At 45.6% G+C, this 49,092-nt stretch carries 47 protein-coding genes and 1 tRNA gene; 25 read left to right on the forward strand and 23 right to left on the reverse strand.

Features of this window, described 5'->3' with window-relative positions:
• Positions 1 to 481 precede the first annotated feature (481 nt).
• Both namA and E2R66_RS06850 read right to left on the reverse strand, forming a co-directional pair.
• Positions 482 to 1,549, reverse strand: a complete 1,068-nt coding sequence (gene namA / locus E2R66_RS06845; protein WP_133228474.1) for an NADPH dehydrogenase NamA — start codon at positions 1,547 to 1,549, stop codon at positions 482 to 484.
• Positions 1,550 to 1,696: 147 nt separating this feature from the next.
• Positions 1,697 to 2,095 carry a hypothetical protein gene (locus tag E2R66_RS06850; RefSeq protein WP_133228473.1) on the reverse strand — a complete coding sequence of 133 codons (399 nt, stop codon included), beginning with the start codon at positions 2,093 to 2,095 and terminating at the stop codon, positions 1,697 to 1,699.
• A gap of 150 nt (positions 2,096 to 2,245) precedes the next feature.
• Here E2R66_RS06850 and E2R66_RS06855 point away from each other — a divergent pair, with 150 nt between their 5' ends.
• A complete protein-coding gene (locus E2R66_RS06855; RefSeq protein ID WP_133228471.1) occupies positions 2,246 to 2,584 on the forward strand; it encodes a single-stranded DNA-binding protein in 339 nt (112 codons plus the stop codon).
• A gap of 878 nt (positions 2,585 to 3,462) precedes the next feature.
• Complete coding sequence (gene tnpA / locus E2R66_RS06860) at positions 3,463 to 3,897, forward strand: IS200/IS605 family transposase (protein WP_133228469.1); 435 nt, start codon at positions 3,463 to 3,465, stop codon at positions 3,895 to 3,897.
• 656 nt (positions 3,898 to 4,553) lie between these two features.
• Here tnpA (E2R66_RS06860) and E2R66_RS06865 read toward each other — a convergent pair.
• The 5 genes from E2R66_RS06865 to E2R66_RS06885 form a co-directional block, all read right to left on the reverse strand.
• Entirely contained in the window at positions 4,554 to 5,258 is a 705-nt protein-coding gene (locus E2R66_RS06865) for an SDR family NAD(P)-dependent oxidoreductase (protein WP_133228466.1), read from the reverse strand.
• Positions 5,255 to 5,623, reverse strand: coding sequence for a type II toxin-antitoxin system VapC family toxin (locus E2R66_RS29245; RefSeq protein WP_158288349.1), 369 nt, complete (start codon positions 5,621 to 5,623; stop codon positions 5,255 to 5,257). Before E2R66_RS29245 ends, E2R66_RS06865 begins: the two co-directional genes overlap by 4 nt.
• Positions 5,613 to 5,861: a hypothetical protein gene (locus E2R66_RS06875; protein WP_133228464.1), complete on the reverse strand. Its 249-nt coding sequence runs from the start codon at positions 5,859 to 5,861 to the stop codon at positions 5,613 to 5,615. The genes E2R66_RS29245 and E2R66_RS06875 overlap by 11 nt, the downstream gene beginning before the upstream one ends.
• 22 nt (positions 5,862 to 5,883) lie before the next feature.
• Entirely contained in the window at positions 5,884 to 7,662 is a 1,779-nt protein-coding gene (locus tag E2R66_RS06880; protein ID WP_133228462.1) for an aromatic amino acid hydroxylase, read from the reverse strand.
• A 149-nt stretch (positions 7,663 to 7,811) separates the two neighbouring features.
• The gene (locus tag E2R66_RS06885) at positions 7,812 to 8,771 is read right to left on the reverse strand and encodes a lysylphosphatidylglycerol synthase transmembrane domain-containing protein (RefSeq protein WP_133228460.1); all 960 of its coding nucleotides are present in this window, start codon (positions 8,769 to 8,771) and stop codon (positions 7,812 to 7,814) included.
• A 169-nt stretch (positions 8,772 to 8,940) separates the two neighbouring features.
• Between E2R66_RS06885 and E2R66_RS06890 the strand changes: the two genes are divergently transcribed.
• The 7 genes from E2R66_RS06890 (at position 8,941) to E2R66_RS06920 (ending at position 14,895) form a co-directional block, all read left to right on the forward strand.
• Positions 8,941 to 9,810, forward strand: a complete 870-nt coding sequence (locus E2R66_RS06890) for a carbon-nitrogen hydrolase (protein ID WP_133228457.1) — start codon at positions 8,941 to 8,943, stop codon at positions 9,808 to 9,810.
• 144 nt (positions 9,811 to 9,954) lie between these two features.
• A complete protein-coding gene (locus E2R66_RS06895) occupies positions 9,955 to 10,995 on the forward strand; it encodes an agmatine deiminase family protein (protein ID WP_133228454.1) in 1,041 nt (346 codons plus the stop codon).
• 172 nt (positions 10,996 to 11,167) lie between these two features.
• Positions 11,168 to 12,007 (forward strand): LiaF transmembrane domain-containing protein, encoded by an 840-nt coding sequence (locus E2R66_RS06900; RefSeq protein WP_133228451.1) that lies wholly within the window; start codon positions 11,168 to 11,170, stop codon positions 12,005 to 12,007.
• A 45-nt stretch (positions 12,008 to 12,052) separates the two neighbouring features.
• Positions 12,053 to 12,388, forward strand: a complete 336-nt coding sequence (locus E2R66_RS06905; RefSeq protein WP_133228448.1) for a DUF4288 domain-containing protein — start codon at positions 12,053 to 12,055, stop codon at positions 12,386 to 12,388.
• Positions 12,389 to 12,521: 133 nt separating this feature from the next.
• On the forward strand, positions 12,522 to 13,556 hold the full coding sequence (locus tag E2R66_RS06910; RefSeq protein WP_240049249.1) for a sensor histidine kinase: 1,035 nt from the start codon (positions 12,522 to 12,524) through the stop codon (positions 13,554 to 13,556).
• Positions 13,553 to 14,302, forward strand: coding sequence for a LytR/AlgR family response regulator transcription factor (locus E2R66_RS06915; protein ID WP_133228445.1), 750 nt, complete (start codon positions 13,553 to 13,555; stop codon positions 14,300 to 14,302). The genes E2R66_RS06910 and E2R66_RS06915 overlap by 4 nt, the downstream gene beginning before the upstream one ends.
• Positions 14,303 to 14,313: 11 nt before the next feature.
• A complete protein-coding gene (locus E2R66_RS06920; protein WP_133228443.1) occupies positions 14,314 to 14,895 on the forward strand; it encodes a Fic family protein in 582 nt (193 codons plus the stop codon).
• On the opposite strand, the gene E2R66_RS06925 is transcribed toward E2R66_RS06920, so the two are convergent.
• Entirely contained in the window at positions 14,866 to 15,051 is a 186-nt protein-coding gene (locus E2R66_RS06925; RefSeq protein ID WP_134737910.1) for a hypothetical protein, read from the reverse strand. The genes E2R66_RS06920 and E2R66_RS06925 overlap by 30 nt on opposite strands.
• A gap of 258 nt (positions 15,052 to 15,309) precedes the next feature.
• Between E2R66_RS06925 and E2R66_RS06930 the strand changes: the two genes are divergently transcribed.
• Positions 15,310 to 16,014: a L,D-transpeptidase family protein gene (locus tag E2R66_RS06930; protein WP_133228440.1), complete on the forward strand. Its 705-nt coding sequence runs from the start codon at positions 15,310 to 15,312 to the stop codon at positions 16,012 to 16,014.
• A gap of 42 nt (positions 16,015 to 16,056) precedes the next feature.
• On the opposite strand, the gene E2R66_RS06935 is transcribed toward E2R66_RS06930, so the two are convergent.
• The 5 genes from E2R66_RS06935 to E2R66_RS06955 form a co-directional block, all read right to left on the reverse strand.
• Complete coding sequence (locus tag E2R66_RS06935; protein WP_133228437.1) at positions 16,057 to 16,596, reverse strand: hypothetical protein; 540 nt, start codon at positions 16,594 to 16,596, stop codon at positions 16,057 to 16,059.
• 47 nt (positions 16,597 to 16,643) lie between these two features.
• The gene (locus E2R66_RS06940; protein WP_133228434.1) at positions 16,644 to 17,141 is read right to left on the reverse strand and encodes a TspO/MBR family protein; all 498 of its coding nucleotides are present in this window, start codon (positions 17,139 to 17,141) and stop codon (positions 16,644 to 16,646) included.
• A gap of 51 nt (positions 17,142 to 17,192) precedes the next feature.
• Positions 17,193 to 17,846 (reverse strand): DNA alkylation repair protein, encoded by a 654-nt coding sequence (locus E2R66_RS06945; protein ID WP_133228431.1) that lies wholly within the window; start codon positions 17,844 to 17,846, stop codon positions 17,193 to 17,195.
• Between the two features lie 84 nt (positions 17,847 to 17,930).
• Positions 17,931 to 19,097, reverse strand: coding sequence for a 4-hydroxyphenylpyruvate dioxygenase (gene hppD, locus E2R66_RS06950; protein WP_133228428.1), 1,167 nt, complete (start codon positions 19,095 to 19,097; stop codon positions 17,931 to 17,933).
• A 126-nt stretch (positions 19,098 to 19,223) separates the two neighbouring features.
• Positions 19,224 to 20,381, reverse strand: a complete 1,158-nt coding sequence (locus E2R66_RS06955; protein ID WP_133228426.1) for a homogentisate 1,2-dioxygenase — start codon at positions 20,379 to 20,381, stop codon at positions 19,224 to 19,226.
• A gap of 373 nt (positions 20,382 to 20,754) precedes the next feature.
• Here E2R66_RS06955 and E2R66_RS06960 point away from each other — a divergent pair, with 373 nt between their 5' ends.
• The 3 genes from E2R66_RS06960 to E2R66_RS06970 all read left to right on the forward strand — a co-directional run bounded on the left by E2R66_RS06960 (position 20,755) and on the right by E2R66_RS06970 (position 23,208).
• Positions 20,755 to 21,045 carry a hypothetical protein gene (locus tag E2R66_RS06960; protein ID WP_133228423.1) on the forward strand — a complete coding sequence of 97 codons (291 nt, stop codon included), beginning with the start codon at positions 20,755 to 20,757 and terminating at the stop codon, positions 21,043 to 21,045.
• The gene (locus tag E2R66_RS06965) at positions 21,042 to 22,040 is read left to right on the forward strand and encodes a fumarylacetoacetate hydrolase family protein (protein ID WP_133228421.1); all 999 of its coding nucleotides are present in this window, start codon (positions 21,042 to 21,044) and stop codon (positions 22,038 to 22,040) included. Before E2R66_RS06960 ends, E2R66_RS06965 begins: the two co-directional genes overlap by 4 nt.
• A 280-nt stretch (positions 22,041 to 22,320) precedes the next feature.
• Positions 22,321 to 23,208 carry a flavin reductase family protein gene (locus tag E2R66_RS06970; RefSeq protein WP_133228419.1) on the forward strand — a complete coding sequence of 296 codons (888 nt, stop codon included), beginning with the start codon at positions 22,321 to 22,323 and terminating at the stop codon, positions 23,206 to 23,208.
• A 36-nt stretch (positions 23,209 to 23,244) separates the two neighbouring features.
• On the opposite strand, the gene tamL is transcribed toward E2R66_RS06970, so the two are convergent.
• Positions 23,245 to 25,584, reverse strand: a complete 2,340-nt coding sequence (gene tamL / locus E2R66_RS06975) for a translocation and assembly module lipoprotein TamL (RefSeq protein WP_449406732.1) — start codon at positions 25,582 to 25,584, stop codon at positions 23,245 to 23,247.
• Between the two features lie 44 nt (positions 25,585 to 25,628).
• Here tamL and E2R66_RS06980 point away from each other — a divergent pair, with 44 nt between their 5' ends.
• The 3 genes from E2R66_RS06980 to E2R66_RS06990 all read left to right on the forward strand — a co-directional run bounded on the left by E2R66_RS06980 (position 25,629) and on the right by E2R66_RS06990 (position 26,702).
• The gene (locus E2R66_RS06980) at positions 25,629 to 26,378 is read left to right on the forward strand and encodes a TrmH family RNA methyltransferase (RefSeq protein ID WP_133228414.1); all 750 of its coding nucleotides are present in this window, start codon (positions 25,629 to 25,631) and stop codon (positions 26,376 to 26,378) included.
• Between the two features lie 47 nt (positions 26,379 to 26,425).
• Positions 26,426 to 26,496, forward strand: a tRNA-Cys gene (locus E2R66_RS06985).
• Between the two features lie 32 nt (positions 26,497 to 26,528).
• Positions 26,529 to 26,702, forward strand: coding sequence for a spore protein (locus tag E2R66_RS06990; protein ID WP_078347886.1), 174 nt, complete (start codon positions 26,529 to 26,531; stop codon positions 26,700 to 26,702).
• A gap of 338 nt (positions 26,703 to 27,040) precedes the next feature.
• Here the strand turns inward: E2R66_RS06990 and tnpA (E2R66_RS06995) are convergent, their stop codons facing one another.
• Together tnpA (E2R66_RS06995) and E2R66_RS07000 are read right to left on the reverse strand one after the other, a co-directional pair.
• The gene (gene tnpA / locus E2R66_RS06995; RefSeq protein WP_133228411.1) at positions 27,041 to 27,499 is read right to left on the reverse strand and encodes an IS200/IS605 family transposase; all 459 of its coding nucleotides are present in this window, start codon (positions 27,497 to 27,499) and stop codon (positions 27,041 to 27,043) included.
• Between the two features lie 4 nt (positions 27,500 to 27,503).
• A complete protein-coding gene (locus E2R66_RS07000) occupies positions 27,504 to 28,541 on the reverse strand; it encodes a quinone-dependent dihydroorotate dehydrogenase (protein WP_133228408.1) in 1,038 nt (345 codons plus the stop codon).
• 94 nt (positions 28,542 to 28,635) lie between these two features.
• On the opposite strand from E2R66_RS07000, the gene E2R66_RS07005 reads away from it, so the two are divergent.
• The 7 genes from E2R66_RS07005 to E2R66_RS07035 all read left to right on the forward strand — a co-directional run bounded on the left by E2R66_RS07005 (position 28,636) and on the right by E2R66_RS07035 (position 37,154).
• Positions 28,636 to 29,403, forward strand: coding sequence for an SGNH/GDSL hydrolase family protein (locus tag E2R66_RS07005; protein WP_192901951.1), 768 nt, complete (start codon positions 28,636 to 28,638; stop codon positions 29,401 to 29,403).
• 308 nt (positions 29,404 to 29,711) lie between these two features.
• Positions 29,712 to 31,640 carry an ABC-F family ATP-binding cassette domain-containing protein gene (locus tag E2R66_RS07010; protein ID WP_133228406.1) on the forward strand — a complete coding sequence of 643 codons (1,929 nt, stop codon included), beginning with the start codon at positions 29,712 to 29,714 and terminating at the stop codon, positions 31,638 to 31,640.
• A gap of 557 nt (positions 31,641 to 32,197) precedes the next feature.
• Positions 32,198 to 33,460 carry a type IX secretion system plug protein gene (locus E2R66_RS07015; protein WP_240049250.1) on the forward strand — a complete coding sequence of 421 codons (1,263 nt, stop codon included), beginning with the start codon at positions 32,198 to 32,200 and terminating at the stop codon, positions 33,458 to 33,460.
• Between the two features lie 171 nt (positions 33,461 to 33,631).
• Positions 33,632 to 34,156, forward strand: a complete 525-nt coding sequence (locus E2R66_RS07020; protein ID WP_133228403.1) for an acyl-CoA thioesterase — start codon at positions 33,632 to 33,634, stop codon at positions 34,154 to 34,156.
• A 141-nt stretch (positions 34,157 to 34,297) separates the two neighbouring features.
• Positions 34,298 to 35,614, forward strand: a complete 1,317-nt coding sequence (locus E2R66_RS07025; RefSeq protein ID WP_204985879.1) for an MBOAT family O-acyltransferase — start codon at positions 34,298 to 34,300, stop codon at positions 35,612 to 35,614.
• Between the two features lie 4 nt (positions 35,615 to 35,618).
• Positions 35,619 to 36,536, forward strand: a complete 918-nt coding sequence (locus E2R66_RS07030; protein WP_133228399.1) for a hypothetical protein — start codon at positions 35,619 to 35,621, stop codon at positions 36,534 to 36,536.
• Positions 36,537 to 36,626: 90 nt separating this feature from the next.
• Positions 36,627 to 37,154, forward strand: coding sequence for an O-acetyl-ADP-ribose deacetylase (locus E2R66_RS07035; RefSeq protein ID WP_133228396.1), 528 nt, complete (start codon positions 36,627 to 36,629; stop codon positions 37,152 to 37,154).
• Positions 37,155 to 37,269: 115 nt separating this feature from the next.
• On the opposite strand, the gene E2R66_RS07040 is transcribed toward E2R66_RS07035, so the two are convergent.
• The 4 genes from E2R66_RS07040 to E2R66_RS07055 form a co-directional block, all read right to left on the reverse strand.
• On the reverse strand, positions 37,270 to 38,343 hold the full coding sequence (locus E2R66_RS07040) for a family 10 glycosylhydrolase (protein WP_133228393.1): 1,074 nt from the start codon (positions 38,341 to 38,343) through the stop codon (positions 37,270 to 37,272).
• Position 38,344: 1 nt separating this feature from the next.
• On the reverse strand, positions 38,345 to 39,472 hold the full coding sequence (locus tag E2R66_RS07045; RefSeq protein ID WP_133228390.1) for a carbohydrate-binding family 9-like protein: 1,128 nt from the start codon (positions 39,470 to 39,472) through the stop codon (positions 38,345 to 38,347).
• Positions 39,469 to 39,876, reverse strand: a complete 408-nt coding sequence (locus E2R66_RS07050) for an EVE domain-containing protein (RefSeq protein WP_133228387.1) — start codon at positions 39,874 to 39,876, stop codon at positions 39,469 to 39,471. The genes E2R66_RS07045 and E2R66_RS07050 overlap by 4 nt, the downstream gene beginning before the upstream one ends.
• Before the next feature lie 73 nt (positions 39,877 to 39,949).
• On the reverse strand, positions 39,950 to 40,141 hold the full coding sequence (locus E2R66_RS07055; protein ID WP_133228384.1) for a hypothetical protein: 192 nt from the start codon (positions 40,139 to 40,141) through the stop codon (positions 39,950 to 39,952).
• Positions 40,142 to 40,608: 467 nt separating this feature from the next.
• Between E2R66_RS07055 and E2R66_RS07060 the strand changes: the two genes are divergently transcribed.
• Complete coding sequence (locus tag E2R66_RS07060) at positions 40,609 to 41,733, forward strand: acyltransferase family protein (protein WP_133228381.1); 1,125 nt, start codon at positions 40,609 to 40,611, stop codon at positions 41,731 to 41,733.
• 160 nt (positions 41,734 to 41,893) lie between these two features.
• Here E2R66_RS07060 and holA read toward each other — a convergent pair whose 3' ends face one another.
• Positions 41,894 to 42,916 carry a DNA polymerase III subunit delta gene (gene holA / locus E2R66_RS07065; RefSeq protein WP_133228380.1) on the reverse strand — a complete coding sequence of 341 codons (1,023 nt, stop codon included), beginning with the start codon at positions 42,914 to 42,916 and terminating at the stop codon, positions 41,894 to 41,896.
• A gap of 182 nt (positions 42,917 to 43,098) precedes the next feature.
• Here holA and E2R66_RS07070 point away from each other — a divergent pair, with 182 nt between their 5' ends.
• Positions 43,099 to 43,557, forward strand: coding sequence for a type I restriction enzyme HsdR N-terminal domain-containing protein (locus E2R66_RS07070; RefSeq protein WP_133228377.1), 459 nt, complete (start codon positions 43,099 to 43,101; stop codon positions 43,555 to 43,557).
• Between the two features lie 141 nt (positions 43,558 to 43,698).
• On the opposite strand, the gene E2R66_RS07075 is transcribed toward E2R66_RS07070, so the two are convergent.
• Together E2R66_RS07075 and E2R66_RS07080 are read right to left on the reverse strand one after the other, a co-directional pair.
• Positions 43,699 to 45,507: an ATP-binding protein gene (locus tag E2R66_RS07075; RefSeq protein ID WP_133228374.1), complete on the reverse strand. Its 1,809-nt coding sequence runs from the start codon at positions 45,505 to 45,507 to the stop codon at positions 43,699 to 43,701.
• 212 nt (positions 45,508 to 45,719) lie between these two features.
• A complete protein-coding gene (locus tag E2R66_RS07080) occupies positions 45,720 to 48,362 on the reverse strand; it encodes a valine--tRNA ligase (RefSeq protein WP_133228371.1) in 2,643 nt (880 codons plus the stop codon).
• Positions 48,363 to 49,092 lie beyond the last annotated feature (730 nt).

Genomic DNA, 49,092 nt, shown 5'->3' on the forward strand with positions numbered 1-49,092 from the left:
TCTTCTGCCGGAGGCTCAATTGGCGGGAAAGTTCGTAGCTGGAAATACCTTTTTTGTTGCAGGACATCGTATAGATAATATGGAACGCCTTACGTATAGGGAATTTAAGCATATGGAATAAAGTACGGGCGGTAGCTGATTCCGAATACTTGCATCTAGAACATATCCGGGTGCCTGCCTGCTTCCCATTATAATAACGGGAATGGCTGCAATTGCCACATTTATAAATTTGTTCCCATTTTTGCATAGCTAAGTACTCCCAACACTTTTCATCAGTTGAGAATTTCTCAGTAAACTCCAGTATATTTAATCCTTGAAACATAATTTTAGCTTGTTTGGTATCTATAGGTTAAATATACTAAAATTATTAGCAATACCCAGGCGCCTTATTCTATAAAAGAATCCGATGTGATGATTATTTGAAAGGGTAACACCATAGCGATGGGTTTAAAACCCATCGCTATGGTGTTGCGAAAAGGGGTTACCACTTCGCACGTTCGTATTGTAGTGGCCATTTCACCTCGACACCTAACTCGTGGGCTGCGCGAAGCGGAAAATGCGGGTCGCGTAGGAGTTCACGTGCCAAAAGCACCAAATCCGCCTGCCCGGTTTGGATAATCTCGTCGGCCTGTTTGGCGGTGGTTATCAAACCTACGGCACCGGTGGGTATGCATGCCTGGTTTTTAATAGCTTCGGCAAATTCAACCTGGTAGCCCGGTTTCAAAGGAATCCGCACCCCGGCAACATTGCCTCCTGTGCTGGTATCAATCAGGTCGATGCCTTTATCCAGTAATATTTTGGCTAAGGCTACAGAATCGTCTATCGTCCAGCCACCTTCGGTCCACTCCGTGGCAGATATGCGGACGAACAACGGGTACTCTTCAGGCCAAACTTCCTTTACGGCATCAATAATCTCTAGTAATAAGCGGGCGCGGTTTTCAAGCGTGCCGCCATAAGCATCGGTACGGTGATTACTCAATGGCGATAAAAACTGGTTGATAAGGTAACCATGTGCGCCGTGCAATTCAATCACCTTAAAACCGGCGGCCAATGCACGTACGGCAGCAGCGCGAAAATCATCAATTACTTTGGCAATGCCTTCGCGGTCGAGTTCCTGCGGGGTCTCTTCGTTTTCGGTAAAAGGCACTGCGCTCGGCGCAAAGGTTACCCAGCCATTTTCTTCGGTAAATCGTATTTGTTTGCCACCCGTCCAGGGCAAATCGTGGCTGGCTTTGCGACCGGCGTGCGCTAACTGGATACCGGCTACCGCCCCTTGTTCTTCAATAAAATTGGTAATCTCTTTTAGTTTGGCAATGTGTTCATCTTTCCAGATGCCCAAATCGCCGTAGGAAATACGCCCCTCGGGCGAAACCGCTGTGGCCTCGGTGATAATTAGTCCGGCACCGCCAACCGCACGACTACCTAAATGGACCAGGTGCCAGTTATTGGCAAAACCGTCTACAGCGGAGTATTCGCACATGGGCGACACTACAATGCGGTTCTTTAATTCGATATTTTTTATTTTGATTGGACTAAATAGATGCGGCATGATGTTTTTTTTGACAAATATGAGGAGTAACATTTACAGCAAGCTCATGGTTTTGTAAAATAGGGCACATAGCCTGGATATGACCCGAGTATGAATAACCAGCCTTGCGGTTTTGGGGCCGCTACAAAAAAACAGAAAACTGGCGTATTAAGATGATGACGATGTGGTGCCATCACCCATTTTAGCAAATTCTTTTTTGCTTATCACCAACAATACCTCATCATTATCCAACAGCAGGTAACCTTGCTCGTAGCAAAAAAAGTAACGTGCGCCTGCCTGGGTTTTGTAGCTGCTGGTAAAGTAATCAAAATCGAAGCCGTTCTTCAGCAGCTTCTCGCGCGTGGTTTTGGTTTTGCCTGATGGGTTAAGCTCTTCTATTATGCGGCGGTTACGGCGCAGGATATTATTGATATTGCGCACCAGGTTATAGCTGTTACTGTTAAGCTGGTTATTATAATTATTGCGGCACAGGTCGTTACAGAATTTTTTATCTGCACGGCCATGTAAGGGCGTTCCGCAATCTAAACAGGTTCTTTGTGCATTCACCTGATAAAGATAACCGATTATTTATCCGTTTGCAAACGCTTGCAAACGGATATTGTCGTTTATAAGCGCTTATTACCCGACTAAAATTTTCACCCCACTGCACTTTTGTATGGTCAATTAACCAGACACATACATTAAAAACTAAACAAGATGACAGCATTGAAAAACAGCGTAAGGCTGATTGGTAACCTGGGCATGGACCCTGAAGTAAAAACGTTCGACAACAACCGCAAACTGGCTCGCCTATCCATCGCCACCAGCGAGAGCTACAAAAATGATAAAGGCGAAAAGGTAACCGAAACGCAATGGCACCAGATTATATTTTGGGGCGCGCAGGCCAACCTTGCCGAAAGCTACCTTAAAAAAGGCGATACCGTAATTATAGAAGGCAAACTGGCCAGCCGGCAGTATAACGATAAAGAGGGCGTAAAACGCTACGTAACCGAAATTGTGGTAAATGAATTTGTAAAGATGGGGAGCAAGGCATAGAGCCCGGTCCGTCGGTTGAAACCGACGGCAATGAAGTGGGAGGATGGAAATGTTTCACGAGACAACTTCATTGCCGTCACATTTATGTGACGGAATAGCTATTCCGTCGGTTGAAACCAACGGCAAAGAAGGTGGGTTGAGGGATGCTTGGGCACTGCCACTGTTTGGTCGGTTGAAACCGACGGCAATGAAGTGGGGGGATGGTAATGTTTCACGAGACAACTTCATTGCCATCACATTTATGTGACGGAATAGCTATTCCGTCGGTTGAAACCGACGGCAAAGAAGGTGGGTTGAGAATGCTTGGGCACTGCCACTGTTTGGTCGGTTGAAACCGACGGCAATGAAGTGGGGGGATGGTAATGTTTCACGAGACAACTTCATTGCCATCACATATGTGACGGAATAGCTATTCCGTCGGTTGAAACCGACGGCAATGAAGGTGGGGTTAAGGATTGGTGGCAGGTAGAAAAGTGGAGATGTTAATATCCGCAACCCACCTTCATTGCCGCCCCATTTATGGGACAGAAAAAGAGAAATCATATGGAGCTATTCCGTCGGTTGAAACCGACGGCAATGAAGTGGGAGGATGGATATGTTTGGTGAGACAACTTCATTGCCGTCACATTTATGTGACGGGATAGGTATTCCGTCGGTTGAAACCGACGGCAATGAAGTGGGAGGATGGATATGTTTGGTGAGACAACTTCATTGCCGTCACATTTATGTGACGGAATTGGCATTCCGTCGGTTGAAACCGACGGCAATGAAGTGGGAGGATGGATATGTTTGGTGAGACAACTTTATTGCCGTCACATTTACATGAGGAACTAGCGAAGCTTCAATGAAAATATTAAACAAATTTAAATATCAAAAATATGTCTTTTGTTAAAATCTGGGTTCATTTAGTCTTTTCGACAAAAAACAGGCAACCATGGCTTAACAAAGAATTAAGGCATGATGTGTGCACCCATATTATCGGAAACTGCAAAAAGAAGGAAATTTATCTGCAAACGATTGATGGATACGTTGACCACCTGCATTGCTTGATTTCATTGGGGAAAAATCAAAGCATTTCTACTGTTGCCCAACTTATCAAAGGTGAATCATCTTTCTGGATAAATAATACTAAAATTATTGAGCAGCCTTTTTGCTGGCAGGACGATTATTTCGCTGTATCGGTTGGTGAATCTCAGGTTAAGAGGGTTATTAATTACATTAAAAACCAGGAGCAACATCATCTGAGGAAATCCTTTGAAGAAGAAGCAACCGAATTCAAAACTATTTACGGCTGGAGTTTGGTCAAGGACTAATTGACGAAAGCTTATGACCTATTCCGTCGGTTTCAACCGACGGCAATTAAGGTGGGGTTAAGGATTTGTGGCAGATAGAAAAGTGGAGATGATAATATCCGAAACCCACCTTCATTGCCGTCACATTTATGTGACGGAATAGATATTCCGTCGGTTGAAACCGACGGCAATGAAGGTGCGTTACGGATTGTTGGCAGGTGGAAAAGTGGAGATGATAATATCCGAAACCCCACCTTCATTGCCGTCACATAAATGTGACGGAATAGCGTCGGTTGAAACCGACGGCAACGAAGGTGGGGTTAAAGATTGGTGGCAGGTAGAAAAGTGGAGATGATAATATCCGAAACCCACCTTCATTGCCGTCACATTTATGTGACGGAATAGATATTCCGTCGGTTGAAACCGACGGCAATGAAGGTGCGTTACGGATTGTTGGCAGGTGGAAAAGTGGAGATGATAATATCCGAAACCCCACCTTCATTGCCGTCACATAAATGTGACGGAATAGCGTCGGTTGAAACCGACGGCAATGAAGGTGCGTTACGGATTGTTGGCAGGTGGAAAAGTGGAGATGATAATATCCGAAACCCACCTTCATTGCCGTCACATTTATGTGACGGACAGAGGCAGAGAAATCATGCGGCCATATATAGTGCTTACGGCGTTGTTACCGCCACTGGTAGCACTTTGCCGTTAAAGAACCTATGCCCCGTAACTGCAAAATCGGCGATATATTTACCCATTTCAAACGCCATCACGGGTGATTCATAACCTGGAAATGCCTGCTCCAGCATTTCGGTTTGCGCCGAACCCAGGGCCAGGCAATTTACTTTGATGCCCTGCCCCACCAATTCCTGCGCCAGGCACTCGGTTAAGGTATGTAGTGCTGCCTTGCTGGCCGAATAGGCAAGCAACCCCGGAAATTTTGCACTCCCCTGAAAAGCGCCCATGGAGCCTATGTTAAGGATATGCGAGCCTTCGCCCATAAAGCTCAACAGGCTTTGAATGATGCGCACATGGCCTATGTAGTTGCTCTGCAGCATTTCTACAAAGTCGGTTTCCAAAAGCTCGGCAAATGGTTTATTGATGAGTACGCCCGCATTATTCACCAATACATCTATTCGGTTATCAAAGTTAGCGGCGATGAACTGCTGCAATCCGACATAATCATCGTGCACAATATCGAACGCAATAGCATACAGTTCACAATCGGGATTGAGGCCTTTAGCAATCTCTAGTAGCTTTTCAAGTTTATCTTGCGAACGCGCCAACGCAATTACTTTATGCTTGCCCGATAAAATAAGTTCTAGTACCGCTTCGAATCCTACGCCGCTGCTGGCGCCTGTTATAATGATGTTCATAGGTTAAATGGATTTATTAATTCCACTTTATGGGGTAGCGATTTAAAATCAGAAATATTATTCGTTAATAATGGAAGATTTTCGACCAATGCCGTGCTGTAAATTATTGCATCAGGGAGTTTGATTTTATGACTCGCTCTTAGTTGAATTGTTTGCTTAGTTATCTCATCTGATAATTCAACAATTTCGCACGACGAACAAACCTGCGCCATATAATTGCGTCCCTTCGCGGATCCGAAGGCAAACCCCATAGCCTCGATGTAAGAAATAACAGATATTTTTGCGTTCGAAGCAGGTGGGATTAACTCGTCGATTCTAAGGATGTTTTTTGAGATATAAATTAAAATATTAGTATCAAAAATCACGATCCCATTCCTTTCTTATCTGGCGCTGCCAAGCTGAAGGGTCCTTTATATCATCAAAAAAGTCCTGGTCGCCAATTTCTTCCTGAATTTTTTTAATTTTTTCGTATGTTGAAGAAGGCTCTTTGAATTGCAAAACAACGTCTTCCGTTTCCACTTCGTGTACATACGGTATCTCGTGCAATATCTTTTTCAGGGATTCAGCACGATCATCGTCAACTTTTACTATCAGCGTTGTCATACCCTAAATTACTACTTTTATGTTAAACCACCAATTTCTCTTCTACCGGGTGCTTTATCAGATACAGCCCATCGCTGATGAGTTTTTGATACTCAGGTTCGGTGGTGGCTTTATTTTCCAGGAAAGCCTGTATTTCAGCAGCAAGGGCGTGTTCTAAGCCTTCATGGTCGAGCAGTTCTAAGATTTCCAACGCGCAGAGCCAATCATCCTGGTGGTATTTTTGCAGCATCAGCCATACATTTCCCAGATAGCCGTAATCGCCGCCCTTGTGCCTGCGGTTACGCACTTGCCGGTAAAGGTTATGCAGTTGAAGGGTTGCGTCATCATACACCGGGTGATGCGTTACAGTTGCCGATTTATACGGGATCTCCAAAAAGGCATCCTTATCTGCCGCGCCACAAAATACGGATACGATACGCTCGCCGACAGCCATATCATATACGCCCCACTCTGGCTGAAACAGCAGTTCGCGGCCCTTATCCGTTACGGTACAATCGATAAAAGTGATGATTTGTATCTTACTGTGGTGCGCATAGATAGTTTTCACCTTGCCATAAACGCTGACACCGCTTTCGAATTGAAGCGAGGTTTCTTTGCCTGGTTGTATACATGCGGCTTTTAACTCATCTGACGTAAAATCCTCTAAAGCTTTGTCGCTACCTTGAAATTTACCCACGGGCGAACTGAAACCGTCTTTGTGGTAGCTTTTGCCATGGCCTTTGAGCTGCTTATTGCCCACCGATAAGGCGGTGCCGCCAGTAGTTTTAAGGAACGCAACATCGCCCTCTCCATCTACCTTCATTTCCGTAAACGTGCCCGAAACCTGTAACCCCGAGCTATAAACCGCAGTGCAGGTATTGTTGCTTTCGACGGCTTTTTGCAGGCCGTAAGCGCCACCTCTGCGGAACGACATGGTATCAGCAAATTGCTCCAACACGTCTATCAAATTTTGGAAGGTGGGCGTAACAAAAAGCTGCGGTTGTGTTTTGGTTATATCGTAGCTATACTTTACGGCATCGATGGTATAAGGCAACTTTTCAACCTCGGCCATCATACAACTCGCGCTTTCGCCGATGGAAGATAGCAAACCGGCACCATATATCTTTGGATTTTCTAATGAGCCTATCAGGCCGTATTCGACTGTCCACCAGTGCAGGCGGCTAAGCAGGGCCATTTCAGATGGTTCACCCATGTTATCCTGCCGGTATGCGACCAACGCTTCTGCTTTTTTGAGTTCTGCTTCATCGGCATCGGGCATCTCCTTCAGTATCGAGAGCACCCGTATAGCTTCATACAACTCAAAATCCTGCGCGCTGAACATTGCCTTCGCTCCTATTGAACCAAAGTAGCTTAAGTATTGGTGGTAATCCTTATCGGCAATAATAGGCGCATGCCCCGCCGATTCATGAATAATATCCGGCGCGGGGGTATATTCAATATGCTTTAACTGGCGGATATCGGCAGCTATTACCAGCACCCGGTAAGCCTGATACTCCATAAATGCCGCAGGGGGGATAAAACCATCCACCGTAACGGCGCCCCAGCCAATTTTCGCCAAAGCATCATTCATATCCTGTAAATCGGGGATTTTCTCTATCGTTAGCCCAGCCTTCTGCAAGCCGGGAATATAGGGGTAATAGGCAACATCTTTAAGGTAGCTGTAGTTTTGGCGCATTACATAACGCCACACGGCATGATCTACCGGGGTGTAATGTTCGTAGTGCTGCGGTACAATGAACTGCTTCAGATGTGCGGGCAGCGCAGCAACCTGCGGGTTATTAAAATCATTAAATCGGCTCATAGGGAAGCTGGTTTTAACTGGGTTCTTATACAGAAACAGCAAATAACCGATTATGATTCGATAGATTTTTAATTCAGAATATAATATTTTTTGAGGGCTGTATGCCCGAATTATATTACGGTTTTGAAAAAATGGTTAGAGGCGAGGCCTTATTTCTCGCTGCCTGTTTCTGTTTTTGGCAGACCCGCTTCCAACCTTTTGGGCCTTAGCACGTAATATATCCCAAAGAAAGCTACGATGAGCGAGATGAGGTAGAACGACCCCGGCAAAAACACCGCCAGGCTCTTTTCCATAGGGAACCAGCGGGTGAGGTAGGTAAACACCGTTTCGCGGATACCGGCACCGCCTACGCTGATGGGGATAATGGTAGCCAGTGCAGATATCAGGAACGATAAGAGGTAGGGCGAGAACTTACCGGTAAAATCCTGACCCAGCAGTACGAATACGATAGCCAGCACCTGCAGGGCTTGCACGCATATCGCCTTTAAGTGTCCCTCAAAAAAATAATGTGTGTACTCCCTGAAGAATTTGTAAGCCACGCCATAGTAAACAATAGATGCGAGCGTAAATATCCCCAAAGGGATACCGATATGGATATCTATCTGCGGAATTAAAAAGATAAGCGCTACAGTGATCAACCCGATGGCCCAAAGCCCGCTAAGCCTATCAAACATAATAGCCCAGAACACCTTTTTTGCAGAGTGCTTGTACGTTTTGCTCAACAGGTATATTTTGTAACCATCGCCGCCAATACCACCTGGCAGCAGGAAATTATAGAAGAGCCCCAATAGATATAAACGGAAATTGAATCGCGCATCGAGGTGCAGCTGAATAGATTTGAAATAGCTGGACAAGCGCCAGGACGAGAACACCATACTGCCAAAAAAGCTGACCAATGCGGCCAGCATCCACCAGTAGTTGGCATGCAGCAAGCGGTATTTAACCTGCATAAGCAAATCTTGTTTACCATGAAACAGCAGGTAAAGCAAACCCACGGTTACGGCAACTTTTAGCAGCAACTTGGTTGCACTCCAAAGCCTGTCTTTCCAGGTTTTGGGTTCAACGGCTTTCTCCGTTTCCTCTACCTCGGTTTCTATCAAGTCCTTCATTCGGGTGCAAAGCTATGTTTTTTTTGGATTACACCGATTTCACAGATTTGATTTCACAGATTTTAACAATTATCGTTTCGTTATTTCTTTATCAAATCGGTGTAATCATTCGGTGTAATCGGTGAAATCATCCTCCAAATAACTACTTTTGCGGCAAATTTCTAACACTATGGGGAAAGTACAAGTAGGCCTGGTGCAAACAACCTGCACCGCCAATAAGCAGGAAAACCTGGATAAAGCTATCGTAAAGGTGCGCGAAGCAGCCGCCAAAGGCGCGCAGATTGTTTGCCTGCAGGAGCTTTTTACGTCGCTATATTTTTGCGATGTGGAGGATTACGACAATTTCGCATTGGCCGAATCTATCCCCGGCCCCTCTACCGATGCCTTGTCGGCCGTGGCTGCAGAGCTTGGCGTGGTCATCATAGCCTCCCTGTTTGAGAAACGTGCGCAGGGCGTTTACCATAACACTACCGCCGTTTTAGATGCAGATGGACAGTACCTGGGCAAGTACCGCAAAATGCACATCCCTGATGACCCGGGCTTTTACGAGAAATTCTACTTCACCCCCGGTGACCTGGGCTACAAGGTTTTCAAAACCAAATTCGCCACAATAGGCGTGTTGATCTGCTGGGACCAATGGTACCCCGAAGCTGCCCGCATTACCGCGCTGATGGGTGCCGAAATACTCTTCTACCCTACTGCAATAGGCTGGGCCACCACGCAGGACGAAGCTACCAACGTAGAACAATACAACGCCTGGCAAACCATACAACGCTCGCACGCAGTGGCCAATGGCGTGTACGTGGTAAGCGTAAACCGCGTGGGCGAAGAAGCCGGCGTGAAATTCTGGGGAGGATCGTTCTTCGCTAACCCATTCGGTGCCATTATGCACCAAACCACTCCAGATCAGGAAGAGGTTGTGGTAATGGAACTAGATCTGGATAAATCTGATTATTACCGCAGTCATTGGCCATTCCTGAGGGATCGCCGTATAGATTCGTATCAACCCATAACAAAACGTCTCATCGACGGCGATTAATTAAGACGAGGATTAATTAACACGCACGCCTTCCCCACCGCGTCATTGCGAGGAACGAAGCAATCTTCCGAATAGCATATCCAATATGCATAGCTTAGAGATTGCTTCGTTCCTCGCAATGACGGTTTGAAATAAAAACTGACCATGAGCACCACCAACATACCTACCGGACTCCACTTCCCCGCCGAATGGGCTAAACAGACTGCTATGTGGCTTAGCTGGCCTCACAAAGAGGCCTCCTGGCCGGGTAAAATAGATCTTATTTATCCCAAATATTGCGAATTTATAAAGGTTGTATCGGAGGGCCAGTTGGTGCGTATTAACGTGGCTGATGAGGCAATGGAATGGTTTGCAAAACAGCAATTGCAATTAGCGGGAGTTGATCTAAGCGAAGTAGAATTCTACCACTTTGCAACCAACGATGCCTGGTGCCGCGACCATGGTCCCGCGTTTTTGGTGGACTACGAAACCAAAGAGAAAGCCATAGTAGATTGGGGTTATAATGCCTGGGGCGGCAAATACCCTCCGTACGATCTGGACGATGTTATCCCTACCAAAATTGCCAATCACTTCAACCTGCCGGTTTACCATCCGGGTATCGTAATGGAAGGCGGCTCGGTAGATTTTAACGGTGCCGGCACCCTGCTTACCACTACAGCTTGTCTGCTGAACCCTAACCGCAATCCGCATTTAAACCAACAGCAAATAGAAGGTTACCTGCAAAAGTATTACGGCGTAGAGCAGATATTATGGCTGGGCGATGGCATTGTTGGCGATGATACTGACGGCCATATAGACGACATTACCCGTTTTGTTAATACCGATACCGTAGTTACCGTAGTGGAACACGATAAAAACGACGAAAACTACTACTTGCTGCAAGAGAACCTGCAAAGCCTCAAAACCATGCGCCTGCTCAACGGCAAGCAGCTAAACATCGTAGAACTGCCTATGCCCGATGCCGTGATATACGACGACCAGCGATTACCCGCCTCTTACGCCAATTTCTATATCGGCAATGCCGCCGTTGTTGTACCCACCTACCGCAGCAAGCACGACGATAAAGCATTGGATATTATCCAGGGCTGCTTCCCCGATAGGAAAGTGGTTGGGATAGATTCTACAGACATTATCTGGGGTTTGGGCAGCTTCCATTGTTTGAGCCAGCAGGAGCCGGCGGTGTAATTTAAAAGTTCCAGCAAAAAAGTAAAGGCGGTTATCTTTAAATGATAATCGCCTTTACTTTTTCACCGACAATTTATCCATACTTACCGACTTCTTCAATTACATCGCCAATAAGCGGTTTGCATAAACCAAATGTTACATTAGTTTTGGGTAACATTAAAATTTAGATATCATGAACACCAACATAAATCCAAAACCTAACAAAGCCAATGGCGCAGTTATGGCTGGGGCAATACTGCTCCTCGTAGGCAGCTATATGCTACTTAGGCAACTTAACATTTTGCTCCTGCCCGATTATATAGATCTTGATCCCCTATGGCTGGTGTTCATCGGCCTATGGATAGGTTCGCGCAGCAATTTCCAAAAATCAAACTGGGTTATTATCACCGGCCTGGGCGTAATATGGCTTATCAACGCCAATATCAACAACGCTAATGGCATTGTTTGGCCGGCCGCCTTCATAGCCCTGGGCTTGTGGATCATCATGAAGAAGAAGAAAACCGGCGACCATTTAAACGACGGCGACTTTTGGGACAAAAAATACCAGGCCGACACCGTTAGCGGCGAAAAACCCCTGGCAGATTTTGGCGAGGCTGCTCCATACAACGCCTCTACCGGCGTACCCCCAACCGATGGCGGTACAAGCAGTGGCACCGTGCCTCCCCCATCGCACGATGATATTTTAGATGCTACCGCCATTTTTGGCGGCGTAAATAAAACTATCTTCTCTAAAAACTTTAGGGGTGGCGATATTACCAACATCTTCGGCGGTACCGAAATTGATTTTACCCATGCCGATATCGGAACCCGTGCAGTTATAGATATAACGCAGGTGTTCGGTGGCACCAAAATCATCGTACCGGCCAACTGGCAGGTAATTGTAGATATGAGCGCCATTTTTGCCGGTACCGACGATAAACGCTTGAAGAGCATGCAGGCCATGAAAAGCGACAAGGTACTAATTATCAAAGGCGTATCCTTATTTGCCGGACTGGAAATACGCAGCTACTGATCAATACCCCATTCATCTATACAATAACCTGTAACACCCAGCAAAATGAATTGGTACGTAGCGAAATTAGTTTTCAGAGTGATAAGCGGCAATGGCGATCACAACCCGCAGTTCGACGAGCAGCTGAGGCTGATAAACGCCAACAACGAGCAGCACGCCTTTGAAAAAGCCAGCAACATAGGCCACGCCAACCAGGATAGCTTTGTTAACGTGCAAAAGCAAACCGTAAAATGGCAATTTATTGATGTTGCCGAACTTAACGCCATAGGCACACCTACAGATGGTGCCGAGCTTTACTACAACATCCACGAAGCACCCGACCCGGACCTGTATATTGCCTGGGCGCACCATAAATCGGCCCTGTTGGGGGTAAGGAACTAAAAAGAATATCGAATAACGAATGTCGAATAATGAACTCCGAAGTTCTTTCATACTTCATCATTCGACATTCAACATTCGGTGTTCGACATTGAAAGACTTCGGCACTATAATAAAACAAATTAAACCATAGGTTTTGGCATCATCAGCTTTATCAGGAGGAAAATTATTTGGGGCATTTGCTATCTGCGGGGTGGTTTGGGCCGCCTTGCAGGCTTATATCCTGCATAGTTTCGGCTTTGTTTGGATGGTAGCCCTTGCCGATAGCGCAATGAGCGCCCTTATGCTCTCCATGGCCTGCTGGCTCATCAACAATAACCTGCGCTACTACCAGCCCGACCGTGGCAGCTACATTTACCTGTTGGTTTGGTGCGGTGCACTTGCGGCAGGTTGTACTGCGGCAGGCAGGTACATACTGCCCTTCTTCAATTTCGGTGTTGTATATGACAACTTTTTGAAGCAATCGTTCATCATCCGCCTCTTTACAGATTTTTTGGCCATCGGCTGGATGGCCATGATCAGTGCCTTGTTCTATTCACAGTTAGACAACAAGAAAACCGAAGAACGCAAAACCGAAGCCGAAAAACTAGCCCGCGATGCCGAACTTTACAACCTTCGCCAGCAATTGCAGCCCCACTTTTTGTTCAACAGCTTAAACTCCATCAATGCGCTCATCGGCTTTAAGCCCGACGAGGCCCGCAAGATGATACACCAGTTATCAGATTTTTTGCGCGGCACGCTGAAAAAGGATGACCAGCTACTGGTTCCCCTGAACGACGAGCTTACGCATTTGAATTTATACCTGGAGATAGAGAAGGTGCGCTTTGGCCACCGCCTGCAAACCGAAATAAGCTGCCACGAAAAATGCGGCAAGGCCCTGCTGCCCTCCATGCTATTGCAGCCATTGGTAGAAAATGCGATAAAATTTGGCCTGTACGATACCATCGGCGAAGTAACCATCAGCATCAGCGGCGAACTGGAGGATAACTACCTCATCATGACCATACAAAACCCCTACGATTCGCAAACATCCCGGCCCCGCAAGGGCACTGGTTTTGGCCTCAGCGGGGTACAACGCCGATTATATTTAATATTTGCCCGCAACGATTTGATGGAAACCCATGCAAATGATAATATATTTACAACCATTATAAAAATACCGCAGTTATGACACGCGTTTTGATTATTGACGACGAGCCCCTGGCACGCATGGTTGTACTGGAATACCTGCAAGCATTTCCACAAATACAGGTGCTGCAGGAATGCGGCGATGGCTTCGAGGGCCTGAAGGCAATACAACAGCACCAGCCTGATTTGATTTTTCTGGATGTGCAGATGCCCAAGATAAACGGTTTTGAGATGCTGGAACTGGTGGAGAATCCGCCTGCCGTAATATTTGCTACCGCTTTTGACGAGTTTGCCATAAAAGCATTTGAAACCCATGCGGTGGATTATTTATTGAAACCCTTCAGCAAGGAACGTTTCGTGAAAGCCATAGATAAATATTTGGCGCACTCCGCCGCCGGGCCTGCCGCTAACGCAAAAACTACCGAGACCATATTGGAAATTGCCGCGCAATCGCCCGCGCAAAATGAGCGCATTGTGGTAAAAACAGGCACCAAAGTGAAGATAATCTCGGTACAGGATGTAGAATACCTGCAAGCCGACGATGACTACGTAAGCGTAATCACGGCCGAAGGTGCGTTCCTGAAAAATAAAACCATGGCCTTCTTCGAGAAGACATTAGACCCGCGTTACTTTGTGCGCGTGCATCGCTCCTATATCATCGCCATACAACAAATAACCCGTTTAGACCCTTACGAGAAAGACAGCCACCTGGCCATCTTAAAATCGGGCGCGAAGATACCGGTAAGCAAAACAGGGTATGTAAAGCTGAAGCAGGTGTTGGGGATATAAAGCCTATTTTAATGGATAATAACACCAGTTGGACACCATCACCCGATGATAACCTGCAAGGGATTACCGACCCTAATGTTATCAATGAAATTGAAGGGGTTGGAATAGGTAACGCTGAGTTATTCATATTTGAGTTAGACAACCAAGTAGAATTATCTGCTGCATTAATACTCGATATCCATCGGATAGGTTTTTCTAAACTATATGATTGGGCAGGCAAATGGCGTACTAATGAGGCAATTGTGGGAAATTTACATCCTCCACACGCCACTCAGGTTTTACAACTTATTTATCAGTTTATCGATAATTTAAATTATAAGCTATCTGCGCTTACCACCGCTAAAGACCATGTGAGCAATCTGGCTTATGCGCATTATGAATTTATCCGCATACATCCTTTCAATAATGGGAACGGCAGAACAGGCAGGTTACTAATGAATTTAATTGCACTCAAACTAGGGTATCATCCTCTACAACTTTATCATCGGGATGGCGAAGGCAGGAAAATATACATTAATGCCATGAAAACGGCAGATAGAGGCGACTTTAGCTTACTTCAAGATTTAATTGCTAAAGAACTGCGGCCCCTTTAATTCGGCATCATGTAGTAGCGTTTTAACAAGTTCTTCAACACGAGTTTCCTCAATTGTTTGATCTTCGAGCGCCATAGTCGAATAAATTGTATCCGTAAGCACTTTTGTTAAAAAAGTCCTATCTTTTAGTTGCGGATATTTTTCGTAGAATTTCATTTTATCAAATATAACAATTTTCGAGGAAATAGTTTTTATCACCAAATTGCCGCTGCCGCGAGATTAGCGCAGCGTATCTCGTGGTAGGCATGGCTTAAGCTTCCAGCTTCAGCCATGTCGGCAAAATAACCAAATACAAGTTTTAATATCAAACAAATCATTTTTTGAAGAATAAAAATCTAATTATATAACTTTATTAAAATTTTATTCTGAACCAACTGTTAACTTAGGTATATTTGATTAATCAAATTACCAACGATGCCTAAGCTATTCTTTATCCTCTTCCTGTCGTTATTCACGTTTAAAAAACCTTTAGAACTACCCGATAGCAAGCGCGCCAGCGACGCCCGTGCGGCCCTTTGGCCAAAATTGCAGGACCAACTTGCGGATGGTAACTTCGATAGTAATTACCGCATTTACCTGCGCATTTTTAAGCAAACCAACCAGCTGGAGGTATGGGCTAAGAAAGGTTCGAAATATGCGTTGTTTAAACGCTATGAGATATGTTACTATTCGGGCGGTTTGGGAACCAAAACCAAACAGGGCGACGGCAAAAGCCCCGAAGGTTTTTATACCATTACAGCTAAACAACTTAACCCCGCAAGCAATTACCACCTCGCTATCAACATTGGCTACCCTAACCGATTGGAACAGCAAAAAGGCTATACAGGCAATGCGATTATGATACACGGGCATTGCGTCTCCATTGGCTGCTATGCCATGACGGATGCGCGCATCGAAGAAATTTACACCCTTATCTACAAAGCCCTCGGCGCCGGGCAGGAAAAAATGAACCTGGATATATATCCCTTTAAGATGGACAATGACCACATGCAGGCCTTCTCAACCTCGCCCAACCTCCGCTTTTGGAAAACCATGAAACCGGGATACGATTTATTTGAGAAAAAGCACATCCCGGCAAATGCCAAAGTAGTAAGGAAAGCGTACAGCTTCGACAACTGAAAGCAGCCAATTCATTAAATCAATAATTCTCTAAATCAATAATTAGTGCCAGAATATACCCTTTAACCCATCCAACACGCTTTGGAAGAAGGTGGGTATACTGAGCCCGCTGCTGTGGTTAAAGTATAGAAATATACAGAAGATAATGAGCGCAATAATGATAAAACGCTTAAAGAGGTAACCCAATAAAACTAATCCTAATGGGATGGCTACCAGCAGTATCCAACTGATTTTTACCGGTGTAAGTTTGCTATCGTGCCGGTAAACATAGTAAAGCATAGAAGTGGTGCCCTCGTCGTTTTTGTGACGAGCAAAGATAAAGCTCGATTTTTCGAGTTTATGGCGATAGAAGGCCGTCCCCTTTTCAAATTTCAGTTCTTCCACAAAGCCATTGATGGTAAAGCTGAAGGTGCCGTTTACGTTTTCTTGTATATTGCTCGCAGTATCTACGGCCACCAAAGCGATCTCATCTTTAGCGAAAGGATTCTCCTTCACCACAAAATGTTTGATGCTTACGGTATCTGCAAAAGCATAACCCGATGCAAGGAATAACAGACAGCACGCTAAAAGTATTTTCTTCATGAGGATGTATGGCCGGTAAGCCTGCACTAAAATTAGTGTTTTTTCTATTACTTGTTTAATATAAAAATTGCTGTGTTAAGCAGCGTAGCATAGCTTACCCAAAGCAGGTAAGGCACCAGTAACCAGGCCGCAGTTTTAGAAAACCTGCCAAACCAGGCAATATTCAACATAATGGATACCAGCAACAGCACAATAACCATCAGCCCGCCCAGCACGGAGTGCATGCCGAAGAACACTATCGACCAGGAGAAATTCAGCAGCAGTTGAACACTATAAATCAATGCTGTGATCTTGTAAACGGTGGTACCTTCTCTGCGTTTCCAAACCAGGTAGGCAGCAATGGCTATGAGGATGTAAAGCGTAGTCCACGCTACGGGAAAAAGCCAGTTAGGTGGCGTAAAGCCCGGTTTTTTTAAGGTGGTGTACCAGGCAGCTATCTCGGGCCGGGTAAACATGGATGCTACACCGCCAATAGCAAGCGTAATAACAAGGCTGATGATAAACGGAATGGGTTGAAATTTAGTGACGGGGGTATCTGCTTTCATAATATTTAAATAACAGGTTCAAGTATAAAATGTTTATAAGTCAGTCACTTATCAAGGCCGACTCAAAAGTTCTCTGAGCGCGTCCTGCGCTATCCATTTGGCAGCCTTGTTATCCTGCAGCATTATGCGCTCTGCACTTGCTATCGCTTCAGCTTTGAGGTTAAAGTTGCACTTGCCAATTTGCCGCAGTGCCCAGTTTACGGCTTTCTTTACGAAGTTACGGCTATCATGCGCTTCGCGCTCAATAATGGATAAGAATTGAAGGAATACTTCGTCGGCGGCTTTTTTGTGATGGACAGCGTATCCGGCCATTAATACGAATCCGGCGCGTTTCACGTACTCTTCAGGGCGTTCGCTGTATTCGATGGCTTTAGCTACCGCAAGTGGCGTGCGGTCGAACAGGTTGCCGCACACTTGGTCGCACAAGTCCCATGAGTAAAAATCCTTTGCCCAGGTATCAAATTGCTCTTCCGTAACCTGTGCGGGGTCATCAACGATCGAAGCCATGATACGCGCTTCGTGGATGCCGGTATCCCAAAGTTGTAAAGCTAGTTCATGGTTTTTCTTATAAGATTTGGCAATTAAGCGCACCTGGGGTATCCTAACACCAAGGGCACGGCTGTTATCTATGCCGAAACGCAGCATGCCGGCAAGGTGTTTAGCATCGGCATGCGCTTTTAGTTCGGCTATTACATCATCAATCATTAACGAAAGATAACACAAAAGCCGGACAAATTTGCCCGGCCCAAACGATTAAATCCGAAATCGAAACTCCAAATTCCGAAATCCCTACAGGTTTCCCCTCAATTCCTGTTCCCTTTCAATCGCCTCAAATAGTGCCTTAAAATTACCTGCGCCGAATGATTTTGCACCCTTGCGCTGGATAATCTCGAAGAACAGCGTAGGTCTGTCTTCCACCGGTTTGGTGAATATTTGCAGTAGGTAGCCTTCATCGTCGCGGTCTACCAGGATGCCTAGTTTTTTAAGAGGCTCCAGATCTTCATCAATATGGCCAACGCGGTCGGTAAGTTCATCGTAGTACGTAGTGGGCACGGTTAAAAACTCTATACCGCGACTTTGCAGGTCGGTCACGGTTTTTACGATATCGGAAGTGGCCAGTGCCATGTGCTGCACGCCCTCGCCTTCGTAAAACTCCAGGTACTCTTCTATCTGGCTTTTCTTTTTGCCTTCGGCAGGCTCGTTTATCGGGAACTTCACGTAGCCGTTGCCATTGCTCATCACTTTGCTCATCAGCGCGCTGTATTCGGTAGAAATCATCTTATCATCAAACGTGAGGATATTGCGGAAACCCATGATATCCTCATAAAAATTAACCCACTGGTTCATTTTATGCCAGCCCACATTGCCCACGCAATGGTCTACATACAGCAGGCCGGTATCAGTTGGCTGATAGGTAGTTTGCATGGCTTTGTAGCCCGGTAAAAACGGACCGCTATAATTTTTCCGCTCAATGAACATATGTACCGTTTCGCCATACAGTTTGATACCACTGGTGCGTACTTCACCATGTTCATCTGCGATAGTCTTGGGCTCCTGGTACGGCTCGGCGCCACGGGCAACGGTTTGCTTAAATGCATCAAAGGCATCATCTACCCAAAGGGCCAATATTTTTACGCCGTCGCCGTGCTTTTTAATATGCTCGGCAATGGGATGGTCTGAATGCAAGGGCGTAGTCAGCACCAGCCGAATTTTGCCCTGCTGCAACACGTAGGATGCACGGTCGCGCACGCCGGTTTCGGGACCAGCGTAAGCCAAATCCTGAAAGCCGAAAGCGGTTTTGTAATAATGTGCCGCCTGCTTAGCATTGCCCACATAAAATTCAACATAATCGGTACCGTTAAGCGGGAGGAAATCGACGGCGGCAGCGGCCCCCTCTAAATCTCCCCCGGTAGGGGAGACTTTTGTGTTTTTGTTATTTAAAGTTAGTGTGCTCATAATTTTGTTTTTAAAGCCCTCCCTTCCGGGGAGGGTCTGGGTGGCAACCCCCTCTAAATCTCCCCCGGCAGGGGAGACTTTAAAGATTTTTAAAGCCCTCCCTTCCGGGGAGGGTTTGGGTGGGGCTTATATCACCCAGCTCTTATAATAATTCTCGTCTTCAATCCTTACTGCATCTTCCGTCAGCATCAGCGGCCGGAAGGGGTCTATCATCACGGCCAGTTCATTGGTAAATTCTTTGCCGATAGATTTCTCTACCGAACCCGGCGCAGGGCCATGCGGTATACCGCCCGGATGCAGAGTAATTTGCCCTTTCACCACGCTTTTTCGGCTCATAAAATCGCCATCTACGTAGTACAAAACCTCGTCGCTATCTACATTGCTGTGGTTGTAAGGCGCTGGGATAGATAGCGGGTGGTAGTCGAACTTCCTGGGCACGAAAGAGCAGATAACGAAGTTGTTCCCCTCGAAGGTTTGATGCACTGGCGGTGGTTGATGTACCCGACCTGTTATCGGCTCAAAATCGTGTATCGAAAATGCCCAGGGGTAGTGGAAGCCGTCCCAGCCGATAAAATCGAATGGATGGGTTCCATAAGTGTATGGGTAAATTAAACCCTGTTTTTTGATAAGTATCTTGAAATCGCCTTTTTCGTCGTGCGTCTCCAAATCGGTTGGTCGTTTGATGTCGCGTTCGCAATAAGGCGAATGCTCCATCAGTTGCCCGTAAGCATTACGGTAGCGTTTTGGCGAACGGATAGGACTAAAGCTTTCTACAATAAACAAACGGTTATCGGGGGTATCGAATTCCAGTTGATAGATAGTCCCCCGCGGTATCACCAAATAATCGCCGTACGCAAATTTGATTTGCCCGAAGCCGGTCTTGAGCGTACCGCTACCTACGTGGATAAATATCACCTCGTCGGCCTGGCTGTTCTTGTAGAAATAGTCCGTCATGCTATGGCGAGGCGCAGCAAGAGAGATATGCAAATCGGCATTCACCAAAACCGGTTTGCGACTTTGCAGGTAATCGTCAACAGGTTCAATATTGAAACCGATGAGGCTGGTGTGCTTCAAGTGTTTCTCGCGGACTATTTTAGGCTCTACAGAGTACGGCTCGCCCAGCGCCTTTACGATGGTAGGTGGGTAGGCATGGTAAACCAGCGAATAAAGGCTGGAGAAACCCTCGGTAGACACCAGTTCTTCGGCATATAAGGTGCCATCGGGTTTACGAAACTGGGTATGCCGCTTATGCGGGATAGTCCCCAAAGTATGGTAAATAGGCATTAAAAATTGGTTTAAATGTTGGAATGTTTTAAGGTTGAAAAGTTATGTAAAACCTAACTTAAAGCATTAATTATTAAACGATTGAAACGGGGGATAGTTTTAAAGAGCCGGCATGAACAACATTCCAACTTTTCAACCTTAAAACCTTTCAACAAAAAACTAATATTGCGCTAAAACGGCAGTAGCGAGCACAGCATCCCTAAAGGAAGAAGCATCACTCATAGAGGTGAGGCCCAGGGAAAAATAAAACTGTTTGATGATGCTCATATTTGGTAAACAAATGTAGGACTAGTTGTTTTCATATGCAAGCATAATATTATCGATACTGTTTATTATAAAAAAGTTTTATGTTTGGTTTCCAATTAAACCGGGCATGATCAGAAAAGACGCCATACTAATCGGGATAGTCGTTTGGGTTATTTTAACTTTTTTGTTTATGGAGAATAATGCCGCCATTGATGGTTTTACTGCTATTGGCTTTCCCTGGCAATTTTACCGTTACACGGGCGGGAAGTTGGCCTATGTTGACCAAAGCCAGTTGGGTTTTAATTTCAGCAACTTCATATTGGATCTTTCCTCCTTAGCCGCCTTTATCTACGGCGCGAACATATTCCTGCAGCGCAACCTTAAAAAACAAGAACCAAATAAACCACCATATTTATGAAATTAGTATCCTATAAAACCGAAGACCGCGAGCATTTGGGTGTGTACATCAAAGGACATATCTACAACCTTAACTCCTGCGATAAACTCATCCCCGATAACATGAACGCGTTTCTATGGGGGGGCGACGAATTGATGGAGCACGCCAAACGTGTAAACGAGGATTTGCGCAACGGCAAGATGCAAGGGAAAGAAGAGCTTTTTTATGAGCTGATAGCCCCCGTGCCCCACCCCACAAGTTGCCGCGACGGGTACGCCTTTCGCCAGCATGTGGCTGCTGCCCGCCGCAACCGCAAGGTAGATATGATACCCGAATTCGATCAGTACCCTATCTTTTATTTCACCAATCACAATGCCATACAGGGCCCCGGCGAAATAGAGTGCATGCCCGATCATTTCCAAAAGCTCGATTTTGAGCTGGAAGTAGCCGTAGTACTCAATAAAAAAGGCCGCAACATAAAAGCCGAAGATGCCGATAGTTATATAGCTGGCTATATGATCATGAACGATATGAGTGCCCGCACCCTGCAAATGGAAGAAATGCTATTGAACCTTGGGCCGGCAAAGGGAAAGGATTTTTCTACCGTAATTGGCCCATGGCTGGTTACGCCCGATGAATTTGAGCAATACAAAACCGAGCCCAAACCCGGCCACACCGGCAATGCCTATAACCTCCAAATGAAATGCATGGTGAACGGCAAAGAAGTAAGCAGCGGCAATATGGCCGATATGGACTGGACCTTCGCTGAGATCATTGAGCGCTGCGCCTACGGCTGCGACGTACTGCCTGGTGATGTTATCGGCTCGGGTACGGTAGGAACAGGATGCTTCCTGGAGCTTAACGGTACCGGCTTGCTTAACGATCCCAACTATCAAACCCAATGGCTGCAACCCAACGATTTGGTTGAAATGGAAATAACCGGGCTGGGAATGCTGGGGAACATTATCAAGAAGAGCGAGAGTGAGTCTTCTTTGCTCGCGTTGAAGAAATTATAAAAAAATCCATTAGCCAATTTGTCATTGCGAGGCTCCTGGTAGGGGATATGCGGAAAGGCGAGCCGTGGCAATCTCGTCGTCAGGCATTACCGTAATGCTTAGTGACGAGATTGCCGCGTCGCGCCCTCTCTCGCCGTCCGCCCGCCGCCCCTTATAATGACGTGGCCTTAAGTTGTTGATTATCAGTGTTAATTTTTTACACGTCATTACATTTTTTTCCAGGGGAGCCCTGGTGGATACTCGCAATGACAAAATTTGTTAAATGCTATCAGAAAGAACTATGTTAACACTTGACACGTCGAACCTCTCCCCTCTCGAATTGCAGAACTACCTGCACTACGCCATTGCGCCGCGGCCTATTTGCCTGGCATCAACAGTGGATGCAGAGGGGAACGTCAATCTTAGCCCCTTCAGTTTCTTTAATATGTTCAGCACCAACCCACCCGTTTGCGTGTTTTCGCCGGCACGGAGGGTGAGGGATAATACCACCAAGCATACGCTGGAGAACATATTGGCAGTGCCCGAGTGCGTCATCAATATCGTGAATTACGATATCGTGCAGCAGGTGTCGCTATCCAGCGTAGAGTATCCTGCGGGTGTGGATGAGTTCATGAAATCGGGGCTGACCCCGTTGCCGTCTGAGTTGGTAAGGCCACCCCGCGTTGCCGAATCGCCGGTGCAGTTTGAATGCGTAATTATAGATGTGATAAGCCTTGGCGATGGCCCGGGTGCAGGTAATTTGGTTATCGCCGAAATCAAGCTCATTCACATTAACGAGGATATTTTAGATGAGACCGGCAGGATAGACCAGGAGAAGATAGACTTAGTGGCCCGCCTGGGCGGCGACTGGTATTGCCGCGTTACCGCCGACAACCTATTTAAGGTAGCTAAGCCCGTGCGTACGATGGGTATCGGCGTGGATGCTATACCATATGCCATTCGCAACTCCAAAGTGCTTACGGGCAATAACCTGGGGCAATTGGGGAATGTGGAGGCATTGCCTACCGATGAAGAAATCGAAGCCTTTGCCCAAAGTGATGTGATAAAAGAACTCTTCGATGCTACCATCGGCGACAGCCAAACCCGCGAATTGCAATTACACCTACACGCCAAACATCTGCTGGACGATGGCCTGGTAGCGGATGCCTGGAAAGTATTGCTGATGTAAACGTAATACAGAAATTCCAGCGTCAGGCAATTATGTTTAAAACGGTAGCCCTATACCAAAGTTCAGCTGCATAAAGTTGTAGCTATCGCCCACGTAGTTGCCATTGCCATCTGTTCCGGTGCTGTTGGCTTTAAGGTAGGCCTTTTTAAAGTCGCCGGCCTTAAACAACTCACCTGCGTGTTTAATAAGCACCCACTGGTCGGATCCGCTGAACTGCGGATCTTTGAATTTAAACGCAGCATCAAGCCTGAAGATAAAGAAGCTAAGATCGAAACGGAGGCCCGTACCTATGCCTATCGCGGTAGAATTGAAAAGATTATTGAGCCTGAACTCGCCGTTGGGGTTATCCGTCGTTTTATTTAGGCGCCAAACGTTTCCCATATCCATAAACAACGCCCCCTTCAACTTCGTGCCGAAGAAGTTATCCATCAGTTTGTACCGGTATTCCAGGTTGGCCACCATCTTTATCTCGCCAAACTGGTCCAGGTATTTAAGGCGGGCGCGTGTGGTATCGGCAGCCCCTCCTACCCCGTAACTGGCGCGGTTAAACTGGCCGGGCCCCAGCGTACGCGGTAGCCAGGCCCGTATATCGTTAGCACCGCCGGTATAAAAGTTCTTTTCAAATATCAGCTGGTTGCTGTTGCCATAAGGCACGCCAATACCGGGGCTAAAGCGAAAAATAAATTGCTTTTCGCCGCCCAGACTTTTATACAGCCGGTAATCGATCTCGGTTTTGATGTATTGCGAAAAAGCGTTACCAAAAATGGTGCGCTGCCCCAGGGTGTCCCTCTTGGTATTAAGTGCGCGGCTAAGCAGGTTAAGCGTACCGCCACCCAAATCCAAACTTCCGCGGAAATAATAAAAATTCTCGTAGGTGTTTAGCTTGATGGTATTATACTGAAAGGTGTACTGCGAGCCTGATGTAAAAGTGGTGCGGCCAATAAGGTACACATACGAGTAACGATTCTGTTTAAGCAACTCGGCCTTGGCAACCGGATCTATGCTGCCACTGCTAAACTCAATATTGATGGGCGTAATAGAGTGCTGCTTAGTACGCGTATCGAAGAAATCGTAAGTAATGGAGTTTATCCAGCTGCGCCGCTGCACCAGGCCTTTCTGGTAAAACAAGGAGAAGTTAGTAGAGAATGTGGTATGCGGCACCCCGAATTTGGCCAGGTTGGGGAAATCGAACGGAGAAACGAGGCGGGGGTAAATCAGGCTAACGCCCGTTTTGAACTCCTGGTTCTGGATGCCTTTGTTATCGCCGGCGTTGCGCCCGCTATCAAACAATATGCTCCAGTTAATCTTTACTTGCAGGGCAGCAGCCTGTTTAAAAATATTGCGGTTGGTAAAAGTATTACCAAGGTTATAACCATAACGACCGCCATTGAAAAGGAACTCCGCCTCTACCCTGTCAGACATCCTTTTGAGCGGCACTATCTCCAGCCGGGTATTCAGGCGATTTGTGCTATCGGGCAGTTTATCGTAGATAGGACTGGGCACATTCCTGAAAACGTTCAATTCCGATAGGCGCGTGGTGGTAAGCGTTTGCATATCGATATCGAACAAACGCCCCTTTTTCTGAAAGATATAATCGGTAACGGTTTTAGGCTTAAAACGGCCCGAGTAATCTACATATCTAAATTGCGAATCTACCTGTATGGTATCGGCCTTGCCTGTTTTGCGGCCATTGCTGGTGGCAATGGTTATGAGGGTATTATTGATGGTATAAGTGGGGTGGGCTGGTTTACCGGCGGGGTTATCAATAATCATCACCAAATCCACCACGCTTTGGCGGTAGCTGCTGTCCGGTTCGAAGTTGATGTACTGGCGATAAAAATCAAAGTAACCGTTCCGCTTCATCACCTGGAAAAACTGGTCGCGGTCGTAAGCCAGACTATCAGTATCAAAGCGGCTGCCGGCGTTTACATGCGAGTATTGCTTTTTGCTGCTGCGGTAGAGGTTCCGCACGTTCGGGTCGGCAATACTGTCTTTATAATTCCTGATGTGGAACATCGGGCCTTCGGTGGCTGTAAAAATCAACTCTGCTTTTTGCTTTTTTACTACGATAGAATCGGTCACCCTGGCTTTAAGGTACCCTTTGTTTTGCAGGTATTTTTGCAGCTGCAGGCGCGAAAACTCAACCAGGTTACTATCCAATAAAGCCGGAGCCTCGCCTATGTTACGTTTGCCTTTTTTGCTGAAAGTGTAATAAAATTGCAGGTTTAGCCAGTTATTGGGTTGTTGTTCTTTGTCTACATAATTCAAGGCGGCTTCGGAGAATTCACCATCTATACCCTTCAGCGTAACCTTGCGTACGATAATCTGGTTTGGCTTTATTCCACGCGTAACGCTGCAAGCGGACATAATAACCACTAAAATACTTAATATTGCAAGACGGTAACGGCCGGGTGTTAAATATGCTTTCAAAATCTCAAATCAGTTTACTAACGTCTCTACAACACAAAAAGTTTCGCCAGCAAAGTGGTTTGTTCCTGGTAGAGGGTTATAAATCCATCATTGAATTTGTTAACTCGCCATACCGCATCCAAACAATTTACCACACGCCGGGCATTGCCTCAAAATTGCTCAATTTATCCCGAAAAATAAACTTTCAGGAGATTTCGACTGCTGAGCTTCAAAAAATAAGCACGCTGAAGAACCCTGCCGATGCTATTGCGGCGGTTTACATACCACAATGGGCCGGTTTTAGCGATGCAGACCTGAAAAATAAGCATAGCCTGGTGCTAGATGGCGTACAGGACCCCGGCAATATGGGTACCATCATCCGCACGGCAGATTGGTTTGGCATTACCAATATTATCTGCAGCGAAGATACCGTAGATGCCTACAACCCTAAGGTAGTGCAGGCCACCATGGGCAGCCTGGCCCGCATGAATATCAGTTATACCGATTTGAAGGAGTTTTTGCGTTCGGCAGACTTGCCGGTATATGGTGCCTTGCTCAACGGCGAAAGCATCTACGATGTAGATTTTGGTAAAGAAGCGTTGATTGTTATGGGCAACGAAGGAAACGGCATTCGGCCCGATATTCAGCAGCTTATACAGCATCCGGTAACCATTCCACGTGTTGGCGGTGCCGAATCATTGAACGTTGCGATAGCTACTGCTATATTTTGTGCAAAACTTGCTGCAAAATCATTTCAATAAAAATTGATTAGCAAATAATAATTACTATTTTTGCAATCCTTAAAAAAGGTCGGATGGCCGAGTGGCTAGGCAGAGGTCTGCAAAACCTCCTACAGCGGTTCGAATCCGCTTCCGACCTCAGGGTTAATATATTTTATAAAATAAAAGATCATGGGCGTTACTCGTTTAAAAAGAAAAGATAGAAGAAACAAAACTTTCTCTCGCTTAGAAGTACAGTTTTTAAAGTTAGCTACCAACATTGAGTTGGGCAGCCGTTCGGCAGAAAAAAAAGATAGCCAGATAGCAAAAAACAATGCTGTTTTAGCTATAGCTGCAGGCAAGTAATTCTATCTCAACAAAAGATTTGAAGGTGTACCGATGTTCGGTACGCCTTTTTTTGTTTATCGGAATCGGGATTTATAGGATTTAACGGATTACCATAATCAACATCGTCGCCGATTTGCAAATTTAAGGAGGCACCTAACGGAGCCAAAACCTTACTTCTATTTTTCTATAAACACGATGCTCCTAACGGAGCGTCAAAAATCCTTGAAAAGAGACATAATCCTGTTTGGTGTCGTCAATGCAAATCGGCTCCAGCGGAGCCACGTGTTTATAGAAAGAGAAAATTGACATTTCAGGGCTCCGTAGGTGCCCCCTATCGCGACTAATCCTTTCCCTGGTTACTCAAAAAAATCGAAAACGTATCGCTCGTCGTACTCTAGTTCGAATTTCTTTAATAATCCTAAATACTCCTGCTTAAAAGTCTTTTTTTGATGATGCGCTTCTTGGTTCAGCACGTAGTTAACAACATTGTCAACGTGAGATTGAGAATACGAAAACACGCCATATCCTTCCTGCCAACTAAATTTCCCCCTCACCCAATCCTTGCTATTGATAAATTCATTCTCTACCTTAATTTCTTTAACAAAATCATATATCAATATCGTCGGTTTAAATCCTACGAATAAATGAATATGGTCAGGCATACAGTTAACAGCCAGCATCTTCGCTTTCCTGTGCTGCACCAATGCGGTGATATATTTGTGCAATTCTTCCTTATGCTGTTTAGCAATCAAACTTTGCCTGTTTTGCACAGCAAATACGAATTGTAAATAAATTTGCGAAAAGGTATTTGCCATAATATTAAACGGATAACAACCGCTTATTAATTTTTGATATCAGCCCAGGCCCCTCATAAATAAAACCGGTGTACAGCTGCACCAGCACCGCGCCTGCTTCCAACTTCTCCACAGCATCCGCTGCCGAATGGATGCCGCCTACCCCAATTATCGGGAACGAGCCGCCTGATACTTTATGCAGATAGCTGATTACTTCGGTAGAACGTTTGGTTAAAGGCTTTCCGCTTAACCCGCCTGTTTCGCCTTTAAATTCGGATGTCAGCCCATCGCGACTGATGGTGGTATTGGTAGCGATGATGCCCGCTATACCGGTTTGCTTTACGATATCGGCAATATCATCTAACTGCGAATCGGTCAAATCCGGCGCAATTTTAAGGAGGATCGGCCTGCTGATGCCGTTTTTGCTATTACGCTGCTGCAAGGTATTCAGAATATGCATCAACGGTTCCTTTTCTTGCAAAGCACGAAGGCCAGGTGTATTGGGAGAGCTTACGTTCACCACAAAATAATCCACCACATCGAAAAGCCTGTCGAAGCATTTGATATAATCGCTCACTGCTTCCTCGTTGGGCGTTACCTTGTTTTTACCGATGTTACCGCCGATAATCAACGCATTTTCGCCTGGTTTAAGGCTTTTGCGATAGGCGGCGATGCGTTCCGCAGCAACATCCACCCCTAAATTATTGAAACCCATGCGGTTGATGAGCGCTTCATCTGCCGGCAGGCGGAACATGCGCGGCTTATCGTTACCCGGTTGCGGCAATGGCGTAACCGTACCTACTTCTACAAATCCGAAACCGAGGTTGCCCATCTCGGCAATCAGCTCGGCATTTTTATCGAAACCCGCCGCAAGACCAACCGGGTTCTTAAATTTCAGGCCAAACACGTCACGCTCCAATTGTTTATCATCAGATGCCCAGATGGCTTTGCTGATGGCCGTTCCGCCCGGCACCTTATTAAAACGCTTCAGGTTGCGGGTAACGAAGTAATGCACGTTCTCCGGGTCGAATTTGAACAGTAGGGGCTTTAGCAATTGATACATGCCGCGAATTTACCGTTTTTAATATTTAAGGTTTAACATCATCAGGAAAATTGTATTTTAGTTGCCATCCAAATTGGAAAAGATAAAGCTAACCATGAAGAATTTCCTGCAAAACTCCCGTCGTAACTTCCTTAAAAACGCTGCCATAGGCACTGTTGCCACCTTGTCAATTCCGCAAATTGTGTCGGCTGCCGTTGGCACATCATCGGCAAAGAAAGTAGAGCTGAATGATGGCGACGTAATACTTTTCCAGGGAGATTCTATTACCGACTGGGGCCGCAACCATGCCGCAACCGAGCCAAACACCACCGACATGCTGGGCACAGGCTACACCACCTATGCCGCCAGCGAACTATTATTGAAACACCCGCAAAAAAACTTTAAAATATATAACCGCGGCGTAAGCGGCAACAAAGTGTACCAATTGGCAGAACGCTGGGAAACCGATTGCCTGGCCTTGAAACCAAACGTAGTAAGCATCCACATTGGCGTTAATGATTTTTGGCATAGCCTAACCAGCGGTTACAAAGGCACCATAGATACCTATATTGCTGATTACAAGGCCCTGCTGGAGCGGACTCAAAAAGCCCTGCCCGGCGTAAAATTCATCATTGGCGAGCCGTTTGCTTTAAAGGGCACCAAATTCGTGGATGATAAATGGTACCCTACGTTCCTGTTGTTCCAAAAAGCGGCGAAAGATTTGGCCGGGCAATTCGACGCGCCATTCATACCCTTACAAAAGATATTCGACAAGGCATTGGAAACCGGCTCTGCCAATTATTGGACCCTGGATGGCGTACACCCCAGCGTAGCGGGATCAAGACTGATGGCGGAGGGGTGGTTAAGTACTGTAAGAGGTTAGAGGCTGGAGATTAAAGATTAAGTAGAATATTTTTTAAAGCCGCTCACCGCACCAGGGATTGTAGGGGGAAGCCACGGTGCCAGGGCAAGAGCGGGGCAACGGGGCCGAAGCGCAGCGCAGCCCCAGAAAGCCCGGCCCGCAGGGGGTGCCATAATAAGAGAAAAGTTTGAAACTTTGATTTTTAAAATCTGATAATTAAACCTCTCGCTTCCATTTAACTAACCTCCAATCTCCAACATCCGACCTCTAACCACCCATATCTAATCTGTCATTGGCGGCTTCGCCGCAAATGCGTATCTTTGCGGCAAATGATCGCTATAAATAACCTTACGTTTGAGATTGGTGCCCGGGCGCTGTACGATGAAGCTAACTGGCATATAAAACCGGGAGAAAAAATTGGCCTGATTGGGGCCAATGGAACCGGTAAAACCACGCTCCTGAAGATAATCGTAGGCGATTACAAACCAACCTCGGGTACGATATCTATGGCTAAGGACCTTACCATGGGTTACCTGAACCAGGATTTACTCTCCTATTCATCCGACAAGAACATCGTACACGTGGCTATGGAAGCCTTTGAGCGCCAGAACCAACTGCACGATGAGATCGAAGCCCTTTTGAAGAAGCTGGAAACAGACTACTCCGAAGACCTTCTAAATAAACTAAGCGATAAACAGCACGAATTTGAACTGCTGGATGGTTACAACATTGAATATAAGGCACACGAAATTTTAGCAGGTCTAGGTTTCAGCGAAGCCGAATGCCAGCGCAAGCTAAGTACCTTTAGCGGTGGCTGGCGTATGCGCGTGATGCTTGCCAAAATACTGTTGCAGGCACCGGATATCCTCTTACTGGATGAGCCTACCAACCACCTTGACTTACCCTCCATCCAATGGCTGGAAGATTATTTGAAAGCCTTCAATGGTGCCATCATCATCGTATCGCACGATAGGTGGTTTTTGGATAAAGTGATTAACCGCACGGTCGAAAGCCGCAAGGGTAAGCTGAACGTTTACGCAGGCAACTACTCTTTTTACCTGGAAGAAAAAGCTTTACGTGCCGAAATTCAGCGTGGCGAGTTCAAAAATCAGCAATCAAAAATAAAGCAGGAAGAGCGTTTGATTGAGCGTTTCCGTGCAAAGGCGTCTAAGGCTAAAATGGCCCAGTCGCGTATCAAAATGCTCGATAAAATGGAGCGTGTTGATGATGTGGATGATGATAACCCCGAAGTTAACTTCAGCTTCCGTTTCAGCAAGCAAAGCGGCAGGCACGTGGTTACCATGGAGCATATCACCAAAAAATATCCAACCATCGATATTTTGGATGATGCCGAAGCCATCATTGAAAAAGGTGATAAAATTGCTTTAATCGGTGCCAACGGTAAAGGTAAATCAACCCTGCTACGTATAGTTGCCGGTGCCGATACCGATTTTGAGGGCACATCCCAAACAGGCCATAACGTTACACAAACCTTCTTTGCGCAACACCAGTTGGAGTCGTTGCATTTAGAAAACCAGATATTACAGGAGTTGCAGGCTTTTGCGCCGAAACATACCGATACCGAGTTACGCTCAATATTGGGTTCATTCCTGTTTACCGGCGATGATGTTTTCAAGAAGATAAAGGTGCTATCGGGTGGTGAGAAATCGCGCGTGGCATTGGCTAAGGCACTTACTGCAGATGCTAACTTTTTGGTACTGGATGAGCCTACCAATCACCTGGATATGGCTTCGGTGAATATATTGATACAGGCCTTGCAGCAGTACGAAGGTACGGTTATCGTGGTATCGCACGATAGGTACTTCCTGGATAACGTGGCCAACAAAATCTGGTTTATCGAAAATCAAAAGATAAAACAATACCCCGGTACCTACGCCGAGTACGATGTATGGAACGCCAAACGCGTTTTGGAACCGGTTGTAGCTACACCTGCCCCTCAGCCTAAAAAGGAAGAGAAGAAGGAAACTGCGCCAGTTAAACAACCAGCCGGTGGCGAAAACAAACACCAGCAGCTGAAAAAGCTTAACCAGGATTTAGTAAAGCTGGAGGATAACGTTGCCCTGGTAGAAAAGGAAATAAAAACCTTAGAGGCCCAATTGGCTGATAACTCCATTTTTAACCAGGCCGAAAAGATGAAGCAGGTAAACAACAGCTATCAGCTTAAAAAAATGGAGCTTGGCGGCCTGCAACAAAAATGGGAAGCACTTGCCGAGCAAATAATGGAGTTGGAGGCGTAGCCCCCCAGCCCCCTGAAGGAGGAGCTTTTGAAAAAGCCAATTCGATACAACATTTTCACTGCCGTCCCATTTATGGGACGGTTTTGTTTGGTATCAAATTGGCTTTAGCCGAACCAGTGCCGGGCGTTTGGCTGAAGCCGGTATCACTTTTCCAGGCGCTCCGTCGGTTAAAACCGACGGCAATGATGTAAAAAAACTGCTGAAGTAAATTCCCGCACCCGCGTTTTTGTGCTATTATTGTGATAATGAAAAAAGCGTTAGCCCTTTCGCCGTTGGTTTTGTCGCCAGTCGCCACCACGTCCTCGCGAGCGATAGCGTGGCAATCATCGGCACGCCAAGGCGCTATGCAAGCCTACGGGTATGCCGAAAAATGGCTTTTGTTCCCCTCTCGAGAGGGGGCGCGTGGTCTTGTGTGGTGGCAGGGGTGTGTTCGCCGCAATGCAAGCCTCGCTAACCATTCCGCAGAGTACACACCCCTCCCCCCCTCTCAAGAGGGGAATCGCACATCCCCCCGCTTTTTCTGGCCGTTGTTGGTGTTTACCCCGCCGTTTTTGTTGTTGTCACCAACAATTTTACTTACCGTCCTTATTTTATTCTTCGGCAGCTCTAGTTTTGCTCAATCCCCCTACGGTAATAACATCTTCCGGCCCGAAATAAAAAGCGTAGAGTTTTATAAGGTAGATAAACAGGCCGCAGCCTTCCCGGTAATTACATTAAACAGCGACGAAAAAGTAACCTTAGGATTCGACGATCTTAGCGGCGGCAGCCGTAATTTTTCTTACACTATAGAGCATTGCGATGCCAACTGGAAATCGTCTAACCTCTCCCCTGCCGAGTACCTGCAAACCTTTATGGACGACAGGCTTTTCAACTACAGTTACTCATCGGCCACCTTCCAAAAATACACGCATTACGAGCTCACGCTCCCCAATCAAAACATTGCCCCAAAAATAGCGGGCAATTATGTTTTGAAGATTTATGAAGATGCCGACCCAACAAAGTTGATTCTCACCCGCAGGATGTACGTATTGAATAGCCGAGTTGGTGTTGGGGGCACTATCACGTCATCCAATAATGTTTTAGCGAGGCGTACAAATCAAAAGTTGAATTTTACGGTAGATTATGGCGGCTTGAACGTGCAGAACCCCAACCGCGATATCCGCGTATTGGTGATGCAAAACGCAAGGCCCGAAACCGGCAGGATGAACACCGTGCCTACTTATATCCGCGGCACGCAGCTGGTTTATAACGATGTAAACATCAACGATTTTGCAGGCGGCAACGAGTTCAGGCATTTTGATACGCGGTCGTTGAAGCTGAACTCCGAGCGCATCGCCAAGATATACCGCGATACCGCCAATACCGTAATGCTATTGGGCGACCCGAACCGCAACCTGCCCAATTACACTTTACTTTACGATAACGACGGCAAATACTATATCATTAACCAGGATGGCCGAGACGCACGCACGGATGCCGATTACGCACATATTTATTTCAATGTGGGCACCAATAAATCCGAAGTGGAGGGCACGCCCTATATCATTGGTCAGTTTAATGATTTTAAGATAAACGAGCAAAGCCGCATGACATTCGATGCCCGCGGCCGTTTCTACACCAACCTGCTGCTAAAACAAGGCGTTTACGATTATATGTACGTTTGGGTAAACAACGCCACCAAACAGCCCGATTACACGGCACTGGAGGGCACTTATTTTGAAACGGAGAACGAATACCAGCTGCTGGTTTACGCCCGCCCAGCAGGTGCCCGTTGGGAAGAATTGGTGGGCTATAGTTTGTTAAGGACGGTGAGGCCTTAGACTATTATTTAACCGCAGAGTTAACAGAGGAGGCGCAGAGGTTCACAGAGCCTTGCATCTGGCAGACTCTAAATAAAACTCCTTTTTTCTCTGTGAATCTCTGCGTAAAACTCCGCGCCCTCTGTGGTTAAATCAGCGTAACGCAAATCAGAAAAAACTATCTTTGCATTTATGACAGGAAAAGCGCCTAAAGAATCATTCACCATTATGAACGAGTTGGTATTGCCCAACGATACCAACACCCTCAACAATTTAATGGGTGGGCGCCTGCTGCATTGGATGGATATTGCCGCCGCTATATCGGCACAAAAGCATTGCAACCGCGTGGTGGTGACGGCATCGGTAGATAACGTTTCCTTCCATCACCCCATTAAACTTGGCGATGTAATTACCATAGAGGCAAAGGTTACGCGTGCATTTACCACCTCTGTAGAGGTGCGCATGGACGTTTATGCGGAGAATATCCCCCAGGGCACCCGCCATAAAAGTAATGAAGCCTACTACACCTTTGTAGCCCTGGATAAGGATGGCGGCAAGGTAAATGTTCCACCTCTGCTGCCCGTAACCGAAGACGAAATTGAACTTTACGATGGTGCGCTTCGCCGCCGCCAGCTGAGGCTGATACTTGGTGGTAAAATGAAACCGGATGATGCTACGGAGTTAAAGGCTTTGTTTTTTGCCGCACAGAAGAAGTAAATTATACAATTTAGCTATCTTTAACTAAAATCCTGCCTTTATCCTAATGACATGTTATTCAATAGTCTTCCGTTTGTTATATTAATTTTTGCAACCTTTATCTTATATTATATTCCGGTTCTTTATAAGTTCCAAGTACCGGTGTTAATAATTGCCAGCCTTGTTTTTTATGCTTATAACCAGCCTATATTAGTTTTACTGCTATTACTTTCTGTAAGTATTAATATAATATCCAGCTATTTGGTGGTTTATGGCAAAATCAGGTATCGAAAACATGCTGCAATTGCGGGGGTTGTTCTAAACCTGGCTATCTTAATTTTCTTTAAATACAGCGCGCTCATTTATACAACAATTACCGATGGCTCCGATTCGTTTGGGCAATTTATTGTTAGCATCCCCTTACCTATCGGCATTTCATTTTTCACCTTTCAAGGTATAAGCCTTATTGTTGACGTCTATTCGCGAAAATATGTTTTAGGTGAGGATATTGTACCTGTATCATTTGTAAAACACGCAGAACGCATCCTGTTTTTTAAAGGTTTTTTTCCGCAGCTTATTTCGGGGCCAATTGTAAAAGCACATGATTTTTTGCCCCAAATTGGTGTAAAAAAGATAGCTGACATTGCTTGGGAACCCATTTTTAAAAAACTGGTAGTGGGTTATTTTTTTAAAATGGTTGTTGCCGACAACCTAAGTAACTTTACTTTCTGGATGACTAATCCTTCCTTTTTTATTGGCAGCTCATCGATTAAATTAATAACATTACTCTTTGGCTTCTCCTGCCAAATCTTCGCCGATTTCGCAGGCTATTCGCTAATAGCCATTGGCCTTGCACGACTTTTTGGGTACACATTTCCGGATAATTTTAATTTCCCTTACATCTCCACATCGTTTAAAGACTTTTGGAAACGTTGGAATATCTCTTTATCATCTTTTCTAATGGAATACCTTTATATCCCCTTGGGAGGCAACAAGCGGGGGAAACTACGAATGTATATTAACCTGATGATAGTAATGATATTAGGCGGGCTTTGGCACGGCGCAGCCTGGAGTTACGCCGTTTGGGGACTAATGCATGGTCTTGCTTTAGTTGTAGAAAGAATGTTAAGCGGAAAAACTCACCGGCCACAGGGCATATGGATAATTACGCTAAAAAGATGCCTGGTTTTCTCCTTTGTAACGTTAGCCTGGTTACTTTTTCAATTACCAAAGTTTGAATATGTACTTGTTTACTTAAACTCCTTATTACATAACACAACACTGGTAATAGATCCTGATATAGTGCACATAGCACTTTACTCCAGCCCGGTATTTTTGTATCATTTATTATATGTGAATCGCACCAACACTATTTTCCAAACAATAAAAAAATACGATTTTGTGGTTTATGCAATTCTTATTTTTTGCATAGTTTTAAACAGTGGGCCAGTTAGTCCTTTTATTTACTTCCAATTTTGACGTGATGATAAGAAAAGCATTTATCCTAGCATTCCTTGGCCTTGTTGCCTATGGGGTATTTGTTAAATGGATGGCTCCCAAATGGTGGTCTGCCACCCAAAATACCGACCAGCAAAACGTTACAAAAGCGGAAAATTTTATATATGACGACACGGCAAGTTATAGAAACGTGATAGTGGGTTCTTCGCTATCGGCACGGATTGTTACTGATAGCCTCCAAGACACATATAACCTTGCCATGGGGGGACAAAGCATTTACGATGGCCTTAATATTTTAAAACACCGGGAGCATCTACCCCGGGCGGTATTAATTGAAACCAATGTTTTTATGAGAAAAGAGAACAAAGTATTTACTAACGCGCTGTTCTCGCCCATAAATTATTATTCAAAAAAAGAAATTCCAGCTTTACGAAAAGATAAACAACCAATTGCAATATTTAGTAAGATAATCCTAAAGGGGGTATATTTTTCTAAAGATAAAATAAAAGAAGTTTTGCACGGCGGAAGGACTTCTAAAATTAGCATTTCTGCGGAAATCAAAGCGGATAATGAGCCTGGTGACCTGTCAACAAAAATGACCCACGATACCTACATTGAATCCTTTAAATTACCGCGCCAGGAAGACGTTGTAGATAGCTTTAACAACTTAAAATCTTATGTATCCTACATGCAAAAAAAGAACGTTGTAATCGTGTTTTTTGAAATGCCAATAGATACCCGAATACAGGAATTGCCGTTACAAAAGTTTCTACGGACCAAATTTTTGCAAACTTTTCCAAAATCCAACTACAAATATATCCCCCTCCCAAATTGGAAACATTGCAATACTTTTGATGGTTTACACTTAACCCGGGAAGATGCTATAAAGTACACCGCTTATTTAAAAGGCGAAATAAAAAAAAATCACTGCCTTAATTATTAGCCGTTCAATAAATTACATATTCGCCAATAAGGCCGCCATATTTGAATATTTTCTACTCAGATACAAATGCTGAAAAACCGTTATTTCATTATGGATACAAAAATAAAACTGCAGCAGGGAGATATAACCAAATTACAGGTTGATGCAATCGTCAATGCAGCCAACAGCAGCCTGATGGGCGGCGGCGGCGTTGATGGAGCCATTCACAGGGCAGGCGGCAAGCAAATACTGGAAGAATGTATAAAGATTGTGGACAGGCAAGGCCGCTGCAAAACAGGCAAGGCGGTTATTACCTCGGGTGGTAACCTGCCCGCTAAATATGTAATCCATACCGTTGGACCGGTTTACAATGGCGGGAAGAATGTGCTGAAGGAAGAAGAACAGTTGGCCAATTGCTATACCAATAGCCTTATGCTGGCTTTCGATAATGGCATCAAAACCATTGCTTTCCCTAATATCAGTACGGGCGTTTACCGTTTCCCCAAGCAGCGGGCTGCAGAAATAGCAACCGAAACTGTTGATATATTCCTGGAAAACCAAGAGGGCATTGATGAAGTGATTTTTATTTGTTTCGACGACGAAAATTTTGGTATCTATAAAAAATTGTTAGCCGTTTAACAACTCAATTGATCCCAATTAAAGAAGCTTACTTTAATCCTGTGTCTGTTTACTGATATTTCTTACATCCTCATCGCGCCGAAAACTATCGGCACTAGGCTTGCCTTACAATAAGTTAAGCCGGTTTATTACTTGCTATCGTAACCTTGAGGGCATCTAATACCCCGGGGGTAACGTTACCAAAGAATGATATGCCTGCCGCGCCGTTCCTGAACGCGTTTTGGATACCGGTTTTCACTTCGTCATCGTTCTTAAAATCGGGCAGGTACACGCCAGCATATATCGGGAATTTGCCCGCTAAAAAGTGTACACCCTCGGCAACGGCATCGCCTATCCAGCCTACGCCTTCTTTGTAAAAGCCATGGTATATCATAGGGCAAATGCCGTCCAGGTTCCAATTCGTCCAATCCTGCCTTACGTTACGGCGGGCAATCTCCGGCGTTGGGAAAACGGCAGCAGTAATCTGTTTTTTGTTGCGATGGGCAATATCCGCTATGCTGTTTACCACGCGCGTGATGTTCCCGTATCTGAACAAACGCCAGGATAGGCTCGCGTCGGGGTATTGCACCTGGTCGATATCGTAGCCGTACTTCTCCTTAAATTTGCCCTTACACACATTGCAATAGCAAAAATCGTATTCGGGCAGTTCGCGGGTTTGGTCGAGCTTGTAAGTATCCCAAAGGTTTACGGGTAAAATTACATCGCAATAGCGCACATAATCCAGGTGGATGCCGTCTACATAATCCAGCGCTAAAATATCTGTAACAGTTTTTTCAAGATACTCCTGCACCTCCGGTCGCGACGGGCACAGCCAGCGGTAATAACCAACATAAGGCGGCTTATCCGCGCAGGAATCACCTTTGCGACTCACGCTGTACCACTCCGGGTGTTGGCTCACCAATTCGGCGCGGTTGAAGGTCCATATCCAGCGGTGTGTTTCAAGCCCCTGTGCTTTGGCTGCACGGAAATGGCGCTCGCTATCTGCCTCGAAGAAAATACCGGTAATGCCTGCGGCTTTGTATGCTGCATAACGGGCAGGCAGTTCCTCGTCGGTATCTTTGCTGTTTGGGTTGGTCCAAACCCAGTTTTTCATACCTTTTTTCTTTTTGCCTGCGGCAAAACTTCCTAAAGGCAACTGCGCTGCGGCGGCAGTGAGTATGCCCACTTTTAAAAATTCCCGTTTATTCATTTTATTTATCAGTTTCTTGTTGTACCAAACCGTCCTGATTTATTGTATAAGTCACTTTATTGCTACCGCCGCTAATGCGGGCAATGAAAGTTTGTCCCTTAGCTTCCAGGCTTAGGGTATTGATAGCCCCCGCTACCTTAACCGCCGTATCTACTCCCAAATCGGCAAGCGTTAGTGCATAGTTCCCCTTGGCTTTCAACCATTCTTTTTGCTTGTAATAAACCAACCAAAGGTATTTTTTCTGTAATTCCGCATAGGGCATCTTAAATTGAGCAACTTTGTTTCCTTTGCTGAAAAGCAGGTAGCCCCAACGCTCGGGGCAATGCATATTGATAACGCCTTGCGGGCTCCATACCCAATTACGTTCGGGTAGGGTGCGACCGGTGCTGTCCTTTAATTTACGGTATTCGCCGCCGACTATTTCGGTATCGTATTGTACGCGCGAAAAATTGATGCGCCACATCGAACCATTACCAGGCTTTATTTCCTGCGCCATGGCATTCAAAGCCTTAAAAGGGATGGCCATCTCCACCGTCCAGCCGGTATCGCGGTCGGCAGGGTTGTTAACTGTTCCCTGCACCTGCACAGCAGAGCGCAAACCCGCTGCGTCCCAGCTGATCACCGCCTTGCCGCCATTGCGGTATGGCTTTGTCAACAATAAATCGAATATGGTGTTGTAAGCGTTTACCTCCAGCTCGTAATACTGATGCATGGTGTTAAGCGGATCGATAAACAGCTCGAAATCGTTATTAAGGTAAATGATATCGTCGTGCTTTTTAAGGGTGGCCCACACGTGCGGATCGCTTATGCGGGCGGCTACGTACAGGCAGCTATCATCCCAAAGCATCTTCATTTTGGTTTGCAGCGATGGATTTGGTTTCAGGTCGCCCTCTATATCAACGAAATCGGTAGTCCACGCAGCTTGTTGCCATTCGGCTTTGCCGATGTTGCCATCTATTACAGGGGCTTTATCCACATGTTTAACCACATAATGGGCGGGCACGGTAAATAAATTGGCAAACCGGGCAAATGGATCCTGCGCCTTAGCAAATAGCGAAATGGTGCACAGACAAACTGCTACAAGCAATATTTTTATGGCGTTGTGAATGCGTAAGGGATGGTTCTTCATTTTTCGGCCAGTTCCAATATGCGGTCGAACTCTTCGCGTTTAAGGCCCATTACCGATAGCCGCCCCTGGCGCACCAGGCCAATATCTTTCAAAGGCTCATCGGCTTTTATTTCTTCAAGGGTTACGGGGCGCTTAAGGCTTTCTACCGGTTCCAGGTCAACCACTACCCAGTTCGGGTCTTCGGTCGTGGGGTCCTGGTAGGCTTCTTTTACCACGCGTGCTATGCCCACGATCTCCTTGCCCTCGTTGCTATGGTACCACATCACCAAATCGCCGGTGGCCATGGCCCTGAGATTGTTACGCGCCTGGTAATTGCGCACACCATCCCAAAAAGTGCGGCCCTCCTGATTGAACTTATCCCAACTGTATTTAAATGGTTCCGATTTTACGAGCCAGTACTGCATATAGTAGAAGTATAATGCAGTAAAAATGCTAAAAAGGCCCGATAATCGGAAATGCCTACTGTAGGATAAGGCGCTATTTAAGGTCTTTTTTGATAAACTTATGATATAAGTAATCAGCGTAGCCCACGCTGATGTAATCAGGGAACTTCCAGCTAGGGTAGTACCGGCGTTGGATGTATTTAAGGATACTGAAGAATATCACCCCAAAAATCAGTAAAAGCGCTATGCCCAGCATAGTAAATGCGAAGATGTGTGTAGCTGTCATTTAAATAAAGTCTATTATCACCCTAATATAAAAACACAATTCGTTATACGAATATTTGAAAAAGTAGTTGCATAATAATCTACGCGTTTCTCTTACTACTTATCTTTCTTATCCGAAAAATCTCCATCTCTATTATCAAACAATCAAAAAAAGAACAACCTTGCCCAAGTACTACTTGCGCAGTATTCCGATCTTAAGGCAAGCTTTCTGACTATTGGGTACAATCGCAACTACAATCCGCTGGATACAAATCAAGAATAGAAGCCATATAAAACACTACCGCCGTCAGTTTTTTTGGCGTTGTTGATGACCTTCTATTCAAGCCTTTACGCGGACATTCCGTCGGAGCATTTAATGTAAGGGAGATATTATTGGCATTGTTGCAACCAATATCTACATCTTTGCTTAATTAGCCGCCTATCAGGGAGATAATAGCGCCGCTCTAAATTTTCGATACGCTTACCTGTTTGATTTTAGACGAAACAGAACCATTCAAAATATTATTAGATTCGTTGCCAATGACGATTTCTGATTTAGACCGAGACCGCAAAAATAACTTTGATCTTTTGCGGCTTATTGCAGCAACCCTTGTAATAATTGAGCACTCATTTTTGGTTACCGGCAATTTTTTTAGCGGGCCAATGTCGTATCCGGTAAATTATATGGATCTGGGTGGATTCGGCGTTAAAGTGTTTTTTGCGATAAGCGGGTTTCTTATCGTTAAGAGTTTACTGCGGCAGCCAACCCTCTCTAGTTTTGTTTGGGCTCGATGCTTACGAATATTTCCCGGACTGATTATAGCGGCTATACTTTGTGCGCTCATTATTGGCCCAATTTGCACTACCCTACCTTTGAAAGATTATTTTCAAAGCCGGGCCGTCTATAGCTTTGCCTACAGGTTGATTATTCAGCATAATTTTGGGAATACGTTGCCGCACACTTTTGAGCACCTACCATATCCAAACGCTGTTGACAGCCCTTTGTGGACGTTGCCCGCCGAGTTACTCATGTATTTAGGCGTACTAAGCGCAGGTGCGTTGCTTTTGTTATTCCGTAAAAATTTCAAAGCGCTATTAAACGCTACACCCGTAATAATTCTTGTTGCGCTTTTTTTTAAAGATTTTCATTTTGATACAGAGTATTTACCCGATATTTTACCTTGGGCTTTTTCATTCTTACTTGGCGTAACTAGCTATCTTGCGCGAAAACATATTTTTCTTAACATATATGTACTTTTAGTTGCAGTGACAAGTTATGCCACAGCAGCTTTTTTCGGTTACACCGATATGTTAAACTACTATATTAAGATGATTATGTATTCTTTAGTAGTAGTTTACGGTATAATGATTGTTGCCTATCATCCGAAACTCCAAGTAAAAGGCTTACACAAATTGGGCGATTTTTCCTATGGGCTTTATATCTACGCGTTTCCTCTGCAGCAGGTATTGGTATCAAAATTTAATCTTCTAAATCCATTTTTACACTTTTTGGTGTCTCTTCCATTGGCATTGCTTATAGCTGTCCCATCATGGTACCTTATCGAAAAGCCTGCGCTGAAGCTTAAAGCTGGCAGACCCTCTTTAACAATATAATAATTATTGTTTTTCAAGTTCAAAATGTATCGAAAATGCAAAATCGGTATTAGTCCTTTTTACTAACAATTATTGAAATACAATAAATAATGACCGATTCCTAATCGACAAAGATCGGGCTAGTTTGATGCTGCTGCGGTACTGCCTTCTCCAAAGCGAGTTAGTGCAATATCTTAAACATCAGCTCTTTCATCAGTCCGCCGGGGCCGGTGTTAGACTCTACGCCCTTACTCTTGAGATCATACTCGCGCAGGTAGCTTATCACCTGGAAGGTTTTGCCCAGGTTGTAGCCACGGGCCGCCTGTTCATAGTCTTTTAAGAAATAGGGGTTTACACCGAGTTCGCGCGCAAGGTTCTGCGGCGATTTATCTTTTACGTAATGATAGGCCAGCACCTTACTGAAAAAGTTATTGAGGTTACCTAAAACCAACACTATGGGGTTGGCTTTGGTGTTGGCCTCAAAGTAATTAACGATCTGGTTTACCTTATAGGCATCCTTTTTGGTAAGCGCGGCCTGCAACTCGAATACGTTATACTCCTTGCTGATGCCGATATTGTCGTGGATATGCTTTAGGGTAATCTCGTCGCCGGCGGCGATGTTGAGCATCAACTTATCCAACTCGTTGGCTATTTTAGACAGGTCGTTGCCCAGGTACTCGGCAAGCATAGCCGAAGCCTGCGTGTTGATGCGGTATTTCTTATCCGCTATGTAGCCCTCTATCCAGCCCGGTATCTTATTATCATACAAAGTAGCCGATTCGAAGATCAGGCCCTTTTTTTCAATGGCTTTATAAGTCTTCTTGCGTTTGTCGAATTTGCCGTACTTATAGCAAAAAACCAATATAGTGCTGGGCAGCGGGTTCTCCAGGTAGGCCAGCAGGGGGTTTATACTTTTCTTGTCATCGTCGTCGCGGCCCCATTTCATATCCTGCGCCTCTTTCACCATCACCACCTGGTAATCGCTCATCATGGGGTAACGCTTGGCGGCGTTGATAGCCGTCATCACGTCAGTATCTTTGCCGTACAATACGGTTTGATTAAAACCCTTTTCCCCGTCAGACAGTACATGATGCTCGATGTAATTGCTCACCAAATCAATAAAATAAGGCTCTTCGCCATGTAGCAGATACAGCGGTTTGAATTTGCGGGCTTTAAGGTCTTTTATGATTTCGGGAGCAGTCATTCTATGTCAAAGTTAATAAAAGTTAGAAGGGTTGGAAGGGTTGTTAATAGTTACAAAGGTTGGCGTATTTTAAAGGCTTGAAATTTGCGTTTTTAGCCACCAAATGCTAATTCCCTATTCTCTTACCCCTCCAACTTTTCTAACCCTTCATAACTTTTCTAACTTTAGATTAACTTTGGCCAATGGATCTGCTACTGCCGCTCAACCTTCCGCCCTACCCCTTTAAGCTTACCGAACATGAGGGGCAGCTGAGCGTTTTCGACGAGCTGCGCAAACGGAGCATCATCCTCACACCCGAAGAGTGGGTGCGGCAACATTTTGTGCAGTACCTTATCAAACACAAACTTTACCCAAAATCGCTTATCAAGCTGGAGGGCGGCCTGAAACTGCACGGCATGGCCAAACGATCTGATATCGTGGTGCACAATTCATCGGGCGAGAAAATTTTATTGGTAGAATGCAAGGCACCTTCTGTAGCCATCAGCCAGGCTACGTTCGATCAGGCGGCTCGGTATAATATGGTGCATAAGGTAAGTTTGTTGGTGGTTACCAATGGCCTCAACCACTATTATTGCCGCATTGACTATGAAAATCGGGCTTATCAGTTTTTAGAAGAATTACCTTCTTACAAGGAATTGTAAACAACTCCCTATACCGATTTCTGTACCCCATACAGCGGGTGGCCTACATGTAAAGAGACTTGCAAAGTGGCTACTTATATGATGGGGGCCTGAAACAAGTTCAGGATGACGATTGGTTAAAAATGGAATGTAGCTATGGGCTTACACAGCTGTTTTGGCAACCAGACCCTGTATCTTTTCCATGAGCTCGTCGGGCTTAAATGGTTTGGCCACGTAATCGTTCATGCCGGCTGCGGTTACCTGATCCTTAATATCAAACAGGGCCGATGCGGTAAGCGCGATAATCGGGATATCGGCCTTCGTCGGGTCGGGCATTTTGCGGATCTCTTTGGCTGCATCAAAGCCGTTCATTATCGGCATCTGCAAATCCATCAGGATAATATCAAAGTTACCATACTGCATAATCTCTACGGCACGTTCGCCATTCTCGGCAATGGTGGGTACTATCTTCCACTTGCTGAACAGCTTCTTCATCAACATTACGTTAACCGGATTATCCTCGGCTATCAGCACGCGCAGGCTTTCATAGCCATACGCATCGCCATCTAATGCTGCCTGCGCTACTCGTTGTTTTTGCACCGGCGCTACAACTGCTTCGGTAGATACCGGGAACTCCATATTGAACGAAAACTCAGACCCCTGATTAACCACACTGTGAACGTGCATTTTAACGCCCTGCAGCTCCAGCAAGCGTTTTACAATGGCCAGGCCTAAGCCAGTGCCGCCATACTGGCGCGTAGTGGTAATGGATTCCTGCGTAAAAGGCTCAAATATGCTCTGCAAGTTCTCTTTTTTGATACCTATGCCGGTATCCTTTACCGAGAAGCTAACGGTAATATTATTATGGCGATCTTCTATACAGGTTACCCTCACCCATACGCTGCCTACCGCAGTAAACTTAATGGCGTTGCTGGTAAGGTTAAAGATAATTTGCGTTAAACGGGTAGGGTCGCCAAAAACCACCTTGCGGCGTAGCGCGCTATCTATATCCAGTTTAAACAGCAGGCCTTTTTCATCGGCTTTCATAATTTGGCCGCCGCAAATGTTGTGCAGCAGATCTACCAGGTTGAATTTTATCTTCTCGAATACGATCTTCCCCGATTCGATTTTATTGAAATCGAGCACATCGTTAACAATGGCCAACAGGTTATTGGCCGAGAATTTCAATATCTCCAGGTTCTCGCCCTGATCTGGCCGCGGGTTATTCATCATCAGCAGGTTGCTCATGCCGATAACGGCATTAAGCGGCGTGCGTATCTCGTGCGACATGGTAGAGAGAAAATCCGACTGCACCTTGCTCGATTTCTCGGCCTTTTCTATCGCTTTCTCAAATTTGATATTCAGCGCAGCCTGCTCTTCTCCGGTTTCTTTCAGTTGTTGGATATTCTTAAGGAACGCGGTATAAAAGTGACTCTGAATAAATATGATGAGTATGAAGTTAGCAAAAACGCCTATGATGATGGTAGCCTCATCCACCTTTTCGGGTTTAAAGCTGATGTAATAATTATGATCGTAAACCATTACCAGGAAAATAAGCACCGGCAACAGGTTTAGCAACGAATAAAACATGCCCCAGTTTTGCCCCAGCATATAAAAGCTAAACACCACCACCAGGATGATAATCTGGATGACAATAATGTTGACTTCCTGCATTACCACAAATACCGTTGATAAGTTTACGATGGTACCCAAAATAAGCAGTATGTGCGAGATGCTACGCCAATCGGGCTTATAGGTAAGGTACTTAAACAAGGCCGCAACGCAAAAAATCAATACGCCCGATGTTGCGCTCAGTAAAGGCAAAGCTTGCAGGTACACGCTCAGGAACAAAGTACAAAGCGCTACGAAGACTAAAATGAAACCATAATAAAGCAAACGGATACGCGCCTGATCGAGTATCGACAGGTCTCTGGTAAGTATTTTATAAATAGAGAAATTAAAAAAATTCACATTTAATACTTTACAGGTGTTTGGTTTGCGTTAGTAGATGGCTGATTTTCGGCGGTTTAATATACGAAATAATTCTTTCATAAATTATGAGCAGCCTTATTGCTCAGGGAAATCGCTTTTAAAAATAATGAGCGCAACGGATTGCGCAATTACCCTCTGGAGAGGGGAATCAAAAAATTTAAAAGCGAATTCCCTGCCTTCAACCTATGCAATTAGCCTGCCAACCCGCGCAGGTTATCTTCCACCGTTTTCAGTTTCGATTCTGCATCTGCTTTCTTTTTCAGTTCATTTTCTACTACCTCAGGTTTGGCGTTCGCCATGAAACGTTCGTTGCTTAATTTTGCATTTACAGCCTTCAGAAAGCCTAACAGGTATTCCTGCTCTTTTTCCAACCGCGCTTTTTCGGCCTCAACGTCTATTTCTATATTCAAAGCAACATAAAACTCATCAGTACCAGCAATAAAATTTACCGCGCCCGCCAGTGGTTCATTCACCACAGATAGCGCTACGATATTCCCTAAATGCTTAATAACCCCTTCGTATTTTTGATAATCGATTGCTGAGTTTATTTTAACTGCGAGCGGCAAAGCCTCTTTTGGCGAAAGCTGTTTGGCGTTACGCACGTTACGTATTTGTGCAATAACCTGCTGGATAATTTCTATCTCGGCAACCAATTGCGTATTTATTTCCCCAATGCTGGGCAATTGCGCCACAATGCAGCAATCCAATGCCTCGCGGTCGCCAAAAAGGTCATCATGCCATAGCTCCTCGGTAAGGAAAGGCATAAAGGGATGCAATACTTTGAGTATATTTTGGAAGAAACCGACGGTAGCTGCATACGTCTCCGCATCGATGCTTTGCTTTTCGGCACCGGGCTGGTAAGCAGGTTTCACCATCTCCAGGTACCAGGCGCAGTAATCGTCCCAAACCAGTTTGTATGTGGCCATCAATGCTTCAGAAAGGCGGTATTGCTTAAAGTCGTCTTCTATTTGTACCAAAGCCTGGTTAAAGCGGCTCTCGAACCATTCTATCGCAATCTGATTTTTATTGGTGAGGCTGGTATCTACCGCCCAGCCTTGTATCAGTTTAAAGGCGTTCCATATTTTGTTGGCGAAGTTACGGCCCTGTTCGCAATAGCTTTCGTCGAACATGAGGTCGTTACCGGCAGGTGAGCATAGCAGCATGCCCACGCGTACCCCGTCGGCACCATATTTGCCCATCAATTCGATAGGATCAGGTGAATTACCCAATTGCTTAGACATTTTCCTGCCCAGCTTATCCCGTACGATACCCGTTAGGTACACGTTGCTGAATGGCTTTTGCCCCCGCAACTCATGGCCCGACATGATCATCCTGGCCACCCAGAAGAAAAGGATCTCCGGTGCGGTAACCAAATCGTTTGTTGGGTAATAATAGTTGATCTCTGCATTATCCGGGTTGCGCACGCCATCGAAAACCGATATAGGCCACAGGCCCGATGAGAACCAGGTATCCAATACGTCGTCTTCCTGGCGCAGATCATCGATGGTGTATTCAGCATTTTTTAGCTGAGCTTCTAGCAGTGCTTCTTCCTTGGTTTTAGCTACCACATACTCGCCGTTGGGCAGGTAATAGGCCGGTATTTGCTGTCCCCACCAAAGCTGCCGGCTGATATTCCAGTCGCGCACGTTCTCCATCCAATGGCGGTAGGTGTTAACGAATTTCTCGGGGATGAGCTTTACATCGCCATCCAACACATAATCCAAAGCAGGCTTAGCCATCTCCTGCATTTTGCAGAACCATTGCATGCTCAGCTTAGGTTCTATAACCGCGCTGGTGCGTTCGCTCACGCCAATCTGCGAGGTATAATCTTCCGTTTTGGCCAGTGCGCCTGCTTCATCAAGCAATACCGCGATTTTTTTGCGGGCCGCAAAGCGGTCCTCACCTACCAGTATCTGCGCTTTTTCGTTCAGCGTGCCATCATCATTTAAAATATCAATGATTGGCAGGTTATGTTTTTGGCCGAGGGCGTAGTCGTTCAAATCGTGCGCCGGCGTAACTTTTAAGCAGCCGGTACCAAAATCCATGGTAACGTACTCGTCCAGTATAACGGGTATCTCACGGTTGATGAGCGGAATGAATACCGTTTTGCCATGCAGTTGCGTGTAGCGTTCGTCGTTAGGGTTTACGCAGATAGCGGCATCCGCCATGATAGTTTCGGGGCGGGTGGTTGCAATGGTGAGATATTCAGACTCCGCTCCGGCAAGATAATAGCGTATATAATAAAGCTTCTGATTTACCTCTTTACGGATAACTTCCTCATCGCTTACGGCGGTCTTGCCTTGCGGGTCCCAGTTGATCATGCGCACGCCGCGGTATATCAAACCCTGTTTGTGCAGGCGGATGAAGTAGTCGATAACGGCTTCGCTCATGTCATCGTCCATAGTGAACTTGGTGCGCTCCCAATCGCAGGATGCGCCCAGCTTTTTCAGCTGCTCCAGTATGATGCCGCCGTATTTATCCTTCCATTCCCAGGCATATTTCAGGAATTCCTCGCGGGTGATGTCTTTTTTATTGATGCCGCGCTCCTTCAACATGGCCACAACCTTAGCTTCGGTAGCGATGCTGGCATGGTCGGTACCCGGCACCCAGCAGGCGTTCTTGCCTTTCATGCGAGCACGGCGGATGAGTACATCCTGTATGGTATTATTTAGCATATGCCCCATGTGCAGCACGCCGGTAACGTTTGGCGGCGGTATCACAATGGTATACGGCTCGCGCTCGTCGGGCACCGAGCGGAAAAAATTGTGTTGCAACCAGTAACTGTACCACTTTTCTTCGGCTTCTTTTGGGGAGTATGTTTTAGCAATAATCATAGCCCGCAAAAATACGTATTTGCACCAAATTGTGAGGGCTTAATGCAGATTGAGTTTGGAAGGGGGCGCTATTATAAACTCCGGGGTGCTTTTTCCATAGCGATGGGTTTCAACCCTTGAGTGTTCGACACCTAAAAGTTTGCTTGCATTGCCAGACAGCATTGCTTATCCGTTCCATAAATGGAACGGCAATGAAGGTGCATCAATTTATCACTATAGGATTTACGCCCATCACTGCCGCCCCTTCATTGCCGTCGACTTTAGTCGACGGAATACAATGGAACTGCAATGAAGGTGCATTGCTTTCTACCATACTTGATTTACGGCAATGACTGCAAACCCACCTTCAGTGCAACTTATCCGTTCCATAAATGAAACGGCAATGAAGGTGCATTAATTTATACTATAGGATTTACGCCCATCACTGCAAACCAACCTTCATTGCAACTTATCCGTTCCATAAATGAAACGGCAATGAAGGTGCATTAATTTATACTATAGGATTTACGCCCATCACTGCAAACCAACCTTCATTGCCGTCGACTTTAGTCGACGGAATACAATGGAATGGCAATGAAGGAGAATTGCGTTTTACTATGCTTGATTTACGCCCATCACTGCAAACCCAGCTTCATTGCAACTTATCCGTTCCATAAATGAAACGGCAATGAAGGTGCATCAATTTATCACTATAGGATTTACGCCCATCACTGCAAACCAACCTTCATTG

This window comes from Mucilaginibacter psychrotolerans (assembly GCF_004519315.1).
GTDB classification, from domain to species: Bacteria; Bacteroidota; Bacteroidia; order Sphingobacteriales; family Sphingobacteriaceae; genus Mucilaginibacter; species Mucilaginibacter psychrotolerans.

Coding starts and splice junctions, on each gene's coding strand:
- namA (WP_133228474.1), bottom strand. CDS start 1,549: ATGCCGCATCTATTTAGTCCAATCAAAATAAAAAATATCGAATTAAAG.
- E2R66_RS06855 (WP_133228471.1), top strand. CDS start 2,246: ATGACAGCATTGAAAAACAGCGTAAGGCTGATTGGTAACCTGGGCATG.
- tnpA (WP_133228469.1), top strand. CDS start 3,463: ATGTCTTTTGTTAAAATCTGGGTTCATTTAGTCTTTTCGACAAAAAAC.
- E2R66_RS06865 (WP_133228466.1), bottom strand. CDS start 5,258: ATGAACATCATTATAACAGGCGCCAGCAGCGGCGTAGGATTCGAAGCG.
- E2R66_RS06875 (WP_133228464.1), bottom strand. CDS start 5,861: ATGACAACGCTGATAGTAAAAGTTGACGATGATCGTGCTGAATCCCTG.
- E2R66_RS06880 (WP_133228462.1), bottom strand. CDS start 7,662: ATGAGCCGATTTAATGATTTTAATAACCCGCAGGTTGCTGCGCTGCCC.
- E2R66_RS06885 (WP_133228460.1), bottom strand. CDS start 8,771: ATGAAGGACTTGATAGAAACCGAGGTAGAGGAAACGGAGAAAGCCGTT.
- E2R66_RS06890 (WP_133228457.1), top strand. CDS start 8,941: ATGGGGAAAGTACAAGTAGGCCTGGTGCAAACAACCTGCACCGCCAAT.
- E2R66_RS06895 (WP_133228454.1), top strand. CDS start 9,955: ATGAGCACCACCAACATACCTACCGGACTCCACTTCCCCGCCGAATGG.
- E2R66_RS06900 (WP_133228451.1), top strand. CDS start 11,168: ATGAACACCAACATAAATCCAAAACCTAACAAAGCCAATGGCGCAGTT.
- E2R66_RS06905 (WP_133228448.1), top strand. CDS start 12,053: ATGAATTGGTACGTAGCGAAATTAGTTTTCAGAGTGATAAGCGGCAAT.
- E2R66_RS06915 (WP_133228445.1), top strand. CDS start 13,553: ATGACACGCGTTTTGATTATTGACGACGAGCCCCTGGCACGCATGGTT.
- E2R66_RS06920 (WP_133228443.1), top strand. CDS start 14,314: ATGGATAATAACACCAGTTGGACACCATCACCCGATGATAACCTGCAA.
- E2R66_RS06925 (WP_134737910.1), bottom strand. CDS start 15,051: ATGAAATTCTACGAAAAATATCCGCAACTAAAAGATAGGACTTTTTTA.
- E2R66_RS06930 (WP_133228440.1), top strand. CDS start 15,310: ATGCCTAAGCTATTCTTTATCCTCTTCCTGTCGTTATTCACGTTTAAA.
- E2R66_RS06935 (WP_133228437.1), bottom strand. CDS start 16,596: ATGAAGAAAATACTTTTAGCGTGCTGTCTGTTATTCCTTGCATCGGGT.
- E2R66_RS06940 (WP_133228434.1), bottom strand. CDS start 17,141: ATGAAAGCAGATACCCCCGTCACTAAATTTCAACCCATTCCGTTTATC.
- E2R66_RS06945 (WP_133228431.1), bottom strand. CDS start 17,846: ATGATTGATGATGTAATAGCCGAACTAAAAGCGCATGCCGATGCTAAA.
- hppD (WP_133228428.1), bottom strand. CDS start 19,097: ATGAGCACACTAACTTTAAATAACAAAAACACAAAAGTCTCCCCTACC.
- E2R66_RS06955 (WP_133228426.1), bottom strand. CDS start 20,381: ATGCCTATTTACCATACTTTGGGGACTATCCCGCATAAGCGGCATACC.
- E2R66_RS06960 (WP_133228423.1), top strand. CDS start 20,755: ATGATCAGAAAAGACGCCATACTAATCGGGATAGTCGTTTGGGTTATT.
- E2R66_RS06965 (WP_133228421.1), top strand. CDS start 21,042: ATGAAATTAGTATCCTATAAAACCGAAGACCGCGAGCATTTGGGTGTG.
- E2R66_RS06970 (WP_133228419.1), top strand. CDS start 22,321: ATGTTAACACTTGACACGTCGAACCTCTCCCCTCTCGAATTGCAGAAC.
- E2R66_RS06980 (WP_133228414.1), top strand. CDS start 25,629: ATGCTTTCAAAATCTCAAATCAGTTTACTAACGTCTCTACAACACAAA.
- E2R66_RS06990 (WP_078347886.1), top strand. CDS start 26,529: ATGGGCGTTACTCGTTTAAAAAGAAAAGATAGAAGAAACAAAACTTTC.
- tnpA (WP_133228411.1), bottom strand. CDS start 27,499: ATGGCAAATACCTTTTCGCAAATTTATTTACAATTCGTATTTGCTGTG.
- E2R66_RS07000 (WP_133228408.1), bottom strand. CDS start 28,541: ATGTATCAATTGCTAAAGCCCCTACTGTTCAAATTCGACCCGGAGAAC.
- E2R66_RS07005 (WP_192901951.1), top strand. CDS start 28,636: ATGAAGAATTTCCTGCAAAACTCCCGTCGTAACTTCCTTAAAAACGCT.
- E2R66_RS07010 (WP_133228406.1), top strand. CDS start 29,712: ATGATCGCTATAAATAACCTTACGTTTGAGATTGGTGCCCGGGCGCTG.
- E2R66_RS07020 (WP_133228403.1), top strand. CDS start 33,632: ATGACAGGAAAAGCGCCTAAAGAATCATTCACCATTATGAACGAGTTG.
- E2R66_RS07030 (WP_133228399.1), top strand. CDS start 35,619: ATGATAAGAAAAGCATTTATCCTAGCATTCCTTGGCCTTGTTGCCTAT.
- E2R66_RS07035 (WP_133228396.1), top strand. CDS start 36,627: ATGGATACAAAAATAAAACTGCAGCAGGGAGATATAACCAAATTACAG.
- E2R66_RS07040 (WP_133228393.1), bottom strand. CDS start 38,343: ATGAATAAACGGGAATTTTTAAAAGTGGGCATACTCACTGCCGCCGCA.
- E2R66_RS07045 (WP_133228390.1), bottom strand. CDS start 39,472: ATGAAGAACCATCCCTTACGCATTCACAACGCCATAAAAATATTGCTT.
- E2R66_RS07050 (WP_133228387.1), bottom strand. CDS start 39,876: ATGCAGTACTGGCTCGTAAAATCGGAACCATTTAAATACAGTTGGGAT.
- E2R66_RS07055 (WP_133228384.1), bottom strand. CDS start 40,141: ATGACAGCTACACACATCTTCGCATTTACTATGCTGGGCATAGCGCTT.
- holA (WP_133228380.1), bottom strand. CDS start 42,916: ATGACTGCTCCCGAAATCATAAAAGACCTTAAAGCCCGCAAATTCAAA.
- E2R66_RS07070 (WP_133228377.1), top strand. CDS start 43,099: ATGGATCTGCTACTGCCGCTCAACCTTCCGCCCTACCCCTTTAAGCTT.
- E2R66_RS07080 (WP_133228371.1), bottom strand. CDS start 48,362: ATGATTATTGCTAAAACATACTCCCCAAAAGAAGCCGAAGAAAAGTGG.